Annotated in this window: 48 protein-coding genes (1 of these 48 cut by a window edge); 30 read left to right on the top strand and 18 right to left on the bottom strand. The window is 58.4% G+C overall.

Going from position 1 to position 53,428, the window contains the following annotated elements; translation table 11 throughout:
* Positions 1–161: 161 nt before the first annotated feature.
* The 4 genes from groL to IB250_RS22390 all read right to left on the bottom strand — a co-directional run bounded on the left by groL (position 162) and on the right by IB250_RS22390 (position 3,670).
* Complete coding sequence (gene groL / locus IB250_RS22405; RefSeq protein ID WP_074874047.1) at positions 162–1,805, bottom strand: chaperonin GroEL; 1,644 nt, start codon at positions 1,803–1,805, stop codon at positions 162–164.
* A gap of 49 nt (positions 1,806–1,854) precedes the next feature.
* The gene (locus tag IB250_RS22400; RefSeq protein ID WP_007898444.1) at positions 1,855–2,148 is read right to left on the bottom strand and encodes a co-chaperone GroES; all 294 of its coding nucleotides are present in this window, start codon (positions 2,146–2,148) and stop codon (positions 1,855–1,857) included.
* A gap of 247 nt (positions 2,149–2,395) precedes the next feature.
* Positions 2,396–2,872, bottom strand: a complete 477-nt coding sequence (locus IB250_RS22395; RefSeq protein ID WP_123500746.1) for an FxsA family protein — start codon at positions 2,870–2,872, stop codon at positions 2,396–2,398.
* Between the two features lie 66 nt (positions 2,873–2,938).
* A complete protein-coding gene (locus IB250_RS22390) occupies positions 2,939–3,670 on the bottom strand; it encodes a HugZ family protein (protein WP_123500748.1) in 732 nt (243 codons plus the stop codon).
* A gap of 169 nt (positions 3,671–3,839) precedes the next feature.
* Between IB250_RS22390 and IB250_RS22385 the strand changes: the two genes are divergently transcribed.
* On the top strand, positions 3,840–4,598 hold the full coding sequence (locus tag IB250_RS22385; protein ID WP_192345612.1) for an SDR family oxidoreductase: 759 nt from the start codon (positions 3,840–3,842) through the stop codon (positions 4,596–4,598).
* Between the two features lie 102 nt (positions 4,599–4,700).
* On the opposite strand, the gene apbC is transcribed toward IB250_RS22385, so the two are convergent.
* Positions 4,701–5,795, bottom strand: coding sequence for an iron-sulfur cluster carrier protein ApbC (apbC, locus tag IB250_RS22380; protein WP_192345611.1), 1,095 nt, complete (start codon positions 5,793–5,795; stop codon positions 4,701–4,703).
* A gap of 331 nt (positions 5,796–6,126) precedes the next feature.
* On the opposite strand from apbC, the gene metG reads away from it, so the two are divergent.
* From metG to IB250_RS22340, 8 genes are all read left to right on the top strand, one after another.
* A complete protein-coding gene (gene metG / locus IB250_RS22375; RefSeq protein ID WP_008069514.1) occupies positions 6,127–8,178 on the top strand; it encodes a methionine--tRNA ligase in 2,052 nt (683 codons plus the stop codon).
* A gap of 129 nt (positions 8,179–8,307) precedes the next feature.
* Positions 8,308–8,877 carry an Rnf-Nqr domain containing protein gene (locus tag IB250_RS22370; RefSeq protein WP_192345610.1) on the top strand — a complete coding sequence of 190 codons (570 nt, stop codon included), beginning with the start codon at positions 8,308–8,310 and terminating at the stop codon, positions 8,875–8,877.
* A complete protein-coding gene (gene rsxB / locus IB250_RS22365) occupies positions 8,874–9,881 on the top strand; it encodes an electron transport complex subunit RsxB (RefSeq protein WP_192345609.1) in 1,008 nt (335 codons plus the stop codon). Before IB250_RS22370 ends, rsxB begins: the two co-directional genes overlap by 4 nt.
* Positions 9,868–10,860: an RnfABCDGE type electron transport complex subunit D gene (locus tag IB250_RS22360; RefSeq protein ID WP_192345608.1), complete on the top strand. Its 993-nt coding sequence runs from the start codon at positions 9,868–9,870 to the stop codon at positions 10,858–10,860. The genes rsxB and IB250_RS22360 overlap by 14 nt, the downstream gene beginning before the upstream one ends.
* Complete coding sequence (locus IB250_RS22355; protein ID WP_192345607.1) at positions 10,857–11,468, top strand: RnfABCDGE type electron transport complex subunit G; 612 nt, start codon at positions 10,857–10,859, stop codon at positions 11,466–11,468. Before IB250_RS22360 ends, IB250_RS22355 begins: the two co-directional genes overlap by 4 nt.
* The gene (locus IB250_RS22350; RefSeq protein WP_192345606.1) at positions 11,461–12,051 is read left to right on the top strand and encodes an Rnf-Nqr domain containing protein; all 591 of its coding nucleotides are present in this window, start codon (positions 11,461–11,463) and stop codon (positions 12,049–12,051) included. The genes IB250_RS22355 and IB250_RS22350 overlap by 8 nt, the downstream gene beginning before the upstream one ends.
* Before the next feature lie 25 nt (positions 12,052–12,076).
* Positions 12,077–12,715, top strand: a complete 639-nt coding sequence (gene nth, locus IB250_RS22345; RefSeq protein ID WP_192345605.1) for an endonuclease III — start codon at positions 12,077–12,079, stop codon at positions 12,713–12,715.
* A 108-nt stretch (positions 12,716–12,823) separates the two neighbouring features.
* Complete coding sequence (locus IB250_RS22340) at positions 12,824–13,003, top strand: PA3496 family putative envelope integrity protein (RefSeq protein WP_007898493.1); 180 nt, start codon at positions 12,824–12,826, stop codon at positions 13,001–13,003.
* An 86-nt stretch (positions 13,004–13,089) separates the two neighbouring features.
* On the opposite strand, the gene IB250_RS22335 is transcribed toward IB250_RS22340, so the two are convergent.
* A complete protein-coding gene (locus tag IB250_RS22335; RefSeq protein ID WP_008069501.1) occupies positions 13,090–13,716 on the bottom strand; it encodes a response regulator transcription factor in 627 nt (208 codons plus the stop codon).
* Between the two features lie 548 nt (positions 13,717–14,264).
* Here IB250_RS22335 and IB250_RS22330 point away from each other — a divergent pair.
* Positions 14,265–14,846 carry a hypothetical protein gene (locus tag IB250_RS22330; RefSeq protein WP_192345604.1) on the top strand — a complete coding sequence of 194 codons (582 nt, stop codon included), beginning with the start codon at positions 14,265–14,267 and terminating at the stop codon, positions 14,844–14,846.
* Positions 14,847–15,020: 174 nt separating this feature from the next.
* Here IB250_RS22330 and IB250_RS22325 read toward each other — a convergent pair whose 3' ends face one another.
* Complete coding sequence (locus IB250_RS22325) at positions 15,021–16,238, bottom strand: argininosuccinate synthase (RefSeq protein WP_123358038.1); 1,218 nt, start codon at positions 16,236–16,238, stop codon at positions 15,021–15,023.
* A 129-nt stretch (positions 16,239–16,367) separates the two neighbouring features.
* Positions 16,368–17,276 carry a flagellar protein MotY gene (locus IB250_RS22320; RefSeq protein ID WP_192345603.1) on the bottom strand — a complete coding sequence of 303 codons (909 nt, stop codon included), beginning with the start codon at positions 17,274–17,276 and terminating at the stop codon, positions 16,368–16,370.
* A 157-nt stretch (positions 17,277–17,433) separates the two neighbouring features.
* Between IB250_RS22320 and pyrC the strand changes: the two genes are divergently transcribed.
* Positions 17,434–18,480, top strand: coding sequence for a dihydroorotase (gene pyrC, locus IB250_RS22315; protein WP_192345602.1), 1,047 nt, complete (start codon positions 17,434–17,436; stop codon positions 18,478–18,480).
* Complete coding sequence (gene rnt / locus IB250_RS22310; protein WP_008069497.1) at positions 18,477–19,154, top strand: ribonuclease T; 678 nt, start codon at positions 18,477–18,479, stop codon at positions 19,152–19,154. Before pyrC ends, rnt begins: the two co-directional genes overlap by 4 nt.
* A 118-nt stretch (positions 19,155–19,272) precedes the next feature.
* Here the strand turns inward: rnt and IB250_RS22305 are convergent, their stop codons facing one another.
* Positions 19,273–19,875 (bottom strand): peroxiredoxin, encoded by a 603-nt coding sequence (locus tag IB250_RS22305; protein WP_007898510.1) that lies wholly within the window; start codon positions 19,873–19,875, stop codon positions 19,273–19,275.
* Positions 19,876–20,200: 325 nt separating this feature from the next.
* Here IB250_RS22305 and IB250_RS22300 point away from each other — a divergent pair, with 325 nt between their 5' ends.
* On the top strand, positions 20,201–20,419 hold the full coding sequence (locus IB250_RS22300; protein WP_007898511.1) for a bacterioferritin-associated ferredoxin: 219 nt from the start codon (positions 20,201–20,203) through the stop codon (positions 20,417–20,419).
* Positions 20,420–20,617: 198 nt separating this feature from the next.
* Positions 20,618–21,091, top strand: coding sequence for a bacterioferritin (gene bfr, locus IB250_RS22295; protein WP_123500680.1), 474 nt, complete (start codon positions 20,618–20,620; stop codon positions 21,089–21,091).
* Between the two features lie 197 nt (positions 21,092–21,288).
* Here bfr and grxD read toward each other — a convergent pair whose 3' ends face one another.
* The 3 genes from grxD to IB250_RS22280 all read right to left on the bottom strand — a co-directional run bounded on the left by grxD (position 21,289) and on the right by IB250_RS22280 (position 24,261).
* Positions 21,289–21,630 carry a Grx4 family monothiol glutaredoxin gene (gene grxD, locus IB250_RS22290; protein ID WP_007898513.1) on the bottom strand — a complete coding sequence of 114 codons (342 nt, stop codon included), beginning with the start codon at positions 21,628–21,630 and terminating at the stop codon, positions 21,289–21,291.
* A 97-nt stretch (positions 21,631–21,727) separates the two neighbouring features.
* Positions 21,728–23,836, bottom strand: coding sequence for a molybdopterin oxidoreductase family protein (locus tag IB250_RS22285; RefSeq protein WP_192345601.1), 2,109 nt, complete (start codon positions 23,834–23,836; stop codon positions 21,728–21,730).
* A 134-nt stretch (positions 23,837–23,970) separates the two neighbouring features.
* On the bottom strand, positions 23,971–24,261 hold the full coding sequence (locus IB250_RS22280; RefSeq protein WP_192345600.1) for a hypothetical protein: 291 nt from the start codon (positions 24,259–24,261) through the stop codon (positions 23,971–23,973).
* A gap of 405 nt (positions 24,262–24,666) precedes the next feature.
* On the opposite strand from IB250_RS22280, the gene argF reads away from it, so the two are divergent.
* Complete coding sequence (gene argF / locus IB250_RS22275) at positions 24,667–25,587, top strand: ornithine carbamoyltransferase (protein WP_032830187.1); 921 nt, start codon at positions 24,667–24,669, stop codon at positions 25,585–25,587.
* The gene (locus tag IB250_RS22270; protein ID WP_123358044.1) at positions 25,584–26,693 is read left to right on the top strand and encodes an ABC transporter ATP-binding protein; all 1,110 of its coding nucleotides are present in this window, start codon (positions 25,584–25,586) and stop codon (positions 26,691–26,693) included. Before argF ends, IB250_RS22270 begins: the two co-directional genes overlap by 4 nt.
* 44 nt (positions 26,694–26,737) lie before the next feature.
* On the opposite strand, the gene IB250_RS22265 is transcribed toward IB250_RS22270, so the two are convergent.
* Positions 26,738–27,520 carry a PhzF family phenazine biosynthesis protein gene (locus tag IB250_RS22265; protein WP_192345599.1) on the bottom strand — a complete coding sequence of 261 codons (783 nt, stop codon included), beginning with the start codon at positions 27,518–27,520 and terminating at the stop codon, positions 26,738–26,740.
* 115 nt (positions 27,521–27,635) lie between these two features.
* Positions 27,636–28,106, bottom strand: coding sequence for a Cys-tRNA(Pro) deacylase (gene ybaK / locus IB250_RS22260; RefSeq protein WP_007898520.1), 471 nt, complete (start codon positions 28,104–28,106; stop codon positions 27,636–27,638).
* 370 nt (positions 28,107–28,476) lie between these two features.
* On the opposite strand from ybaK, the gene IB250_RS22255 reads away from it, so the two are divergent.
* From IB250_RS22255 to IB250_RS22205, 11 genes are all read left to right on the top strand, one after another.
* Entirely contained in the window at positions 28,477–29,328 is an 852-nt protein-coding gene (locus tag IB250_RS22255; RefSeq protein WP_123500668.1) for an MIP/aquaporin family protein, read from the top strand.
* 72 nt (positions 29,329–29,400) lie between these two features.
* Positions 29,401–30,906: a glycerol kinase GlpK gene (gene glpK / locus IB250_RS22250; protein WP_007898522.1), complete on the top strand. Its 1,506-nt coding sequence runs from the start codon at positions 29,401–29,403 to the stop codon at positions 30,904–30,906.
* Between the two features lie 83 nt (positions 30,907–30,989).
* Positions 30,990–31,745, top strand: a complete 756-nt coding sequence (locus IB250_RS22245) for a DeoR/GlpR family transcriptional regulator (protein ID WP_007898523.1) — start codon at positions 30,990–30,992, stop codon at positions 31,743–31,745.
* Positions 31,746–31,992: 247 nt separating this feature from the next.
* Positions 31,993–33,531 (top strand): glycerol-3-phosphate dehydrogenase, encoded by a 1,539-nt coding sequence (glpD, locus tag IB250_RS22240; protein ID WP_192345598.1) that lies wholly within the window; start codon positions 31,993–31,995, stop codon positions 33,529–33,531.
* Between the two features lie 450 nt (positions 33,532–33,981).
* Entirely contained in the window at positions 33,982–34,896 is a 915-nt protein-coding gene (locus IB250_RS22235; protein ID WP_192345597.1) for a glutamate/aspartate ABC transporter substrate-binding protein, read from the top strand.
* A gap of 190 nt (positions 34,897–35,086) precedes the next feature.
* The gene (locus tag IB250_RS22230) at positions 35,087–35,833 is read left to right on the top strand and encodes an amino acid ABC transporter permease (protein WP_008069477.1); all 747 of its coding nucleotides are present in this window, start codon (positions 35,087–35,089) and stop codon (positions 35,831–35,833) included.
* Positions 35,833–36,504 (top strand): amino acid ABC transporter permease, encoded by a 672-nt coding sequence (locus tag IB250_RS22225; protein ID WP_008069476.1) that lies wholly within the window; start codon positions 35,833–35,835, stop codon positions 36,502–36,504. The genes IB250_RS22230 and IB250_RS22225 overlap by 1 nt, the downstream gene beginning before the upstream one ends.
* Positions 36,501–37,235 (top strand): amino acid ABC transporter ATP-binding protein, encoded by a 735-nt coding sequence (locus IB250_RS22220; protein ID WP_008069475.1) that lies wholly within the window; start codon positions 36,501–36,503, stop codon positions 37,233–37,235. The genes IB250_RS22225 and IB250_RS22220 overlap by 4 nt, the downstream gene beginning before the upstream one ends.
* Before the next feature lie 224 nt (positions 37,236–37,459).
* Positions 37,460–39,361, top strand: coding sequence for a sensor histidine kinase (locus IB250_RS22215; protein WP_192345596.1), 1,902 nt, complete (start codon positions 37,460–37,462; stop codon positions 39,359–39,361).
* Positions 39,358–40,686 (top strand): sigma-54-dependent transcriptional regulator, encoded by a 1,329-nt coding sequence (locus tag IB250_RS22210; RefSeq protein WP_008072323.1) that lies wholly within the window; start codon positions 39,358–39,360, stop codon positions 40,684–40,686. The genes IB250_RS22215 and IB250_RS22210 overlap by 4 nt, the downstream gene beginning before the upstream one ends.
* 8 nt (positions 40,687–40,694) lie before the next feature.
* Positions 40,695–41,024: a GlpM family protein gene (locus IB250_RS22205; protein ID WP_177318853.1), complete on the top strand. Its 330-nt coding sequence runs from the start codon at positions 40,695–40,697 to the stop codon at positions 41,022–41,024.
* Between the two features lie 109 nt (positions 41,025–41,133).
* Here IB250_RS22205 and IB250_RS22200 read toward each other — a convergent pair whose 3' ends face one another.
* Positions 41,134–42,042 carry a hypothetical protein gene (locus tag IB250_RS22200; protein WP_192345595.1) on the bottom strand — a complete coding sequence of 303 codons (909 nt, stop codon included), beginning with the start codon at positions 42,040–42,042 and terminating at the stop codon, positions 41,134–41,136.
* On the bottom strand, positions 42,039–42,734 hold the full coding sequence (locus IB250_RS22195; protein ID WP_192345594.1) for a hypothetical protein: 696 nt from the start codon (positions 42,732–42,734) through the stop codon (positions 42,039–42,041). Before IB250_RS22195 ends, IB250_RS22200 begins: the two co-directional genes overlap by 4 nt.
* 618 nt (positions 42,735–43,352) lie before the next feature.
* Between IB250_RS22195 and IB250_RS22190 the strand changes: the two genes are divergently transcribed.
* The gene (locus IB250_RS22190; RefSeq protein WP_192345593.1) at positions 43,353–43,709 is read left to right on the top strand and encodes a DUF6124 family protein; all 357 of its coding nucleotides are present in this window, start codon (positions 43,353–43,355) and stop codon (positions 43,707–43,709) included.
* Between the two features lie 122 nt (positions 43,710–43,831).
* Here IB250_RS22190 and IB250_RS22185 read toward each other — a convergent pair whose 3' ends face one another.
* Positions 43,832–44,866, bottom strand: a complete 1,035-nt coding sequence (locus IB250_RS22185) for an alpha/beta fold hydrolase (protein ID WP_192345592.1) — start codon at positions 44,864–44,866, stop codon at positions 43,832–43,834.
* 252 nt (positions 44,867–45,118) lie between these two features.
* On the opposite strand from IB250_RS22185, the gene IB250_RS22180 reads away from it, so the two are divergent.
* Complete coding sequence (locus IB250_RS22180; RefSeq protein ID WP_192345591.1) at positions 45,119–50,692, top strand: dermonecrotic toxin domain-containing protein; 5,574 nt, start codon at positions 45,119–45,121, stop codon at positions 50,690–50,692.
* A 198-nt stretch (positions 50,693–50,890) separates the two neighbouring features.
* On the opposite strand, the gene metE is transcribed toward IB250_RS22180, so the two are convergent.
* Positions 50,891–53,203 carry a 5-methyltetrahydropteroyltriglutamate--homocysteine S-methyltransferase gene (gene metE, locus IB250_RS22175; RefSeq protein ID WP_192345590.1) on the bottom strand — a complete coding sequence of 771 codons (2,313 nt, stop codon included), beginning with the start codon at positions 53,201–53,203 and terminating at the stop codon, positions 50,891–50,893.
* Between the two features lie 120 nt (positions 53,204–53,323).
* Between metE and metR the strand changes: the two genes are divergently transcribed.
* Positions 53,324–53,428, top strand: partial view of a transcriptional regulator MetR gene (gene metR / locus IB250_RS22170; RefSeq protein ID WP_192345589.1) — the start only. It continues 813 nt past the right edge of the window; 105 of the gene's 918 nt are visible here — the first part of the coding sequence; its start codon is at positions 53,324–53,326; its stop codon lies beyond the right edge, outside the window.

Raw genomic sequence — 53,428 nt, 5'->3', positions numbered from 1 at the left:
CGCGAAGGCGGTGTGTCAGTCAGTATTGATGGTGACTGACACACCGCCTTCGCGAGCAAGCCCGCTCCCACAATGGACCGAGGTGACCCTCGAAATCAGGGCAATAAAAAACCCCGCCGGCTTAACGCAGGCGGGGTTTTCATGTACGGGGTAAGGCTGGCTTACATCATGCCGCCCATGCCGCCCATACCGCCCATGTCTGGCATGCCGCCGCCAGCTGGTGCGTCGTCCTTGATCTCAGCGATCATGGCTTCGGTGGTGATCATCAGGCTGGCAATCGACGAAGCCGCTTGCAGAGCCGAACGAGTCACTTTCGCCGGGTCCAGGATACCCATTTCGATCATGTCGCCGTATTCGCCGGTAGCAGCGTTGTAACCGTAGTTACCCGAACCCTGCTTGACCTTGTCGACTACTACGCTTGGCTCGTCGCCGGAGTTGGCAACGATCTGACGCAGTGGCGCTTCAACAGCGCGACGCAGCAACTGGATGCCAACGTTCTGGTCATCGTTGTCGCCTTTGAGCTCGGAGATAGCCTGCAGAGCGCGAACCAGTGCCACGCCGCCGCCAGGTACCACGCCTTCTTCAACGGCTGCACGGGTAGCGTGCAGGGCGTCTTCAACGCGGGCTTTCTTCTCTTTCATTTCAACTTCGGAACCAGCGCCAACCTTGATCACTGCAACGCCGCCGGACAGTTTGGCCAGACGCTCTTGCAGTTTTTCACGGTCGTAGTCGGACGAAGTATCAGCCACTTGCTGACGGATCTGCAGAACGCGGGCCTGGATGTCAGCCTCAACGCCGGCACCATCGATCACGGTGGTGTTTTCTTTGGACAGGATCACGCGCTTGGCATTACCCAGGTGTTCCAGGGTAGTGCTTTCCAGGCTCAGGCCGATCTCTTCGGAGATAACGGTACCGCCAGTCAGAACAGCGATGTCCTGCAGCATGGCCTTGCGACGGTCGCCGAAGCCTGGAGCCTTGACGGCTGCGACTTTAACGATGCCACGCATGTTGTTCACAACCAGAGTCGCCAGGGCTTCGCCTTCAACGTCTTCGGCAACGATCAGCAGTGGACGGCCGGCTTTGGCAACGGCTTCCAGTACTGGCAGCATTTCGCGGATGTTCGAGATCTTTTTGTCGACCAGCAGGATCAGCGGACCGTCCAGCTCGGCAGTCATGGTCTCTGGCTTGTTGACGAAGTACGGGGACAGGTAGCCACGGTCGAACTGCATGCCTTCAACAACCGACAGTTCGTTTTCCAGGCCCGAGCCTTCTTCAACGGTGATCACGCCTTCTTTACCGACTTTTTCCATGGCTTCGGCAATGATGTCGCCGATGGAGCTGTCAGAGTTGGCCGAGATGGTGCCGACCTGAGCGATGGCCTTGGTGTCAGCGCAAGGCTTGGACAGGGCTTTGAGCTCTTTGACGATGGCGATGGTGGCTTTGTCGATACCGCGCTTCAGGTCCATCGGGTTCATGCCGGCAGCGACGGCTTTCAGGCCTTCGTTGACGATCGATTGAGCCAGAACGGTAGCGGTGGTGGTGCCGTCGCCTGCGTCATCGTTGGCACGGGAGGCAACGTCTTTGACCAGCTGCGCACCCATGTTTTCGAAGCGATCTTTCAGCTCGATTTCTTTGGCAACGGAAACGCCGTCCTTGGTGATGGTCGGAGCGCCGAAGCTCTTCTCGATGATCACGTTACGGCCTTTAGGGCCCAGGGTCGCTTTTACTGCGTCAGCCAGGACGTTGACACCGGCGAGCATTTTCTTGCGGGCGGAATCGCCGAATTTAACTTCTTTAGCAGCCATGATCGATATTCCTTAAATACTTTGTAGTAGCGGGAAAATGAGCGGGGAATCAGCCTTCGATTACTGCGAGGATTTCGCTCTCGCCAATAACCAGCAGGTCTTCGCCGTCAACTTTCACAGTGTTGCTGCCGGAGTAAGGGCCGAACACAACCTTGTCACCCACTTTCACGGCCAGCGCACGCACTTCACCGTTGTCCAGTGCTTTGCCTGGGCCTACGGCGAGGACTTCACCCTGGTTTGGCTTTTCAGCAGCCGAACCTGGCAGGACGATACCGCCAGCGGTTTTCTTTTCTTCTTCGCTGCGACGGACGACGACGCGGTCATGCAGAGGACGAAGCTTCATTGTCGATCTCTCCTAATTGTGGTTTTCATCGGCCGGTGTAGTCCCGGCGGGTTTAACAAATCCGGCGGCGCCGGGTGCGGTTCGTCAAGCGAACCGCGGAAGTCTGTCTGGCGCAATTGCCAGAAACCTTGCGGTGACCGTTACATAAGGGCGTACAAGCTTATTTCAAGGGCGGGGAGCGAAAAATTTTTATCTCAATGCCCTGAAAATGAACACGGCACCCGAAGGTGCCGTGTCGATGGAAGTCTTACTTGGAATCGCGGTGTTCGAACTCGCCTTCGATCACATTGGGCTCACGGCCCAGTGGCTGCTGCGGAGCAGGACCGCCCCGTGGCTGAAGGTCATCGGCGAACGCACGCTGACGCATCGCTTGTTCCTCGGCGCGCAGACGCATTTTGTTGGCCAGCAGTCGACGAGAGATCGGCAGCAACATGATCAGGCCCAGCACATCGGTGACGAAGCCCGGCAGGATCAAGAGACCGCCCGCCAGGGCCAGCATCAGGCCTTCGAGCATGGTCTGGGCCGGCAGCTCACCGCGGTTCAGGCTTTCACGGGCGCGCAGCGCAGTAGCCAGACCGGCGATGCGCAGCACGAACACGCCGAGCATCGAGCCGAGAATGACCAGCAGCAGGGCTGGGAAAAACCCGATCGCCCCGCTGACCTTGACGAATACGAACAGCTCCAACACCGGGAACAGTACAAAGAGCAACAAAAAAGGGCGCATCAAATGGTTCCTCAACGCAAGAATGCCTTGCCAGTTTTCCTTAGATGACGTCGCCGTTTCGTGAATTCAAGCGTCGGCCACTTCATTTTTCGGCCAATGCTCGGCGTGAGCCAGGAAAACCAAGGCTTCCCGGACTTGTGTCGGCGTATTACAAGGCGTTTGAAACGGCAGCCAGTAGAGCCCCTGACCGATGCGCAAGTGCATGCCTTCGGTGTCGATGCCGGCCAATTGCGCCGGTGCAGTTTTCGGTAGCCCCGCCAGCTCGACGTAGTGGGCGATGGCTTTGGCGTGATCGGCATTCATGTGCTCGACCATGCTCACTTCGGCCTTGCCGGCGAACGGGTTGGCCAGGGTCAACTGATCGATCCAGTGGATCGCGCCGAAGCCACCGATGTAGCGGTGACGTACCTCGTTGAGCACCCAGAAATCGAAATCATGGGCCTTGTGATAGTTCTGCGAATCGGGGAAATAGCGGTAGTAACGCTCGGCGGCCGCCTCGATGGCAGCGGGGTCTTGCAGCTTTTCTGCCTCGGCGAGGTAAGTCAGGCGACCAACGGCTTGTACGTCTTCGGCTTCACGCTCACCCACCAGCAGCGAGCATTTCGGATCTTTCTGCAGGTTGTGAGTGTGCTGAGCGATGCGGCTGATAAGGATCAGCGGCCGGCCCTGCTCGTCCAGACAGTAAGGAACCACGGAGCCAAACGGAAAACCGGGCATCGCTTTGGAGTGCGTCGAGAGCACTCCACGGTATTCCTTGAGAAGCAATTCTCGGGCATGCTTAGCCACTACAACGCTCAATTTATGACTCCTTATATAGAATCCGTCAAAAAAACGGACAGGCGCCTGGGTAAAGTTCCAGCACGCCATAGGGGCAGTTCTCATGTGCAGCCAGGCCATATCAGGCTCAGATCGAGAGGCTCTCTAGAATAGAAGGAAAACCACTCCGAACTGCTATGGGGCTATGCGAATGCAACTCACTGACAAAGTAATCATTATCACCGGCGGTTGCCAGGGTTTAGGCCGCTCCATGGCCGAGTATCTCGCAGGCAAAGGCGCGAAGCTGGCGCTGGTGGACTTGAATCAGGAAAAACTCGACGCTGCCGTCGCGGCTTGCAAAGCCAAGGGTGTCGAGGCTCGTGCCTACCTGTGCAACGTCGCCGATGAAGAGCAAGTGACCCATATGGTCGCCCAGGTGGCAGACGATTTCGGCGCGATCCATGGCCTGATCAACAATGCCGGCATTCTGCGCGATGGCCTGCTGCTGAAGGTCAAGGACGGCGAAATGACCAAGATGAGCCTGGCCCAATGGCAGGCAGTCATCGACGTCAATCTGACCGGTGTGTTCCTGTGCACCCGTGAAGTCGCGGCAAAAATGATCGAGCTGCAAAACAGCGGCGCGATCATCAATATCTCGTCGATTTCGCGCGCCGGCAACGTCGGCCAGACCAACTACTCCGCGGCCAAGGCCGGTGTCGCTGCGGCGACCGTGACCTGGGCCAAGGAACTGGCACGCTACGGCATTCGCGTGGCGGGCATTGCCCCGGGTTTCATCGAAACCGAGATGACCCTGAGCATGAAACCGGAAGCGCTGGAGAAAATGACGTCCGGGATTCCGCTCAAGCGCATGGGCAAACCCGAAGAGATTGCCCAGTCGGCCGCCTACATTTTCGAGAACGACTACTACACCGGTCGGATTCTGGAATTGGATGGCGGGTTGCGGATTTAAAGCAAGATCAAAAGATCGCAGCCTCGCTTCGCTCGACAGCTCCTACAGGTGTATCCATGTAGGAGCTGTCGAGCGAAGCGAGGCTGCGATCTTTTCAGCGAATCAATCGTCGCTGATGGTGATGTTCGGCATCGCCGGCGTCGCCGCTTCCTGCAACACAATCCGCGCGCCGACATGGCGGGCCAGTTCCTGGTAAACCATCGCAATCTGACTGTCCGGCTCGGCGATCACCGTTGGCTTGCCGCCATCGGCCTGTTCGCGGATCAGCATCGACAGTGGCAACGAAGCCAACAGTTCGACACCGTACTGGTTGGCCAGCTTCACACCGCCCCCCTCACCGAACAGATGCTCGGCATGTCCGCAGTTGGAGCAGATGTGCACGGCCATGTTTTCCACCACGCCCAGCACCGGGATGTTGACCTTGCGGAACATCTCCACGCCTTTGCGCGCGTCCAGCAATGCCAGATCCTGCGGGGTGGTCACGATCACCGCGCCGGCCACCGGGACTTTCTGCGCCAGGGTCAACTGGATATCGCCGGTGCCTGGCGGCATGTCGATGACCAGGTAATCCAGATCACCCCATGCCGTTTGCGTGACCAGTTGCAACAAGGCGCCGGACACCATCGGCCCGCGCCAGACCATCGGCGTGTTGTCGTCGGTCAGGAACGCCATGGACATCACTTCGACGCCATGGGATTCAATCGGAATGAACCACTTCTGATCCTTGACCTTTGGTCGGGTGCCTTCAGGGATGCCGAACATGATGCCTTGGCTCGGACCGTAGATATCCGCGTCGAGAATCCCGACTTTGGCGCCTTCGCGAGCCAGCGCGAGGGCCAGGTTGGCAGCCGTGGTGGACTTGCCCACGCCACCCTTGCCGGACGCCACAGCCACGACGTTCTTGACGTTGGCCAACCCCGGAATCTGCGCCTGAGCCTTGTGCGCGGCGATCACACTGGTGATCTCGACGCGCGCGGTGACGACGCCGTCCAGGCCTTCGATGGCCAGTTGCAGCAACTGCGCCCAGCCGCTTTTGAACAAACCGGCGGCATAGCCCAGCTCCAGCTGGACGCTGACGCGATCACCCTGGATGTCGATGCTGCGCACGCACCCGGCGCTGACCGGGTCCTGGTTCAGGTAAGGGTCGGTGTATTGGCGAAGGACGGCTTCCACCGCTGCGCGATTGACGGCGCTCATGGGCAACTCCGATAGCAAGACTGGAAAATCAGACGGGTATCCTAACCGTTCTGTCGCCCGGACGGCATGCTTTCAGGATGTGACAAATAACCGATGGTTGAATGCGACCTGTAGCAGCTGGCGAAGCCTGCGTTCGGCTGCGCAGCAGTCGTGAATCCGGGAAACCCGGACTACCTGAAACACCGAGGTGCCTGGTTTTACGACTGCTGCGCAGCCGAACGCAGGCTACGCCAGCTGCTACAAAGGTCCGTGGAGGCTGGCCTTGGGGGTGAAAAATATGCGCCAGCGCTTTATAGTGGCCGACCTCCGTTTCATCAAGTAGCCGAGCCCCATGTCCGAGCCACGCAAGATCCTCGTCACCAGCGCCCTGCCCTATGCCAATGGTTCGATCCACCTCGGCCATATGCTGGAATACATCCAGACCGATATGTGGGTGCGCTTCCAGAAGCATCGTGGTAATCAATGCATTTATGTCTGCGCCGACGACGCCCACGGTTCGGCCATCATGCTGCGCGCGGAAAAGGAAGGCATCACCCCGGAACAACTGATCGCCAACGTCCAGGCTGAACACAGCGCCGACTTTGCCGAGTTCCTGGTGGACTTCGACAACTTCCACTCCACTCACGCCGAAGAAAACCGTGAGCTGTCGAGCCAGATCTACCTGAAGCTGCGCGACGCCGGGCACATCGCCACGCGCTCGATCACTCAGTACTTCGACCCGGAAAAGAAAATGTTCCTGGCCGACCGCTTCATCAAGGGCACCTGCCCGAAATGCGGCACCGAAGACCAGTACGGCGACAACTGCGAAAAATGCGGTGCGACCTACGCGCCGACCGATCTGAAGGATCCGAAATCGGCCATCTCCGGCGCCACGCCGGTGCTCAAGGATTCCCAGCACTTCTTCTTCAAGCTGCCGGACTTCCAGGAAATGCTGCAAGCCTGGACCCGCAGCGGCACGTTGCAAGAAGCCGTGGCCAACAAGATCGCCGAGTGGCTGGATGCCGGCCTGCAACAGTGGGACATCTCCCGCGACGCGCCGTACTTTGGCTTCGAAATCCCCGACGAGCCGGGCAAATATTTCTACGTGTGGCTGGATGCGCCAATCGGCTACATGGCCAGCTTCAAGAACTTATGCGCCCGCCGTCCGGACCTGGACTTCGACGCGTTCTGGGGCAAGGATTCCACCGCCGAGCTGTACCATTTCATCGGCAAGGACATCGTCAACTTCCACGCCCTGTTCTGGCCAGCCATGCTTGAAGGCGCCGGGTTCCGCAAACCGACCGGCATCAACGTACACGGCTACCTGACCGTCAACGGCCAGAAGATGTCCAAGTCCCGCGGCACGTTCGTCAAGGCGCGGACTTACCTGGATCACCTGTCGCCGGAATACCTGCGCTACTACTACGCCGCCAAGCTGGGCCGTGGCGTCGACGACCTGGACCTGAACCTCGAAGACTTCGTGCAGAAGGTCAACTCCGACCTGGTCGGCAAAGTCGTCAACATCGCCAGCCGTTGCGCCGGTTTCATCCATAAAGGCAACGCCGGTGTACTGGTAGCCGGCAACGCCGCGCCGGAACTGACCGACGCCTTTTTGGCCGCAGCGCCAAGCATTGCCGATGCCTATGAGGCTCGCGACTTTGCCCGTGCCATGCGCGAGATCATGGGCCTGGCCGACCGCGCCAACGCCTGGATCGCCGACAAGGCGCCGTGGTCGCTGAACAAACAGGAAGGCAAGCAGGATGAAGTCCAGGCTATTTGCGCCTTGGGCATCAACCTGTTCCGCCAACTGGTGATTTTCCTCAAACCAGTACTGCCGCTGCTGGCCGCCGATGCCGAGGCGTTCCTGAACGTCGCCCCGCTGACCTGGAACGATCACGCCACCTTGCTCAGCAACCATCAGCTGAACGAGTTCAAACCGTTGATGACCCGCATCGACCCGGTAAAAGTACAAGCCATGACCGACGCCTCGAAAGAAGACCTGACCGCCAGCGCAACCGACACCGGCGAAGCTGCGCCCGCCGGCAACGGTGAATTGGCCAAGGATCCGCTGTCGCCAGAGATCGAGTTCGACACCTTTGCCGCTGTAGACCTGCGCGTTGCGCTGATCGTCAAAGCCGAAGCCGTGGAAGGTGCCGATAAGCTGCTGCGCCTGACCCTGGACATCGGTGACGAACAACGCAACGTGTTCTCCGGGATCAAGAGCGCTTACCCGGACCCGTCCAAGCTCAATGGTCGCCTGACCATGATGATCGCCAACCTCAAGCCCCGCAAAATGAAATTCGGGATCTCCGAAGGCATGGTGATGGCGGCAGGCCCTGGCGGTGAAGAAATCTACCTGCTGAGCCCCGACAGCGGCGCCAAGCCGGGTCAGCGCATCAAGTAAAGTTCTGCGGTAAACCGATCCCACAGTCGTGCCCGGCGCGACTGTGGGATTTTCATGTCTGGCCCACCCTCCTTCCTTGCCGGATAATGCCTAACCTTGTTAGACAGGCCTTCTTTTGCCGGCACGATCATGACCGAACTGCTTTTAACGCTTATCAGCGCTGCCCTGATCAACAACCTTGTGTTGCACTGGCCGCTGGGCGTCGATCCGGTGCTGGGCAGCGAGCGGCCACAGGTCCACGCGCTGGGCATCGCGACAACGTGCCTGATGCTGATCGTCGGCATACTCGGCTATGCGCTCTACCACTGGCTACTGGTGCCGCTGGAACTGACGTCCCTGCGTCTGTTCGTGTTCCTGCCACTGAGCGTGCTGCTGATCGCCCCTCTGCTGAAACTGCTTTCCCGGTTACTGGCGAAGCTTTCATTCGATGGTCTCTGGCCCCTGCTGCTGGGGAATGCCGGGGTGCTTGGGCTGACGTTGCTCAACGCTCAAGACGACAAGGGAATTTTCCACGCCATAGCCCTGAGTCTTGGCGCAGGACTGGGTTTCTGGCTGGTGCTGAGTCTGTTCAGCGACTTGCGCCAGCGCATACTCGACAACGATATCCCCCTGCCCTTTCGCGGCCTGCCGATCGAATTGATCGGCGCCGGATTGATCGCGGTGATTTTTCTCGGATTCAGCGGGCTGATCAAAACATGAGTCTGATTCAACGCATCGACGCCCTCTTGCCGCAGACCCAGTGCGGCAAATGTGGTCACCCCGGCTGTAAACCCTACGCCGAAGGCATCGCCAGCGGCGAGCCGATCAACAAGTGCCCACCGGGTGGCAGTGAAACCATCGCGGCCCTGGCCGACCTGCTGAAAGTGCCGGTGCTGGAACTGGACGTCAGTCGCGGTTCGGCACCCGCGCAGATCGCTTACATCCGTGAAGCCGAATGCATCGGCTGCACCAAGTGCATCCAGGCCTGCCCGGTCGACGCCATTGTCGGCGCGGCGAAATTCATGCACACGGTCATCGTCGACGAATGCACCGGTTGCGACCTCTGCGTGGCGCCCTGCCCGGTGGATTGCATCGAGATGCATCCGTTACCGTTGGCCACGGTGCTGCCGATTGTCGGCGGGCTGGCGTTCAGCCTGGAGGAACAACAGGCTCGGGCCGCCAAGCGCAATCACGCGCGACGCCGTTTCGAACAGCGCAATGCCCGTTTGCATCGCGAAGAGGAACAGAAGCTCGCCGAACGCCAGGCCCGCGCCCAACGCGCCGTGCAGCACAGCGAAGTGACGCTCGACCCGGTTCAGGCCGCACTCGAGCGCGTTCGCGCACAGAAAGCCGACAATGCCGATGCGGCACTGAAAAAAGCCAAGGTCGATCTGGCGATGAGTCGGGCGCAACTGAACAAATCGCTCAAGGCCTTTGGGCATCCACCCACCTTCGAACAGCAATCGCAACTGATCGTGCTGCAACAGCAGTTCGAAGCCGCCGAACAGGCGCTGGTGCAACTGGAGAGCAGCGCACCGCCGGTCTCTGCGCCATCTGCCCCGGTAAAAGATGCCGAGCTGAAACGGGCGAAGATCCAGTTGGCCATGCGCCGCGCCGAACTCAAGAAAGCTCAAACAAGCGAGGCGCCGGCCGAACAGATTGAAGCGTTGCAACATGCGCTCAGCGAAGCCGAGCGTCAGGTGGATGCCTATGCCGCCCCTTGAATCGGTGGACGAACGCCTTCAGCAAGCCATGAAGCTGGTATTGCTGGCCACTGTGCCGGGGATGCTGATGTTGTTCTGGTTGTATGGCTGGGGCGTATTGATCAACCTGATTCTGACGGCGGCAACCGCGTTGGCCGTTGAAGCGGCGGTGTTACAACTGCGCAAACAACCTGTAAAGCCAACATTGAGCGACGGCAGTGCGTTGGTCAGCGCGACGCTGTTGGCGCTGGCCTTGCCGCCTTATTGCCCGTGGTGGCTGACGGTCAGTGCTGCGGCGTTCGGACTGTTTTTCGGCAAGCACTTGTATGGCGGCGTCGGCAAGAATCCGTTCAATCCGGCGATGCTCGGTTTCGCGCTGGTCCTGGTGATGTTTCCCCAGCCAATGACCCATTGGCCGGCGTCCCATGGCATGGATTTGTTCGGTGGGCTGCAACAGGTGTTCGGTTTCAGCTTCGGCCAGGCACCCGATGCGTGGGCTCAGGCCACGGCGCTGGACAGTCTGCGAATCAACAAAAGCCTGACCATGGACGAACTGTTCACCGGCAATCCGGCATTCGGCCGTTTTGGTGGCCGAGGCGTGGAATGGGTCAACCTGGCGTTTCTGGCGGGCGGTGCGTTTCTGCTGCAGCGGCGGGTGTTCAGCTGGCATGCCCCGGTCGGCATGCTCGCCAGCCTGTTCGTCATCAGCCTGTTGTGTTGGAACGGTACGGGCTCCGACTCTCATGGCTCGCCACTGTTTCATCTGCTCACCGGCGCGAGCATGCTCGGTGCCTTCTTCATCGTGACGGAACCGATATCCGGTGCAAAAAGCCCCATGGCCCGATTACTGTTCGGCGTAGGCGTGGGATTGCTGACTTATCTGATTCGGACGTGGGGCGGGTATCCAGATGGTGTGGCCTTTGCGGTTTTGCTGATGAACCTCTGTGTACCGGCGCTGGAGCGGTTTACCGCGTCCAGACAGGAGCAGGTTGCCCCATGAACCGAGCGACGAGCGTTGTGATTCTGGTAGTGCTGGCAGGCCTGGGGATGGGCGCGACTTACCTCGTGCAGCATACCAGTGCCGCGCGCATTGCCGCCGAACAACGCCTGATCGACAGCCGCCAGTTACTGGATCTGCTACCGCCCGACAGCTACGACAATCAGCCACTGGAACACCCCCTCGGTCTCGAAAACACTCGCCTGGCCAACAGCACACTGCTGGGTGGCTATCTGGCCTCCAAGGCCGGCCAACCGAGCGCCGTGTTGCTGCGCAGCCAGACTCTGGGCTACGCCGGCTCCATCGAATTGCTGATCGCCATCGACCGCCAAGGCAAGTTAGTGGGGGTTAAAACCTTCAAGCAATCGGAAACCCCGGGGCTGGGCGGCAAGCTCGCCGACTGGCCCAATGCCTGGCTTGAGGTGTTTACCGGCAAGTCTCTAACCGACCCCGATGACAATGGCTGGGCCTTGAAAAAGGACCAAGGGCAATTCGATCAGATTGCGGGCGCGACCATCACCTCAAGAGCGGTGATCAATGCTACCCATGACGCGTTACGCTACTTCGACGAACACCGGCAACCGCTGATCGGGAGCAGCGCCCATGAATAAGTCATCGACCCTGCAGAACTCGCTGATGCTTACGCCGTTGATCGGCGTTACGGATTCATTGGTAACGGCCCTGGGCCTGTGGCTGATGTTTGCTCTGGTATTCAGTGCTTATGGTTTAAGCATGGGCGTTTTGCGCTCGCGACTGATGCCGGCCACACATTTGCTTGCCTGCCTCCTGCTGGCCGCCACGCTGACCAGTTGCGCGGAACTCGCCATGCAAGCCTGGTCGCTCCAATGGCACCAGCAGCTGGGTTTCTACGCAGGATTGATCGCCCTGCAATGCGTTGTGCTGGAACACAACGGTTTTTTCCAGAGCCCACTGCGTGATCGACTGCGTCTGTGTGGCTTGTTCGGCGCCTTGATGGTGGGCTTGGGTCTGCTGCGCGAGCTTATCGGCAACGGAACACTCGGTAGCCATCTTTCCTGGATGGCCGGTGCCACGCAACCGGACTGGCAAGGCTGGACGCTGATCGTCGACGGTGGCCTGCATCTGGCCACGCTGGCCCCTGGCGGGTTTATTCTGCTGGGACTATTGATCGCCGCACATCAAGCCTGGACCCGCCGCCCGGCGGCATCACATTGACCGCCTTCGAGGAAACGCATCGCCCATGAATGCAGCAAAACGTCTTGAAATTTTCCGCAGGTTTCACGAAGACAACCCTGAACCAAAGACCGAACTGGCCTACTCCTCACCGTTCGAATTGTTGATCGCCGTGATTCTCTCGGCGCAATCGACCGATATCGGCGTGAACAAGGCCACCGCCAAACTGTTCCCGGTGGCCAATACGCCAGCGGCGATCCATGCCTTGGGCGTCGAAGGGCTGTCGGAGTACATCAAGACCATCGGCCTGTTCAACAGCAAAGCGAAAAATGTGATCGAAACCTGTCGCTTACTGGTGGAGCGCCATGGAGGCGAAGTACCGCAGACCCGCGAGGCACTGGAAGCTTTGCCCGGCGTCGGTCGCAAGACCGCCAACGTGGTGCTCAATACCGCCTTTCGTCAGCTGACCATGGCCGTGGACACTCACATTTTCCGGGTCAGTAACCGTACCGGTATTGCTCCGGGCAAGAACGTGGTCGAGGTGGAGCAAAAACTGATGAAGTTCGTGCCGAAGGAATATCTGCTCGACGCCCATCACTGGCTGATTCTCCATGGGCGCTACGTTTGCCTGGCCCGCAAGCCGCGTTGTGGCAGTTGCCGGATCGAGGATTTGTGCGAATACAAGCAAAAGACCTCGGACGATTGAGGCTCTATTAGTTTTTTTGATTGATCGATTGAAAAAATCTTTTTTACCCGCCGGGAAATTGTCGATATAAGGAGCGCCAAAGGGCAGCCTTAGCCTGGAGTTAACCTTATGAGCACTGGCAAAGAGCAATTGGACGTAGAAGACGACTTCACCCCCGTTGAGGCCGATGACGCAGAGCCGGTAGTGGAAGTGGCAAAGACCAACCTGAGCAAACGCCGCACCATCGACAACCTGCTGGAGGAGCGCCGACTGCAGAAGCAATTGGCCGATTACGATTTTGACTTATGACACTTAAAAGCCTCCCGAAACGGAGGCTTTTTACTAAGTGCCGCCCCCTGACAAACACCTGTTCATCGCGCCAAATGCTGGCAGCTTCATACCAGGCCGTTGCGCTGGGCCAATTCAATCAGGTCGACCAGTGAGCGAGCATTGAGCTTTAACAGAAGACGAGTCTTATAAGTACTAACGGTTTTATTGCTGAGGAACATTCCGTCGGCGATCTCCTTGTTTGTCTTTCCTCGGGCCAATTGTTGCAGGACCATCATCTCTCGCCCGGACAAACGATCCACCATATCAGCTTCACTGGCGTTCCCAAGACTGGAACGCACGGTATGCAGAGCCTGATTAGGAAAGTAGCTGTAGCCTGACAGCACGGCTTTTATTGCACTGAGCAACTCAGTGAGATCCTGCTGTTTGCAAACATACCCGGCGGCACCCGATTGCATGCAACGCATGGAAAAATGCCCTGGCGCCTGGGATGTCAATATCAGTACTTTAAGAGGCATCGCCGTTGATGTCAGGCGCGCGATAACTTCCAACCCATCCAGTTTCGGTATTCCAATATCCAGTATGACAATATCCGGCATAAGATCACGGGCAAGTTGTAATGCGTCCACACCATTATCTGTTTCTGCAATGACTTCGTAGCCATGACGTTCCATTAGCATACGTACCGCAAGACGAATGACGGGGTGATCATCCACGATCAGCACTTTATTCATGGGCAAGTCCAATTTTCGCTGTTCGAATTTTTAGAGCCCGCACCATAGCCTAGTCGTTTCACCCATGGCACGCCGTCACCCTCGGCCACTCGCAGCGAGAGACATAGCCTACAAACAACACGGATTATTCCTACAAAAAATCATTGCCATACGAAGAAACAGAGATTTTACTGACCGACTATTGCTCAGTACTTCAGCAGTTTTTTTGTATCGACTTACAACCAAAAAACGACAAAAAAACAGTATCGACGCATTAATCTACGATGCGCCGACTATTGAGCTACCCTTAAAAGTAACGGGTATTTTCCAGTACCTTCCTGCGCAATCTGGCTCAACAATCGAAAAAGCTCACACACCGTAACACTTGACCAACAACATAGTGCTATCAAAACAACTAAACAGCCATACCCGAACCTGCAACAATACAGCTACTATAACAACCTCACCACCCCAATAAAAACAGTTCAATACAATAGCAGAACAACCTGATATGAGTTATTACAACCATAAACCAATCGAGAAAAGACAATACTTAATGAGCATACAATATGATAAAACTCAAAAAAAGAATCACCAACCCCATGACAATTATTGCCATATTTGCAGCACTGTCTGAAACATCGGCCGCCGTATCGCTACCTTTTCTCGACAATGAGGAGAGGGAACTCTATGTGTGGTTCCTGATCAGTTTTCCCTTTTACTTGCTTTTTCTTTTCTTCGTTACTCTCAACTTCAACTATCGATCGCTTTACGCGCCCTCCGATTTTGTGAAGGGAAAGCATTTCATAAAAGCCATGGAGAACGTTCATCATCCGAGTAACAGTCCATCCAGCGTAGCGCCCGAAAGCTGGACCCGGCACCATGTAAACCTGCCTGCCCCCCTAAAGGATCTGCACATCGTTGATGCACGGTGGATACACAAAAAAATGGCGTTCAGCGCCCTGATGGAGAGCATTCAGTACCCTGCGGACAATCCCGCACAAGTGATCGTATTTCTCACGTGTACCGATTCGGATAAATTGCTGAAGGCAAACACGCTCAAACATTGGAAACACATAAAGAAACGCAACAGCGTAACGTTCTGTATTTCTTACAATTTGAGCTCACAGGGCGTTACGATTATGGGCTAGGTATTGAACTGTCGCACATCAGAAAGGCAGCCCTTGAAGCAGATCAAGGACAGGAAGCAGAAGGAACGATCAGCGGAACAAGAAGAAAGCGAAACGCTATATGCAGCAGCCCCTCTTTCAAATTTGTGGCCTTGTCACCAACAAGGCCACAAATTGATCACCGACTCAAAGGTCTCAGAAAAGCTTGCGGCCCTTGTTCGCCGCGATACGCATACGCAGGGCGTTGAGCTTGATGAAGCCCGCCGCATCCGCCTGGTTGTAGGCGCCGCCATCTTCCTCGAAGGTCGCGATGTTGGCGTCGAACAACGACTCGTCGGACTTGCGGCCGGTGACGATCACATTGCCCTTGTACAGTTTCAGGCGCACTACGCCGTTCACGTGGGCCTGGGAAGCATCGATCATCTGTTGCAGCATCAGACGCTCAGGGCTCCACCAGTAACCGGTGTAGATCAGGCTGGCGTATTTAGGCATCAGCTCGTCTTTGAGGTGAGCCACTTCGCGGTCCAGGGTGATCGATTCGATCGCGCGGTGAGCGCGCAGCATGATGGTGCCGCCCGGGGTCTCGTAGCAGCCGCGGGACTTCATGCCGACGTAGCGGTTTTCGACGATGTCCAGACGGCCGATACCATGTTCGCCACCGATACGGTTCAAGGTCGCTAGCACGGTGGCCGGGGTCATTTCGACGCCGTCCAGTGCGACGATGTCGCCGTTACGGTAGGTCAGTTCCAGGTACTGCGGTTTGTCAGGAGCGTTCTCCGGGGAGACGGTCCAGCGCCACATGTCTTCTTCGTGCTCGGTCCAGGTGTCTTCCAGCACGCCGCCTTCATAGGAGATGTGCAGCAGGTTGGCATCCATCGAGTACGGGGATTTCTTCTTGCCGTGGCGCTCGATCGGGATGTTGTGCTTTTCAGCATAATCCATCAGCTTTTCACGGGAGAGCAGGTCCCATTCGCGCCACGGAGCGATCACTTTCACACCTGGCTTCAAAGCGTAGGCGCCCAGTTCGAAACGAACCTGGTCGTTGCCCTTGCCGGTCGCGCCGTGGGAAATGGCGTCAGCGCCGGTTTCGTTGGCGATTTCGATCAAGCGCTTGGCGATCAACGGACGAGCGATGGAAGTACCCAGCAGGTACTCGCCTTCATAAACGGTGTTGGCGCGGAACATCGGGAACACGAAATCGCGCACGAATTCTTCACGCAAATCGTCGATGTAGATTTCTTTTACGCCCATGGCCTGTGCCTTGGCGCGGGCCGGTTCGACCTCTTCGCCCTGACCCAGGTCAGCGGTGAAGGTCACTACTTCACAGTTATAAGTATCCTGCAGCCACTTGAGGATCACCGAAGTGTCCAGGCCGCCGGAATACGCCAGAACGACCTTGTTTACGTCCGCCATGCCATCACTCCACGGGGTTCTACGGAAAGCCGTCAAGTCTACCGCTCATGCAGAATAATTTACAGAGGCGCGACAGCTTATGACGACGAAGCGACAGATTATGTCGAGCGAGCGACGATTTCAGCGGGTTCAGGAGGTCTTCGCGCTGCCCGCGGAAGCAGTGGCTGGAGGCGCCGGTTGCTCGGTCGGCGCTACCCGTTCGAGGCGTACGGCAACCCGGCGGTTCTTCGCCCGATTGGCGGCGTTATTGTTCGGCGCCAGAGGATAGCGCTCACCGTGAAAACGCAGGGTGATCTGCGATTCCTGGATACCATTGGCCTTAAAGAAATCCATCACGGCCAGCGCCCTGCGTCGCGACAGTTCGCGGTTGGTCAGGCGATTGCCGCTGTTGTCGGAATGGCCGTCGAGTTCGATGTGGTTGACCGTCGGATCGGCTTTCATGAATTCCAGCATGACCTGCAAATGAGCCTTGGCTTGGGCGTCGAGATCGATACCCTCCCCCGGAAAGCCGATTTCGGATTGCTTCACCTGCTCGAAATTCTGCGGCAGCAACTTGGCCACGCACCCCTGATAGTCACTGTAGGCCTTGCTGAATTTGACCGGCAGCAGGCGGACTTCAGATACCCGCCCCTCGCCCGAGGAGTGTCGAACCACCGGGCTGCGACCGTCCAGCAACCCGCTGATCAGGCGCCCGGCCTGAACTTGCGAGCTGTTGAACAGCACGTTGCCACTGCCCATTCGCACCGACCCCAGGTTGATGTCACCGCGCCCCGGCTGCCATGGCGCAGCGGCCGCCAGCAAGGTTGCGGAACCGCCACCGATCATCGAGTTGTAGGCCTTCAAGCGAAATGTCGCCTGTTCGCCGGCACGACGCACGAACTCTCCCGAGCCGAAATCGGTGATGGGTTGAGTCAGACGGCATTCGAACTTGTCACCTTCGACCGTCCACTCGATGCTCTCCAGACGGGTCTGGAAAGTGAGCGCCATCGCGGGAAGGCTGGCAAACACACTGAGCAAGGCTAAATAACGCTGGCGCACGGGAGGCTCCACTGGCTTGTGCAACAAAAAGACCGACACACATGTTTACGGCATACCTGTTGGATATCGGAAGCTTGCCGCAAAACTTGATAGCGAGTGCCTGCAAGAGTCTTTTCCGGTAGCATTCCCCTGAGTTTGACCCGCCTGGAATCCCCTCATGTCCGACCGCCTGACCCTGCTGCGTCCCGACGACTGGCATATTCATCTTCGCGATGGTGCTGTGTTGCCCAATACCGTCGCGGATGTCGCGCGCACCTTTGGTCGCGCCATCATCATGCCCAACCTGGTACCGCCGGTGCGCAACGCGGCTGAAGCCAATGGCTATCGCCAGCGGATTCTCGCCGCGCGTCCGGCCGGCAGCCGTTTCGAACCGCTGATGGTTCTGTACCTGACCGACCGCACCCAGCCCGAAGAAATTCGTGAGGCCAAGGCTAGCGGTTTCGTTCACGCCGCCAAGTTGTACCCGGCCGGCGCGACCACCAACTCGGACTCTGGCGTCACCAGCATCGACAAGATTTTCCCTGCACTCGAGGCCATGGCCGACGTCGGGATGCCCTTGTTGGTTCACGGTGAAGTCACCCGTGGCGATGTCGACGTTTTCGATCGCGAAAAAATCTTCATCGACGAGCACATGCGTCGAGTGGTCGAGCGTTTCCCGACCCTCAAAGTGGTGTTCGAACACATCACCACCGCTGACGCCGTGCAGTTCGTCAACGAGGCTTCGGCCAACGTCGGCGCAACCATCACCGCGCATCACCTGCTGTACAACCGCAACCACATGCTGGTGGGCGGGATTCGGCCGCACTTCTATTGCCTGCCGATCCTCAAGCGCAATACTCACCAGGAAGCCCTGCTCGACGCCGCCACCAGTGGCAGCGACAAGTTCTTCCTCGGCACCGACTCGGCGCCCCATGCCCAGCACGCCAAAGAAGCGGCTTGCGGCTGTGCCGGTTGCTACACCGCTTATGCCGCGATCGAGATGTATGCCGAAGCCTTTGAACAGCGCAACGCGCTGGACAAGCTTGAAGCCTTCGCCAGCCTCAACGGCCCGCGTTTCTACGGCCTGCCGGCGAATACCGATCGCATCACCCTGGTCCGCGATGAGTGGACCGCCCCAACCAGCCTGCCGTTTGGCGAGCTGACTGTAATCCCGCTGCGCGCCGGTGAAAAACTGCGCTGGCGCCTGCTGGAGGAACACGCGTGAGTGAAGACCATTTCGACGACGAACAGGACGGTCAAGGCAACGGAGGTGGTCCTCGTCATCCAATGGCTGCCAGATTCCGTGGTTACCTGCCGGTTGTCGTCGACGTAGAAACCGGTGGCTTCAATTCGGCCACCGATGCCCTGCTGGAAATTGCGGCGACCACCATCGCCATGGACGAAAAAGGCTTTGTGTATCCCGATCACACCTACTTCTTCCGCGTCGAGCCATTTGAAGGCGCGAACATCGAAGCGGCCGCTCTGGAGTTCACCGGGATCAAGCTCGATCACCCGTTGCGCATGGCCGTGAGTGAAGAAGCAGCCCTGACTGACATTTTCCGCGGCATCCGCAAGGCCCTGAAAGCCAACGGCTGCAAACGGGCGATTCTGGTCGGGCACAACAGCAGCTTCGATCTGGGCTTCCTCAACGCCGCTGTCGCACGCCTGGACATGAAACGTAACCCGTTTCATCCATTTTCCAGCTTCGATACCGCGACCCTCGCAGGTCTGGCCTACGGTCAAACCGTATTGGCCAAGGCCTGTCAGGCCGCCGATATCGATTTCGACGGTCGCGAGGCTCATTCGGCTCGCTACGACACCGAGAAGACTGCCGAGCTGTTCTGCGGCATCGTCAATCGCTGGAAACAAATGGGCGGCTGGGAAGACTACAACGACTGATCTGTTACTAATCGATGGCGAGGGAGCTGCTCCCTCGCCATCGATGAACAGCATGGGTTTATCCCGCCCATAAAAAAACCGGCCTTATCAGCCGGTTTTTTTATGCCTCGAACGTGCCTTACAGCGCAGCAGCGTTCTCGGTCAGGTAAGCCGCAACACCTTCGGTGGAAGCGGTCATGCCTTTGTCGCCTTTTTTCCAGTTGGCAGGGCAAACTTCGCCGTGCTCTTCGTGGAATTGCAGAGCGTCGACCAGACGGATCAGCTCTTCGATGTTACGGCCCAGCGGCAGGTCGTTGATGATCTGCGAGCGGACAACGCCTTTGTCGTCGATCAGGAACGCGCCACGGAAAGCCACGCCGCCTTCGGACTCAACGTCGTAGGCCTTGGCGATTTCGTGCTTCAGGTCGGCCGCCATGGTGTAGCGAACTTCGCCGATGCCACCATTGTTGACCGGGGTGTTGCGCCAGGCGTTGTGGGTGAAGTGCGAGTCGATCGAAACGGCTACCACTTCCACGTTGCGCGCCTTGAAATCAGACATGCGGTTGTCCAGAGCGATCAGCTCGGACGGGCAAACGAAGGTGAAGTCCAGTGGGTAGAAGAACACCAGGCCGTATTTGCCTTTGATGGCCGAGGACAGGGTGAAACTGTCTACGATTTCGCCATTGCCGAGTACGGCCGGTACGGTGAAGTCAGGGGCTTGTTTGCCTACGAGTACGCTCATTGGATATCTCCTGGTGTAATAACGTTGAAGAACAGGGTCCATGTCAGCCTGCCACCCTCGGGCGACAGCCCTGTGACACAAACCTGCTTCGCAAAAGGCCGACCATCATACACCGCGTTTTTCACCTGTCCTTAGCGCCTTAATGGTTTTTTTCCTGGAAGGTAAAAAGACCGCTGCTATATTTTTCCCCTGACAACGTGAGAAGAAACCGTTCGTCAGTCACATGCCCTTATGACGAAAACCTTTCAGAAACCACTTTGACAATCATTCTCGTTAACATTAAGATCCATCGCAATTGAGTCACAACCAGCGACGGTTTTCACTTATGTATGTCTGCCTCTGCACTGGCGTCACCGACGGTCAAATCCGCGATGCAATCTATGAAGGTTGCTGCAGCTATCGGGAAGTACGTCAGGCCACCGGCGTTGCCAGCCAATGCGGTAAATGCGCCTGCCTTGCCAAGGAAGTGGTCCGTGAAACCTTGGGCAAACTGCAATCGGCCCAGGCGGCGATTCCCTACCCAGCAGAATTTACCGCCGCATAACTACCGTATTTCAAAGAACCGGACTTGATGTCCGGTTTTTTATGTCTGGAAATCAACCGCTTAGGCGCTAGACGCGGAACACAAACATTCTTATTCCGATTAATTTTCATTTAAGTTTCAATAACTTAGGTTTGACACTCTTAATTACGCGGCTCAAACTCTGCCTTATAGACAGCTAATACAGGGCAGGACCCCATCATGAAAGGCGACATTACAGTCATCCAGCATCTCAACAAGATCCTTGCCAATGAGCTGGTCGCGATCAATCAATACTTTTTGCATGCGCGCATGTATGAAGATTGGGGTCTGAATAAGCTCGGCAAGCACGAGTACCACGAATCCATCGACGAGATGAAGCACGCTGACAAGCTGATCAAGCGCATCCTGTTCCTTGAAGGCCTGCCGAACGTCCAGGACCTGGGCAAGCTGAACATCGGCGAACACACCAAGGAAATGCTTGAGTGTGACTTGAAGATCGAACGCGACGGCCATGCCGATCTGAAAGTCGCTATCGCTCACTGCGAAACTGTTGGCGACTTCGGTAGCCGTGAACTGCTCGAAGACATCCTTGAATCCGAAGAAGAACATATCGACTGGCTGGAAACCCAACTGGGCCTGATCGATAAAGTCGGTCTTGAGAACTATCTGCAGTCGCAGATGGGCGAAGAGTAAATGCTACGCCGCTAATCGCGACGCAATAAAAAGCCCCGCTCTCTTTTATAGAGGCGGGGCTTTTTTATGACCGAATTTCAGGTTCACCCTAGAACAAATGTGGGAGCGGGCTTGCTCGCGAAAACGGTATGTCAGTCAACTTATCTGTTGAATGTTATACCGCCTTCGCGAGCAAGCCCGCTCCCACACACAGCGTCTCAGGCGTCGGTCTTGTTGGCCGCAGCAGCTTCAACAGCGGCTTTGATCGTCGCTTGCAACGAACCGTCAGCAGCCATTTCAGTCATGATGTCACTACCGCCGACCAGCTCACCGCCGACCCACAGTTGCGGGAAGGTTGGCCAGTTGGCGTACTTTGGCAGGTTGGCGCGGATTTCCGGGTTCTGCAGGATGTCCACATAGGCAAACTTTTCGCCACAGGCCATTACAGCCTGAGCGGCTTTCGCGGAGAACCCACACTGTGGGGCATTCGGCGAGCCTTTCATGTAAAGCAGAATGGTGTTGTTGGCAATCTGCTCTTTAATCGTTTCGATGATATCCATGGAGCACCTCGGCTGAACTTTCCGACTCAGTGGTCGGCACGGTGGCGCATTGTAACGGAAACCCGAGCGCCATGCTCGGCCTCCCCGACAGTCATGTTCACGCCGCCGCCACGGTCACCGGCACGCCGTTCAACGCCGCATTGCCCGACAACTCATCGAGCTGACATTCGTCAGTCAGGTCATTGGCGCTGGAGCCGGGTTGACCGCTGGCAATCGTCATCTGCACACCCGGTCGCGCATGACCCCAACCGTGAGGAAGGCTGACCACACCTTTCATCATATCCAGGCTGGCGACCACTTCAACCTCAATCACCCCGACCCGCGAACTGACGCGCACTCGTTGCCCATCGTGGAGCCCGCGGCTGGCCAGGTCATCCGGGTTCATCAGCAGTTGATGGCGCGGTTTGCCCTTCACCAGACGGTGATAGTTGTGCATCCATGAGTTGTTGCTGCGCACATGGCGGCGGCCGATCATCAGCAGCTCATCGGCAGCCGGTGCTTGTAGCGCCGCGAAGCGCGCCAGGTCGGCGAGGATCTCGACGGGTGCTGCCTGGATTCGTTGATTGGCGGTCTTCAGGCGTGGCGCCAGGTTGGGTTTAAGCGCGCCCAGATCGATACCGTGAGGATGATCGAACAAAGTCGCCAGTGATAGCTTATGTTCCGAAGCGTCGCCATATCGTCCCATCCGCAGCCCTAGGTCGATCATCTGCGCGGGGGCGATGGTTGGCTTCAGCTCTTTGCCAGTCTTCGCTGCAAAAGCCTTGGCCAGCCCTACGAAGATTTCCCAGTCATGCAGCGCGCCTTCGGGCTTGGCGAGGATCGCCCGGTTGAAGCGGGTGACGTTGCGCACCGCGAACATGTTGAACGTGGTGTCGTAATGATCGTTTTCCAGCGCCGAAGTCGACGGCAGGATCAGGTCGGCATAACGCGTGGTTTCATTGATGTACAGGTCGACACTGACCATGAACTCCAATCCGTCCAACGCCTGCTCCAGTTGCCGGCCATTGGGCGTGGACAGCACCGGATTACCCGCCACGGTGATCAGCGCGCGGACCTGCCCTTCCCCTTCGGTAAGCATCTCTTCGGCCAGCGCCGATACCGGCAGCTCTCCCGCGTATTCCGGACGCCCGGACACGCGACTCTGCCACCGGTTGAAATGCCCCCCCGAGGTCGAGGCCACCAGATCCACCGCCGGCTCGGTGCACAACGCACCGCCCACCCGGTCGAGGTTGCCGGTGACCAGATTGATCAGTTGCACCAGCCAATGGCACAGGGTGCCGAAAGCCTGGGTCGAAACGCCCATGCGCCCGTAGCAGACCGCTGTCGGCGCTGCCGCGAAGTCCCGCGCCAGTTGGCGGATCTGCTCGGCGGGCACCGCGCACAGCGGGCTCATGGCCTCGGCGGTGAACCCTGCGATCGCTTCACGCACCTCATCCAGGCCATCGACCGGTAAATGACTGTCGCGGGTCAGACTTTCAGCGAACAAGGTATTGAGCAGCGCGAACAACAGCGCCGCATCACCACCGGGGCGTACGAACAGATGCTGATCAGCCATCGCAGCCGTTTCGCTGCGACGCGGATCGACCACCACCACTTTGCCGCCCCGGGCCTGAATCGCCTTGAGGCGCTTCTCCACATCCGGCACGGTCATGATGCTGCCGTTGGAGGCCAGTGGATTGCCGCCCAGGATCAGCATGAAATCGGTGTGATCGATGTCCGGGATCGGCAGCAGCAAGCCGTGGCCGTACATCAAATGACTGGTCAGGTGATGGGGCAACTGATCGACCGATGTCGCGGAGAACCGGTTGCGGGTTTTCAGCAGGCCGAGGAAATAATTGCTGTGGGTCATCAACCCGTAGTTGTGCACGCTGGGGTTGCCCTGATAGACCGCCACCGCGCTCTGCCCGTGACGCTCCTGAATCGCCGCCAGGCGTTCGGCTACAAGACTGAAAGCGTCCTCCCACTCGATAGGCTGCCATTCGCTGCCTGTTCGCAGCATCGGCTGACGCAGGCGATCCGGATCATTTTGAATGTCTTGCAGGGCAACCGCTTTGGGGCAGATGTGCCCACGGCTGAAGGTGTCCTGCGGATCACCCTTGATCGAGGTGATCTGTACACCGCTGCCTTCGACCTCAGAGGTTTCGATGGTCAGGCCGCAGATGGCTTCACACAGGTGGCACGCACGGTGATGGAGAGTCTTGGTCATGGCCAGTCTCTGTTTTGTTCTGGGCGGGCAATAGCGGCCGCGGGAACAAAACTATGGCGCGCGATCCGCCCCTTTGCCAGCGACGTTCGTCTTGTGAATCGGCGACCATCAGGCCAGCCAATGGCAGCAAGGGATCAGTTCGACGGCAGACTCGGCGGCGCCTGCAACTGGATCTCCTCGATGGTTTCGATCTGCTCATGGGCAACATGCACGCCGGTGAGCTCGCCGATCAGTCGCCAGTGCTCGTCGAGCCCGGCGCTGATGGTGGCCATGCGGTCGATCATGCGCCGACCGGCCGTCTTCGTGACTTCGTCTTCACTGCGCAACAACTCGAAAGACATCGAGGTCATGGAAGCAGTGAGGTGGGTCAAGGAGCGTGCCGTAAGGCCGAGTAGCTCCATCAACAGCTGTTCTTTCGATTCCATTCCAAAGGCTTCCTGCGTCGCTCGTGCACTAGTTATAACCCAGCACTTTGCTTTAGCAAATGTTTCGGACAAGACACATTGCCCACCAAAGGCCCGAATGACAGGTCAAAAACCGACCGCCAGCGTGTCGCCCGCGCCCTGTTTGATTGCCAAGCCCGGCGAGCCCGGTGTACAAATGGTTAGCTGCTGTCAGGAAACAGGCTTCAAAAGCGCTACTGCGGTCACCCGTAGCCCCTCTGAAATCCCCTAAACACCGTAGCCCATTGGAAAAACGCGACATTTAATGTCAATATCGCGCCTTCCCCTATTTCGTCGCCCCGTGCGGCTTACGCCGCAGGTCTCGCCCGTTTTTCAGTTAAACAAGGCTTTGAGTATCTGCGGTCTGTTGCAAAAAGGTAGTCAATGATGAGCGCAAGGCACTTTCTCTCCCTGATGGATTGCACGCCCGAAGAGCTGGTCAGCGTGATCCGTCGAGGCGTTGAGCTCAAGGACCTGCGTAACCGCGGCGTACTGTTCGAGCCTTTGAAAAACCGCGTCCTGGGGATGATTTTCGAGAAGTCCTCGACCCGCACACGCATCTCGTTCGAAGCCGGCATGATCCAGCTCGGCGGCCAGGCGATATTCCTGTCGCCACGCGACACCCAATTGGGTCGCGGCGAGCCGATCGGCGACTGCGCCATCGTCATGTCGAGCATGCTCGATGCAGTGATGATCCGTACCTTTGCCCACAGCACCCTGACCGAATTCGCCGCCAATTCCCGCGTGCCGGTGATCAATGGCCTGTCCGATGACCTGCACCCCTGCCAGTTGCTGGCCGACATGCAAACCTTCCTCGAACACCGTGGTTCGATTCAAGGCAAGACCGTGGCCTGGATCGGCGATGGCAACAACATGTGCAACAGCTATATAGAAGCGGCGATCCAGTTCGACTTCCAGTTGCGCATCGCCTGCCCGGAAGGTTACGAACCCAACCCTGAGTTCGTGGCTAAAGCCGGCGATCGGGTGACCATCGTCCGCGATCCGCAGGAAGCCGTACGCGGCGCGCATCTGGTGAGCACCGACGTCTGGACCTCCATGGGCCAGGAAGAGGAAACCGCCAAGCGCCTGAAGTTGTTCGCACCGTTCCAGGTCAACCGTGCCCTGCTCGACCTGGCCGCGCCGGACGTGCTGTTCATGCATTGCCTGCCGGCCCACCGTGGTGAGGAAATCAGCCTCGACCTGCTCGACGACTCGCGTTCGGTGGCCTGGGATCAAGCCGAAAACCGTCTTCATGCTCAAAAGGCCTTGCTCGAATTCCTCGTCCCGCCTTCGTACCACCACGCATGAGCCAGCCATTACTGCTGAACCTGCGCAACCTGGCCTGCGGTTATCAAAACCAGCGGGTTGTGCAGAACCTCAACCTGCATTTGAATGCTGGGGATATCGGTTGCCTGCTGGGGTCTTCGGGCTGCGGCAAAACCACCACCCTGCGGGCGATTGCCGGTTTTGAACCGGTGCACGAAGGTGAAATCCAGTTGGCGGGCGAGACCATCTCCAGCGCCGGCTTCACCCTTGCCCCGGAGAAGCGCCGGATCGGCATGGTGTTTCAGGATTACGCACTGTTTCCGCATTTGAGCGTGGCCGAGAACATCGCTTTCGGGATCCGCAAGCACCCGCAAAAGGATCGCATCACCGAAGAGCTGCTTGAACTGGTCAATCTGAAAAACCTCGGCAAGCGCTTCCCCCATGAGTTGTCCGGTGGCCAGCAGCAACGTGTGGCGTTGGCCCGCGCCCTGGCGCCGGAACCGCAACTGCTGTTGCTCGACGAACCGTTCTCTAACCTCGACGGCGAATTGCGACGCAAGCTCAGTCATGAAGTACGCGCCATTCTCAAGGCTCGCGGCACCAGTGCAATCCTGGTGACCCACGATCAGGAAGAAGCCTTCGCGGTCAGTGACCACGTGGGCGTTTTCAAGGAAGGTCGCCTGGAGCAGTGGGACACGCCCTACAACCTCTATCACGAACCCCTGACACCATTCGTGGCCAGTTTCATTGGCCAGGGTTACTTCATTCGCGGTCAGTTGAGCAGCCCGGAGTCGGTGCAGACCGAGTTGGGTGAATTGCGCGGCAACCGTGCCTACACCTGGCCAACGGGTTGTGCCGTGGATGTGCTGTTGCGTCCGGACGATATCGTCTATGCGCCGGACAGCCCACTGAGGGCGCAGATTGTTGGCAAGAGCTTCCAGGGGGCATCAACCCTGTACCGCTTGCAGTTGCCTACGGGCGCACAGCTGGAGTCGATTTTCCCGAGCCATGCCGATCATCTGGTCGGTGCTGAAGTAGGTATTCGGGTGGCGGCTGAACACCTGGTGCTGTTCCAGGCGAACGGCAGCACGGCGGCGCAGATTCCGGTGATCGAATCCGGTGTTCGGCGGTACAGCACCGCCAGCTGACACCAGAATCTGTAGGAGCGAGGCTTGCCCGCTCCTACAAAAAATCATCCGAGCATTAATTTGCCGCTTGCAACCAGCGTTGCATTACCGCCAATGCTCACTCGATCCCCTTCCATCTGGCAGAACAACTCCCCGCCCCGTGCCGAACACTGATAAGCCGTCAGACTCGACTTGCTCAAGCGTTCCGCCCAATACGGAATCAGGCTGCAATGGGTCGACCCGGTCACTGGGTCTTCGTTGATGCCGATTGCCGGGGCAAAGTATCGCGACACAAAATCATGCTTGTTGCCCTTGGCCGTCACAATGGCGCCCAGCCACGGCAGTTTTGCCAGCGCAACCATGTCCGGCTGACAATCGAGCACGGCTTGCTCGGACTCCAGCACCACGAACAATTCTTTCGAACCCAGCACTTCGACTGTTTTCACACCCAAGGCGCGCTCGACATCCAGGGTCACGCCCACTTCCGTCGGCACGATGACCGGGAAATCCAGCCACAAGCGCTTGCCCTCACGACTGACACTCAGCGGGCCGGACTTGCAGATAAAGTCCAACCGTTCGACCGGTTCCTTATAGATTTCAAACAGAACATAGGCGCTGGCCAGGGTCGCATGGCCGCATAACGGAACTTCGGTGGTCGGGGTAAACCAGCGGATATGCCAGACGGCACCCTCACGTACCAGAAATGCGGTTTCGGCGAGGTTGTGTTCGGCGGCGATTTTTTGCATCAACTCATCGTCGAGCCAGGTATCGAGCCGGTACACCATCGCCGGGTTGCCACTGAACGGCCGATCACTGAACGCGTCGACCTGATGAAACTCTAGCTGCATGCCACTTCTCCCTTTTTAGGTCGACGAGCATGAAGCCACAAAGAGCCCTTCACCAGTGACAGAACCAATCAATTTCCACCATACAGCGCCGGGCTGAACGCCCGAGGCCCTCTGCTCAGGCGCGACCGATATCGGCGAACTTCGCCTGGGTGTGTTCAGCCAACACGGCGGGCGCCAGTTCAACTTCCAGACCGCGCCGTCCGGCGCTGACGAAGATGCTGGAAAAAGGCTGAGCTGAACTGTCAATAAAGGTACGCAGGCGCTTCTTCTGCCCGAGCGGGCTGATGCCGCCCAACAGATACCCCGTCGAACGTTGTGCAGCCGCGGGGTCGGCCATTTCGACTTTTTTTACGCCAGCGGCATGCGCCAGCGCCTTCAAATCCAGACTTCCGACGACCGGTACCACCGCCACCAACAATTCTCCCTTCTCGCTGGCCGCCAACAATGTCTTGAACACCTGCGCCGGGTCCAACCCCAGTTTTTCCGCAGCCTCCAGACCATAGGACGCTGCCTTCGGATCATGTTCGTAACTGTGCACGCGATGTTCGGCACGAACTTTTTTCAACAAATCCAATGCGGGGGTCATGGCAGCTCCAGGCTTGGCGGCAGAAGAAAAATACTGCGCAGGATTCTAGGTCATTGATCGATAAAAGGCTCTATTACAACGCTATTTCAATAGCTTGGCCGGGCTTCGGTGCCGTTCGTCTACGGTCGACCTGCCTGATGAACGATGCGGTCATTCACGTGACTAATAGTTGAAATGTGACCGACAGTTCACTTTCGACCTTTGACAGCAGCGTTTCTTGTCTATATTTTTTCGAATCTGAATACTGTACGAATGTCTCACCGCAGCTCCCAGCAGTAAGCCGAGTACAGGATGGGGATCCTGACTTGGTGAAAATCGCGCTTTGACTTTGATCAAAAAGCGCCAGACAACAACAAAAACGAGGTTTTCAATGACAACTGCTTTACAACAACCATCGCTCTCGAGCCAATGCATGGCCGAGTTTCTGGGTACTGCACTGCTCATCTTTTTCGGTACCGGCTGCGTTGCCGCGCTCAAGGTGGCGGGTGCCAGCTTCGGACTGTGGGAAATCAGCATCATCTGGGGGGTGGGCGTCAGCATGGCGATCTACCTCACCGCCGGCGTTTCCGGTGCGCACCTCAATCCTGCCGTGAGTATCGCGCTGAGCATTTTCGCTGACTTCGAAAAGCGCAAACTGCCTTTCTATATCTTCTCCCAGGTGGCCGGCGCCTTTTGCGGGGCCTTGTTGGTTTACACGCTGTACAGCAACCTTTTCTTCGATTTCGAACAAACCCACCAAATGGTTCGTGGCACCCAGGCCAGCCTTGAATTGGCGTCGGTGTTCTCCACTTTCCCGAACCCTGCCCTGACCACTGCCCAGGCCTTTTTGGTTGAAGTGATCATCACCGCCATATTGATGGGCGTGATCATGTCGTTGACCGATGACAACAACGGTCTGCCCAAAGGGCCACTGGCGCCGTTGCTGATCGGCCTGCTGATTGCCGTGATTGGTAGCTCGATGGGCCCGTTGACCGGTTTCGCGATGAACCCGGCTCGCGACTTCGGTCCTAAACTGATGACTTTCTTCGCCGGCTGGGGTGAAATTTCCTTCACTGGCGGGCGCGATATCCCGTACTTCCTGATCCCGATTTTTGCACCGATTGTCGGTGCCTGCCTCGGTGCTGCAGCTTATCGCGGGCTGATTGCCCGTCATCTGCCCAGCGCCATACCTGCTACAAAGGATGCAGTACCGGCCATTGACGGCAAACCAAGAACGTCTTGAAACCGTTGGCGCGTGCCCCTGCCATTTGGTCCCGCGCCTGACCTCACCTAATTTTCGTCCAAGGCAATCGACATGACCGACATACAGAATAAGAACTACATCATTGCCCTCGATCAGGGTACGACCAGCTCCCGCGCGATCATTTTCGACCGTGACGCGAACGTGGTCTGCACCGCCCAGCGCGAATTCGCGCAGCATTACCCGCAAGCCGGTTGGGTCGAACATGACCCGATGGAAATCTTCGCCACCCAAAGCGCCGTGATGGTCGAGGCCCTGGCTCAAGCCGGCCTGCATCACGATCAGGTCGCAGCCATCGGCATCACCAACCAGCGCGAAACCACCGTGGTCTGGGACAAGACCACCGGCCGCCCGATCTACAACGCGATCGTCTGGCAGTGCCGGCGCAGCACCGAAATCTGCCAACAGCTCAAGCGCGATGGTCACGAGCAATACATCAGCGACACCACTGGCCTGGTCACCGATCCATACTTCTCCGGCACCAAGCTCAAGTGGATCCTCGACAACGTCGAAGGCAGCCGTGAACGTGCGCGTAAGGGTGAACTGCTGTTCGGCACCATCGACAGCTGGCTGATCTGGAAATTTACCGGCGGTAAAGTACACGTCACCGACTACACCAACGCCTCGCGCACCATGCTCTTCAACATCCACACGCTGGAGTGGGACGCGAAGATGCTGGAAGTCCTCGACATCCCGCGCGAGATGCTGCCGGAAGTTAAGTCCTCGTCCGAGATCTACGGCCACACCAAAAGTGGCATCGCCATTGGCGGTATCGCCGGCGACCAGCAGGCGGCCCTCTTCGGCCAAATGTGCGTCGAGCCAGGCCAGGCGAAAAATACCTATGGCACCGGTTGCTTCCTGCTGATGAACACCGGCGACAAAGCCGTGAAATCCAAACACGGCATGCTCACCACCATCGCTTGCGGCCCGCGTGGCGAAGTGGCCTACGCCCTGGAAGGCGCGGTATTCAACGGTGGCTCCACCGTGCAGTGGCTGCGTGACGAGTTGAAAATCATCAACGACGCCCACGACACCGAATACTTCGCCAACAAGGTCAAGGACAGCAACGGTGTGTATCTGGTGCCGGCCTTCACTGGTCTGGGCGCTCCCTACTGGGACCCGTATGCCCGTGGCGCATTGTTCGGCCTGACGCGCGGCGTACGCGTGGATCACATTATTCGTGCCGCGCTGGAGTCGATTGCCTACCAGACCCGCGACGTCCTGGACGCCATGCAGCAGGATTCCGGCGAACGCCTCAAGTCCCTGCGCGTGGACGGCGGCGCAGTCGCGAACAACTTCCTGATGCAATTCCAGGCCGACATCCTCGGCACTCAGGTCGAGCGTCCGCAAATGCGCGAAACCACCGCATTGGGCGCGGCTTACCTGGCGGGCCTGGCGTGTGGCTTCTGGGGCAGCCTGGACGAGTTGCGCGGCAAGGCAGTGATCGAGCGCGAGTTCGAACCGACACTGGACGAAACCGCGAAGGAAAAACTCTACGCCGGCTGGAAAAAAGCGGTCAGCCGCACTCGTGATTGGGAACCGCATGAGGGTGCTGAATAAGCCAAGGTCGGGTTCTAACTGGTAGGGAGCAGATTCCTGCGGCATCATGGGCAAATTTTGCACGGCAGCCCAAAGGAAGCCCCATGAATCTGCCTCCCCGTCAGCAGCAAATCCTCGAACTGGTCCGCGAGCGCGGCTATGTCAGCATTGAGGAAATGGCCCAGCTGTTCGTCGTTACACCGCAAACCATCCGCCGCGATATCAATCAACTGGCGGAAGTCAATCTGTTGCGTCGCTACCACGGCGGCGCAGCCTACGACTCCAGCGTTGAAAACACTGCCTACGCCATGCGCGCCGATCAGATGCGCGATGAAAAACAGCGTATCGGCGAAGCCATTGCCGCTCAGATTCCCGATCACGCCTCGCTGTTCATCAATATCGGCACCACCACCGAGTCCATCGCTCGGGCACTGCTCAACCACAACCACCTGAAGATCATCACCAACAACCTGCATGTGGCCTCGATGCTCAGCGCCAAGGACGATTTCGACGTGCTGCTGACCGGTGGCAACGTGCGGCGTGACGGTGGCGTGGTCGGTCAGGCGAGTGTCGACTTCATTAACCAGTTCAAGGTCGACTTCGCCCTGGTCGGCATCAGCGGCATTGATGAAGATGGCAGTTTGCTGGACTTCGATTATCAGGAAGTGCGGGTATCCCAGGCGATCATCGCCAATGCCCGGCAGGTGATTCTGGCCGCCGACTCCAGTAAATTCGGGCGCAATGCCATGATTCGCCTGGGGCCGATCAGCCTGATCGATTGCCTGGTCACTGATCAGCAGCCTTCGCCAGCCTTGGCGCAGCTGTTGAGCCAGCACAAGATTCGATTGGAAGTGGTTTAACCCCCCACATTTTCGTCGTCTGTACCGACGCCATCGCGGGCAAGCCCGCGATGGCGACAGGCCACACAAAATACCTCTTGCGCCCAATCGCGCGTTTAAATGTTCGTAAATTTTCCTTTAACCGCCCTTCGATCAGTATTTTCAATCGAAGTTGACTGGCTGTGCGCGTCTTTATGGGCTAGTATTTTCGTTAATGAACATTAATGTTCGAATTCAAATATAGAAAATCAAAGCCCGAGGCCAGCCGATGCCCACTTCTACCTTGCCTACGCCCCCTCTCGCCGAGGTTTACGATATCGCCGTCATCGGTGGTGGGATCAATGGCGTGGGGATCGCAGCGGATGCCGCCGGTCGCGGTCTTTCGGTATTCCTTTGCGAAAAGGATGACCTGGCCAGCCACACTTCGTCCGCCAGCAGCAAGCTGATCCACGGCGGCCTGCGCTACCTCGAACATTACGAATTCCGCCTGGTGCGCGAAGCCCTCGCCGAGCGCGAAGTGCTGCTGGCCAAGGCGCCGCACATCGTCAAGCAGATGCGTTTCGTGCTGCCGCACCGCCCGCACCTGCGTCCGGCCTGGATGATCCGCGCCGGCCTGTTCCTTTATGATCACCTGGGCAAGCGAGAAAAACTCGACGGCTCGAAAAGCCTGAAGTTCGGCCCGGACAGTGCACTGAAAAGCGAAATCACCAAAGGCTTCGAATATTCCGATTGCTGGGTCGATGACGCACGCCTGGTCGTACTGAACGCCATGGCCGCCCGCGAGAAAGGCGCCCATGTTCACACCCAGACCCGCTGCGTCAGTGCCCGTCGCACCAAGGGCCTGTGGCATCTGAACCTGGAGCGTGCCGATGGCAGCCTGTTTTCGATCCGCGCCAAAGCGCTGGTCAATGCAGCCGGCCCGTGGGTCGCCAAGTTCATCCGTGATGACCTGAAGATGGAATCCCCGTATGGCATCCGTCTGATCCAGGGCAGCCACCTGATCGTGCCGAAGCTATATGAAGGCGAACACGCGCACATTCTGCAAAACGAAGATCAGCGCATCGTCTTCACCATTCCGTACCTGAATCACTTCACCCTGATCGGCACCACCGACCGTGAGTACACCGGCGACCCGGCGAAAGTTGCGATAACTGAAGGCGAAACCGATTACCTGCTCAAAGTGGTGAACGCCCACTTCAAGAAGCAAGTCAGTCGCGGCGACATCCTGCACAGCTATTCCGGTGTTCGTCCGCTGTGCAACGACGAATCCGATAACCCGTCTGCCGTCACCCGCGACTACACCCTGGCATTGTCGGGCAGTGGCGAAGAAGCGCCGCTGCTGTCGGTGTTCGGCGGCAAACTGACGACTTACCGCAAACTGGCCGAATCGGCGCTGGCGCAACTGGCCCCTTACTTCGCGCACATCAAGCCGAGCTGGACGGCCAGCGCCACCCTGCCCGGCGGCGAAGACATGACCACCCCGCAGGCCTTGAGCTCGCGGATCCGCGACAAATTCGACTGGGTGCCCACCGAAATCGCCCGACGCTGGGCCACCACTTACGGCAGCCGCACCTGGCGCATGCTCGAAGGTGTGGAAAGCCTCAGTGATCTAGGCGAACACATCGGCGGCGGTCTCTACACTCGCGAAGTTGATTACCTGTGCAGCGAAGAATGGGCGACCACCGCCCACGACATTCTGTGGCGTCGCACGAAGCTTGGGCTGTTCACTACCCCGGCGGAACAGCAGAAGCTCGAAGATTACCTGACCAAGGTCGAACAGAACCGCAGCAAGATCGAAGCGGCCTGATCGGGAATCCGGTTAAAACGAAGCCCCTGAATCGAAAGGTTGAGGGGCTTTTTGCATTCTGCCAAACACGGCATATCCCCTGTGGGAGCGAGCCTGCTCGCGATAGCGGAGTGTCAGGCAACATCAATGTTGAATGTGCCGACCTCATCGCGAGCAGGCTCGCTCCCACAGGGATCGGGGCAAGACGAGAGATTGCATTCGGTTTTCCGAACGCGACTTGCCAGTCGATTCGGTAAACCGGATCGCCCAATAGAAAATTCAGCGCCATAAATATTTAATAGCCTTATAAATCAATAGCTTGATCTATATCGCCTGGCCTGGCACGAGTCATGCTCTACACTCTTGAACGAATGTTCGTTGCGCCACCCCTTCAGGAGCCGGCAAGCATTCGAAGCACCAAAAAGGGCCGATGAACTGGCTCCATATAAAAACAATGTCGAGGAAAATTTGATGCGCATCGTTCCCCATCTCCTGGGCGCAGCCATTGCTGCCGCTCTGATCAGCACTCCAGTTTTCGCCGCCGAACTCACCGGCACCCTGAAGAAGATCAAAGAGTCCGGCGTTATCACCCTCGGGCATCGTGACGCTTCCATTCCGTTTTCCTACATCGCGGACGCTTCCGGCAAACCGGTTGGCTACTCCCACGATATCCAGCTGAAAATCGTCGAAGCGATCAAGAAAGACCTGGACATGCCCAACCTCCAGGTCAAATACAACCTGGTGACCTCGCAAACCCGTATCCCGCTGGTGCAGAACGGCACCGTGGACGTCGAGTGCGGTTCCACCACCAACAACGTCGAACGTCAGCAGCAAGTTGACTTCTCCGTTGGCATCTTCGAAATCGGCACCAAGCTGCTGGCCAAGAAAGATTCCCCATACAAAGACTTCGCCGACCTCAAAGGCAAGAACGTCGTGACCACCGCCGGCACCACGTCCGAGCGCATCCTCAAGTCGATGAACGCCGACAAGCAGATGGGCATGAACGTGATCTCCGCCAAAGACCATGGCGAGTCCTTCCAGATGCTGGAAACCGGTCGTGCCGTGGCTTTCATGATGGACGACGCCTTGCTGGCCGGTGAAATGGCCAAGGCCAAGAAGCCGACCGACTGGGCCGTGACCGGGACTGCGCAGTCCAATGAGATTTACGGTTGCATGGTTCGCAAAGGCGACGCGCCGTTCAAGAAAGCTGTCGACGACGCCATCATCGCGACCTACAAGTCCGGCGAGATCAACAAGATCTACGAAAAATGGTTCATGCAGCCAATTCCGCCAAAAGGCCTGAACCTGATGTTCCCGATGAGCGAAGAGCTCAAGGCCCTGATCGCCAATCCGACCGACAAAGCGGCTGACGAAAAGAAATCCTGATTTCTGACTAACCTTATCCCCTGAGAGAGCCTTTGCCCTTTCAGGGGTTGTCACTCCCTGCTGGCATTTCTGGAAACACTCGAACCGGTGGCTGTCGAGCCGCTCGTGTGTGCCTGACCGTCACGGTTGGGCGGGAACGGAGTCCCCAGGCGGGCATTTGTACATCGAACGAATCCGAGGGGAGACCCTAATGAATTACAACTGGGACTGGGGCGTGTTCTTCAAGTCCACCGGCGTGGGTAGCGAGATTTATTTCGACTGGTACCTCTCCGGTTTGGGCTGGACCATCGCCATTGCCGTCGCAGCCTGGATCATCGCGCTGCTGCTGGGCTCGATTCTGGGCGTCATGCGCACGGTACCGAATCGCATCGTATCGGGCATCGCGACCTGCTACGTCGAACTCTTCCGTAACGTGCCGCTGCTGGTTCAGCTGTTCATCTGGTACTTCCTGGTGCCCGACCTGCTGCCTGCAGATATCCAGGAGTGGTACAAGCAGGATCTCAACCCCACCACTTCGGCGTTCCTCAGCGTCGTCGTGTGCCTGGGCCTGTTCACCACCGCTCGCGTTTGCGAACAAGTGCGCACCGGTATCCAGGCGCTGCCCCGCGGCCAGGAAGCCGCCGCTCGCGCCATGGGTTTCAAGCTGCCGCAGATCTACTGGAACGTGCTGCTGCCCCAGGCTTACCGCATCATCATTCCGCCGCTTACCTCGGAATTTTTGAACGTATTCAAGAACTCCTCCGTCGCGTCGCTGATTGGCCTGATGGAGCTGCTCGCGCAGACCAAACAGACCGCCGAGTTCTCCGCCAACCTGTTCGAAGCCTTCACCCTGGCAACGCTGATCTACTTCACGCTGAACATGAGCCTGATGCTGCTGATGCGTTCGGTCGAGAAGAAAGTCGCCGTACCGGGCCTGATTTCCGTAGGGGGTAAATGATGGAATTCGACTTCTCGGGCATCATTCCGTCCCTGCCGGGTTTGTGGAACGGCATGATCATGACCCTCAAGCTGATGGCTCTGGGCGTGATCGGCGGGATCATCCTCGGCACGCTCCTGGCGCTGATGCGCCTGTCCCACAACAAACTGCTGTCGAACATCGCCGGCGCCTACGTTAACTACTTCCGCTCGATCCCGTTGCTGCTGGTCATCACCTGGTTCTACCTGGCGGTGCCGTTTGTATTACGCTGGATTACCGGCGAAGACACCCCGATCGGCGCGTTCGCCTCGTGCATCGTGGCCTTCATGATGTTCGAAGCCGCGTATTTCTGCGAAATCGTCCGGGCTGGCGTGCAGTCGATCCCCAAGGGCCAGATGGGCGCTGCCCAGGCGTTGGGCATGGAATACGGCCAGATGATGCGACTGATCATCCTGCCGCAAGCGTTTCGCAAGATGACCCCGTTGTTGCTGCAACAGAGCATCATCCTGTTCCAGGACACCTCGCTGGTGTATGCGGTGGGCCTGGTGGATTTCCTCAATGCCTCCCGTGCCAGTGGCGACATCATCGGTCGCTCCAATGAGTTCCTGATCTTCGCAGGTCTCACGTACTTCACAATCAGCTTTGCCGCCTCGCTGCTGGTCAAGCGTCTGCAAAAAAGGTTTGCCGTATGATCTCTATCAAGAATGTCAACAAGTGGTATGGCGACTTCCAGGTACTGACTGACTGCAGCACCGAGGTCAAAAAAGGCGAAGTGATTGTGGTGTGCGGGCCATCCGGTTCCGGCAAATCCACCCTGATCAAATGCGTCAACGCCCTGGAACCGTTCCAGAAAGGTGACGTTATCGTCGATGGCACATCCATCGCCGACCCGAAGACCAACCTGCCGAAACTGCGTTCGCGCGTGGGCATGGTGTTCCAGCATTTCGAACTGTTCCCGCACCTGAGCATCATGGACAACCTGACCATCGCACAGGTCAAGGTGTTGGGTCGCAGCAAGGAAGAGGCTTCCAAGAAAGCCCTGCAACTGCTCGAACGCGTAGGCCTCTCCGCCCACGCCAAAAAGCACCCGGGCCAACTCTCCGGTGGTCAGCAACAGCGTGTGGCGATTGCCCGTGCGCTGGCGATGGACCCGATCGTCATGCTGTTCGACGAACCGACCTCGGCGCTGGACCCGGAAATGGTCAACGAAGTACTCGACGTGATGGTGCAACTGGCCCACGAAGGCATGACCATGATGTGCGTGACCCATGAAATGGGCTTTGCGCGCAAAGTGGCCGACCGGGTGATCTTCATGGACCAGGGCAAGATCATCGAAGACTGCAAGAAAGAAGAGTTCTTCGGCGACATCACCGCCCGCTCCGACCGCGCGCAGCATTTCCTCGAGAAGATTCTGCAGCACTAAACATCGGACGCTGCTCCCCAACCAATGTGGGGGCGGACTTGTGTGGGAGTGAACCGCTTTTCGTAGGAGCCAGGCTTGCCGGCGAAAGCGCACTTAAGAACGCCTTCGCCGGCAAGCCTGGCTCCTACGGGATCCGATCGGGTTTGCCCCCACCACACACCGCTCCCACAGGGGGCCTGTGGGTATATGGATATTTGTGTTGTGGTTGACCCAAGGCATCTGTGATGAAATGCGACTCCACTCTCTATCGCGCCGCGCCGCCATCACTCGCCGTGAAACCCCGTTTGATTCGCCACCTGTTCCTGCCGCCGCTGGTCATCGCCCTGATGATCGGATTGGGTTACATCGGCTTCTGGGTCAGTGAACACTACGGAATTCGCAGCCTTAGCGAGAATGGCCAGCGTCAGTTGGAACTGCACGCCCGCGCCGTCGAGAGCGAAATCAGCAAGTACACCTACCTGCCCAGCCTGCTGGAACTCGAATCCAGTGTTTCAAAGCTGTTGGCCGACCCGTCTCCGGAACTCCGGCAGACGGTCAACGAATACCTTGAAGGCCTGAACCGGCGCAGCCGCAGTCGGGCCATTTATGTGATGGACACCACCGGTCGCGTACTGGCCACCAGCAACTGGCGCGATGTCGACAGTTATCTGGGTGAAGACCTGTCCTTCCGCGCCTATTTCCAGAATGCCGTGCGCGGTCAGCCGGGGCGTTTCTACGGCATCGGCAGCACCAGCGGCGAACCCGGCTATTACCTGGCGCATGGTCTGGAAGAGCACGGCAAGATCATCGGCGTCGCCGTGGTCAAGGTCCGCCTCGAAGCCATGGAAGAACGCTGGCAGCGTGCGCGCCTGGAAGCCTTCGTCAGCGACGAGAACGGCATCATCATTCTCTCCAGCGATCCGGCGCGGCGTCTTAAGTCGGTTGTGCCATTGAGCGAGGAAACCAAGGAAAAACTGGCCCGTAGCCTGCAGTACTACTGGTTTCCGCTGAACGAGCTGCAACCGCTGGCGCGGGAGAAACTGGCCGAAGGCGAGGAAAAACTGACCTTCCCCGCCAACAGCGAATTGATGTCCGATGAAGAGAACATCAGCTACCTCTCGCAAACCCGGCCGCTGAGCGACACCCCATGGAATTTCACCCTGCTCACCCCCCTGCAGGATTTGCGGCGTGAAGCGATCAATCAGGGGATTCTGGTGGCGGTGGCGTTTGCCCTGGTAGCGTTTCTGCTGATCGCCTGGAACGAGCGGCGCAAGGTGATCGCCACCCGCCTCGCGGCGCGGGAAGCCTTGCAGGAAGCCAACAATCAACTGGAGCGTCGGATTACCGAACGCACCACCGACCTGCGCGCCAGCAACGAACGACTCAAGGGTCAGATCCGTGAACGCCGGCAGGCGGAAGAGACGTTGCGCCGCGCTCAGGATGAACTGGTCCAGGCCGGCAAACTGGCGGCCATCGGCCAGATGTCCACCAGCATCGCCCACGAATTGAACCAGCCGCTGGCCGCCTTGCGGACCTTGTCCGGCAATACCGTGCGCTTTCTGGAACGCGGTCAGCTGGATGTGGCCAGCACCAACCTCAAGACCATCAATGAACTGATCGACCGCATGGGCCGGATCACCGCCAGCCTGCGTTCCTTCGCCCGGCGCGGTGATGACAAGGGCCAGGCCAGTTTTGGCAAAGCTGTAGACGCCGCCCTGCAATTGCTGGGCGGCCGGATGGAAAGCGCGCACCTGCAATTGCACCGCGACCTCGAAGACGTGCAGGTGCAAATCGACCAGACCCGTCTGGAGCAGATCCTGGTCAACCTGATCGGCAACGCGCTCGACGCCATGCAGTCGCAGCCCCTGCCGGCGTTGTGGCTCGAAGGCGAGGAGTTCGATGGCAAGTATCGTCTGCGAGTACGCGACAACGGCCACGGCATCGATGCCGAAGCGCGCAAGCATCTGTTCGAACCGTTCTTCACCACCAAACCGGGCGAACAAGGCCTGGGCCTCGGCCTGACGCTGTCGGCAAGCCTGGCCGCCGCCACTGGCGGGCATCTGGGTGTCGAACACCCGGCCAGTGGTGGTACCACTTTCGTTCTCAGTTTACCGTTGGTAAGCCCCACTCCCGCCGAGCCAATATGAACAACGACCTTAGTGTGCTGATCGTCGAAGACGACCCCCATGTCCTGCTCGGCTGCCAACAGGCGCTGACCCTGGAAGACATTCCCTGCGTGGGCGTCGGCAGCGCCGAAGAAGCGCTGGAACGAGTCGGCGATAACTTCGCAGGCATCGTCATCAGCGACATCCGCCTGCCGGGCATCGACGGCTTGGAACTGCTGACCCGGCTCAAGGCCCGCGATCGCAGCCTGCCGGTGGTGCTGATTACCGGCCATGGCGACATCTCCATGGCCGTCGGCGCGATGCAGAAAGGCGCCTACGACTTCATGGAGAAACCCTTCTCCCCGGAACGTCTGGTGGACGTCGCCCGCCGTGCGCTGGAGCAACGCAGTCTGGCGCGAGAAGTGTCGTCGTTACGTCGACAGCTGTTCGAGCGCGACTCCCTCGAAGGCCGGATCATCGGGCGCTCGCCGGCCATGCAGAACCTGCGTGAACTGATCGCCAACGTCGCCGATACCTCGGCCAACGTGCTGATCGAAGGCGAGACCGGTACCGGTAAAGAATTGGTTGCGCGCTGCCTGCACGACTTCAGCCGTCGACACACCAAACAGTTCGTCGCGCTGAACTGCGGTGGCCTGCCGGAGAACCTGTTCGAAAGTGAAATATTCGGCCATGAGGCCAATGCCTTCACCGGTGCCGGCAAGCGACGGATCGGCAAGATCGAACATGCCCACGGCGGCACGCTGTTCCTCGATGAAGTGGAAAGCATGCCGCTGCCGTTGCAGATCAAACTGCTGCGGGTGTTGCAGGAGCGCACCCTCGAACGCCTCGGTTCGAACCAGAGCGTCGAGGTGGATTGCCGGGTGATCGCCGCGACCAAGTCCGATCTGGATCAATCGAGCAAGGCCGGCGAGTTTCGCAGCGACCTGTATTACCGCCTGAACGTGGTAACCCTGGAACTGCCGCCGCTGCGTGAACGCCGCGAAGACATCCTGCAATTGTTCGAACACTTTTTGCAGCAGTCATCCTTACGCTTCGACCGCGCGGTGCCGGAACTGGACAACCAGACCCTGTCGAACCTGATGAGCCACGACTGGCCAGGCAACGTGCGCGAATTGCGCAACGTTGCCGAACGCTTCGCCCTCGGCCTGCCGGCCTTCAAAAAAACCGGCGCCAGCGGCAGCAACCAGGGCCTGGCCTTCGCCGAAGCGGTGGAAGCCTTCGAACGCAACCTGCTCAGCGACGCCTTGCAGCGCAGCGGCGGCAACCTGACCCAGGCCAGCCAGGAACTGGGGATGGCCAAGACCACGCTGTTCGACAAAGTGAAGAAATACGGGTTGAGCCACTGATGGACCTGATGTTCAAAGCAACCCTGGGCGCGGCGGTGGTAGTGATCCTCGCCATGCTGGCCAAGACCAAAAACTATTACATCGCAGGCCTGGTGCCGCTGTTTCCGACCTTTGCGCTGATCGCTCATTACATCGTCGGCAAGGGGCGTTCGCTGGATGATCTGAAAACCACCATCGTGTTTGGTATGTGGTCGATCATTCCGTACTTCGTCTACCTGGCGACCTTGTATGTGATGGTCGACCGGATGCGGCTGGAGGCTTCATTGGCGGTGGCGGCGGTGGCGTGGTTGATGGCTGCGACGGTGTTGGTGACGGTGTGGGTGCGCTTTCAATCCTGACCACAATTCCCTGTGGGAGCGAGCCTGCTCGCGATGACGGTGTGTCACGTCACATCAATACTGACTGTGCCGCCATCATCGCGAGCAGGCTCGCTCCCACAGGGTCGCATTACTGTCCGTAAACCTTCTGCAACTGCGCTTGTGTCAACGCATCTTCAAACGGCACCGGCACTGATTTCACCGCCCCATAGAGGTTGCGATAACGCCAATAGTTACCGTTGTTGGCCAGTTGATAACCACGCTCGACCACTCGCTGGCCATCAAGCACATATCGCAAGGTTTCCTGGGCTGCCGCTGGCGGTGCCGGCTGCATCAGGTCGGTGGACAAAACGCGCATCGATTCGTCGATACACTCGTCGAGCACGGCCGTGACCTTTGCCAAATCGAGGCCGCCGTCATCGATGCATTGCTTGCCGCAACGCCGAATCGGCTGGCTGACCACTTCGATTCGCATGCGATACAGCGCCGAACCGGCAATGTCCTGGACTTGCACCTGGTTGACCAGCACGAAACTGCCGCGATCGGGGGTAAGCATCAGTTTGGGCTCTATCACCAAGCGCGCGGTGACCTGCCCTTCTCCCTGTTTGAACCCGGCCACTTGCGAAGCCTGTTGATAGCGCTTTTGCAGACGCTCCTGCAACGGAACGCCTGCAAGCAAGTCGGTCATCGGTCGCGCTTCCTTGAGCGCGGTTTTTTCCGCATCCCGCTGCAAGCTGCCGCTGCCCATTTGGGTGTTGATCAGGCTGGCGACCAACAGGCCGGCAAGCCCGGCAGTGTTGCCCGAGCTCGCCACCAGATTATGACTCGACGACGCAGCCTTCAAAGCCGCCTGGGAGTCGATCACGGTGCTGGCCCCGACAAAGGATGGCGGCAACTGCACATCAACCTTAAGCCCGTGGGCCTGGACGTAAGGCAAGGCACTCTGGTCCTTGAAACCGGCCTCGGGAGCCGGTTTTTGCGCACACCCCGTCAGCACCAGCAGGGCTAGCGCACCGGCCACGATGGGCAGACGCTTCATTGCGCGAACGGGGTAATCATTTGCTGACGGCTATTGTCCACAGCCTGATAGAACGCGTTGGACAGGTTGGTGTAGGTCGGCTCGTCCCACTCGCCCTGGGCGGCTTGCGTAGCGACAAAGGGCTTGAACCACAGCAATTTGTTGTCTGCCAGATCGATCACCATGCCCTGTCCACCCACCTGCGCCATCGGCACGCTGGTCGGCACGATGCTGTAGTAGCTGCGGGTAGCGCCGGTGGCGTAAACATTCACCAGCAGCAGACGATCGACGCCGTAGGCGGCCTTGACCGGGGTCATGTCCCGCGTCATGTAGCCTTCGCGGAAACTGGTTTCCTTATACATCTTCAGGTCGAACGGCTCATTGATCCGCTTGGCTTTGTAACCCTTGGCCTGCAGCTTGGCGACAAGGACATCGGGCAAGGTATTGAGGTCGCCCACTTGCCATTTTTCGACGTTGTCACTGAGCTTGTTGTTAACGCCCTTGTTGATGGCGTAATCGAGAATCCCCTGATTGCCGGTCAACGCCAGCACCGGTTCCGGCACCACGGTGATCGCCACGCCGATAGTCGGCTCCTTGGCATCCCAGAATTGGTGGTCCAGCGGTACGGGAGGTTGCACGTGAGCACAGCCAGTGAGGGCTAGGCAGGCGAGCAATGTCAGTGCCGCCCAAGTGCGTAGAGCGTGAAGAGTCATGGATCAAGTCCCTATGATTATTAACGATGTTGCCTATGTCGGCAGCGTCGGCAAAAACCGTAGTGGCACATTGATATATTTTTCGATTCGGCGGTTCTCAGTGGATTTCGAACGATACACTTGCAGACACCGGGGTAGCAGCTATTGCAGTGTTCCCCCTGTGGGAGCGGGCTTGCTCGCGAAGGCGTCGTGTCAGTCGATATCTGCATTGACTGAAGCACCGCATTCGCGAGCAAGCCCGCTCCCACAGGGGATTTCGGGTGTTTGGGAGGGCGTGTTTAGTTTTGTTTAGTGTTACTTCCTGAAAGCTACAGCGTCTTGCGCCGTCGCCTACAACCACGTCAGAATCCGCCGGCTTGTGCGCCTGGAGGCCCGTCGGTAACTTGGTTCGTGTCACTGATTCCCAGTGATCGGGTTTAGTAGCCCGGCATTTCTTTCCGGTCGCATAAGTGTCATCCAGTCAGGCATTCGCCTGCACTTGATGGTGGCTGTGCGCATGGTGCCCTCGGGCGCGCCGGTTTTGACTGGTGGCCGGTCTACTAACTTGCGCACAGCTGCCTCCCCATTCCGTTTAGTAGCGAGATGAGTTGCAGCTCTACTAACAGGAGTACCAGTTCAATGTTCAAAATCACTCCAAATCCACCGGAAACCGACGACGTTTCCCCATACGAAACCCCAGGCTCCAAAAAGCTCAACGAAGCCGCCGACCGCGCCCTCGATTACTACCTCAAACCGGTCATTCCCAAAGACACCCCACGCAAACCCAGCACCCTTTATTTGGTCGCCCCCGACGCCAATGACGAAACCCTGCTGGTCAACGCCTGCGAATCGCTGGCGGCGGCGAGCGTGATGTTGAGTGATTTCGCGGGGCAGCTGAACGGCCCGCAACGCAACACCGTGCTCGGCATCCAGAACTCGGTCATGCTGGGTGAACTGGCGGTGAACCGGATGCTGGATAACTTCGTTCCAACGTAAAACCTGAACCTGTACCTAAAACCTGTGGGAGCGAGCCTGCTCGCGATAGCGGTCTGTCTGCTACATCAATACTGGCTGGTCCGCCATCGCGAGCAGGCTCGCTCCCACATTGGATTGGGGTGTTACAGAAGATTGTGTTCGGCCACTGGATCGATTTGTGCCCAATGCGAAGTATCCTCGCGATGGGCCTGCAAATACGGCAACACCGCCGCCAGCAACGGCGCCTTGAACGCCTCCTGAAAACGATGGGCCAGCCCCGGGATCAGCTTCAACTGACTGCCGCGAATGTGCGCCGCCAGGTGTACGCCGTGCATCACTGGCAACAAAGGATCGGCGGTGCCGTGAACCACCAGCGTCGGCACTCGCAATTGATTGAGCAGCGCCACACGGCTACGTTCAGCGAGGATCGCCATGATCTGGCGCTTCACGCCCTCCGGGTTGAACGCCCGGTCATAAGACTGCGCCGCCTGCTGCAACAACGCCTGCCGGTCATCGCTCACCGCCGGGCTGCCCAGTGCCGCCAGCAAGTCGGCCTGTTGCTCCAGCGCCACCTCCCGATTCGGTGCGCCGCGTCGCGCGAGTAACTGCACCAGCGCCGCACTCGGTGTCGGCAAACCTTCGGCACCCGAGCTGGTCATCAGCAAGGTCAGGCTCTCGACACGCTGCGGTGCCATGGCCGCCATATGCTGAGCGATCATCCCGCCCATGCTGGCGCCCAGTACGTGGAATTGCTCGACGTGCAAGGCATCCATCAACCCAAACGCATCGTCTGCCATGTCGGTCAGGGTATACGGCGCCGATACCGGCAAGCCGAGTTTGTAGCGCAGCACTTCGAAGGTCAGGTTGGCGTCGACAGGCGTCTGCCGCCAGGTCGAGAGGCCGACATCGCGATTGTCATAGCGGATGACCCGAAACCCCTGCTGACACAGCGCAACCACCACTTCGTCCGGCCAGTGAATCAACTGCCCGCCCAGGCCCATCACCAGCAACAACGCAGGGTCCGAGGCACGGCCAATGCTCTGGTAAGCCAGGCTCACCTGCTCCAGATCGACCAGCTCGGTCGGAACATTGACATCGCACCGCGAAGCCGCCAGGGACGACATGCTGAACAATAAAGCGGCCAGAAAAGTGGCCGCCGATAACAATAAAGCACGCATGAAAAACACCGAAACGCAGAACTCCAGTAGAGCGCGAGTCTGATGAAGTTTGTTCAAGCGCGCTGCCACAGTTACGTGACAGTTTGATGAAGATTGCCGAGCGGTCATCGCGACAGCCCGATTGCACGAGGTGCGTTCGATCACATCCGCCTCTGATGCGATAACTATTTACCGCCACCGTCCCCGAGAACTTTCCTTAAATGGCTCGCAAATGGAGTGGAACCGCCGCTCCTCGCACCGAGCCCTGTTGATATGACCGATAGACTTCTTTTCGACCTCCCCAACCCGGCGCCGATCCTCATCCCTACCCCATCCGCGCTGCCGCCTCTCTACGACGAAAGCCTGTTTCTGCATGCTTCGGCCCGCTGGCGCGAAAGCAGCGAGGGCTTGCGCGAGCTTCTTGCCGCCAGTCCGGGAATGCGTGACACGCTCACTCAACTGTTGAAACAGAAACTCGATCTGGCCGGGCAACAAGCTGGCTTGCTCTTCGTCGCCACACAGGAGCATCCGCAACGGTTTGTCAGCTTCACCGATGCCTGCGCCTTCATCCTGCAACACCCGACACTGGAGACGACGCTCGATGAGCGCTGCCAAGTGACCGGTCTGAGTCAGACTCATCCCCTGTCGAACCTGACGCCACTGCAAATGCTCGAACGACTCAAGACACTCAACCCCGAACAGTCGCACCGCGAGCGCTGGGCAACCTACTGGGACACGCGCGCCCCCGGCACTGCGGTATCGCGCAAACAACGGGCAATACAACTTTACCGTCAGCATTTCGAAGCGAGCCTTCAACTGGCATTCGCCCGGAGAACCCTGACGGCGGAACAGCTCAAACCCCTGTTGTTGATCATTGATCCGCCCCTCGGTGCTCTGACGCTGGACGGCCAGCCTGTCCATACCGAGCAATTGGTCCTGGTATTGAGCAACCTCAGCAGAGTCGAACTCCCAGGCGCATGGGTCATCACCACAGGCGAGGCGGCCAGCGGCAGTCAATGGCTGTATCTGCCTTGCCGGCCCGTCGCAATTCAACTTTTCAGTCAACGCAGAGACATGGAGGCCTGGCTTCTCCAACAGGCACTCGTCCCGCCCGGCTTGCCCACCGATAACGTTCGCTTTGAATACACCGCCAAAACCGACCCCATGGGCGTGGGCGCAAGCGACCTGTTTGCGGCGTGCCAGCCGGCTCAGGTCAGCGCGTTGCGCCACGGAACCCGCGACAAGCCCGGGTTGGCCGAGCACGGTGCGCAATCCCTCGTCCTGGCTGACCAGGTTGACCAAGAGCGCGGCAAAACTGCCATTCTCGCCTCCCACCCCAAGCTGGAAACCGCCGATGGCGACACGGTGGCCGGTGAACAACCACTGTTTGGCAGCCTACATGCGGACATCCCCTTGTCACTGCGCAGGGCCGCGCTGAACAAGCAGCGCGATGCGCTCGAAACATTGGTGGCAGAGGTAGGAGATGGCCAGGGCCTGCAACCGTTCAAGGACTCGCTCAGAGCGTTGGAAACCGCCGAAGAAGCCGCAGACAAGGCCGCCTCTGCATTGCTTTATCGATCGCGCCCATTAGATGTGGTCACGTTCCAGCAGGCGTTCACCGACCTGCACAGCGCCCATAAGGCCGGTCTGCACGCAGAAGCCAGGCTCCAACTGGCGCTTAAACAACTCAGTGACGAGGAGTGCAGCCTGCTCAAAGCCTTGCTGGACACTCCCGACAATCCAGGTCCGGACCCGGTCGCGGCCAGCCTGACCTTATCGATGACCGAACAGAGCGGTGACAAAACCACGGTCACCGCCCAGGAACTCAACGGCGCATTTATCGTCACCCGAGCGGATGCGCTGACCGATGCCAATTCGCCGCACAGCGTGCTGCTCTACTGGTCTGGCACCGGCGGTGGTCTGCAACGATTTGCCAACCGTCGTGAGCTTGAACGCCAGGTATTGCAGATTCATCAACAGGACAATGCACTGACATTGCAGCTGAATAAAATTCCTGGCGACGCGCTGACGTACGGGCTGAACCAACTGACCAGCGACTTCGAAGAACAGGCCGGCGCACTACGCCAGGGTCACGCCGAGCCGGCCAAGGCCGCGCAGCGTGCCGAACAACTGGAAATCTTGCGCAAACACGCCCGTGCCACGTTGCAGGTTCCGGTGCATGCCGCCAGGAACCTTGCTTTCGCCCACCTGCAGGAGCAAGACCGCAGCAATATCCTCGCCTCCAACCTGCCGAATTGGCTCAGTGCACTGATCGAGGCTGACCGTACCAGGCTCAAGCGACTGATCGAGGCATACATCACGGCGATGCAACGCAGCCACGAACTGATAACAGTCGCCCTGGAACCCCGTGACGACTTCACCCGCAAACACTTGCACGCCCGTCTGCGCAAGGATTTCTCGATCAAGGGCCGTTTCGAGGTGAAGCTCGACTTGCCCGATTCGGTGAAATGGACAAAGCATCTCGATGCCGCTCCCGGAGCGCCAGGAACCCCGCAAAAACTCGTACTCAGTCCAAGTGTGACGCGTAGCAGGATGCCCCTCGAGGACCTGGCCCAACACAATATAGACAACACACCATCGATGAACCTGGAACCCCTTTCCCTGCGATTGAGCTTCATGCAGGTGGAGGTTACTGCGGCGAACACGTCAGAAGCCCAGGCCCTGAAAAGCGGCATCACCCGTGATTATCTGATGAGGGTCCTGCCGGAGCTCGACTTGCCCAAGGCATACGAAACGCTGATCCGCGACGCGTTCACAGGGGCGGCCACCGAGTCCGTCTTCAGCAAAGAGCATCGCCGCGAGAGCCTGATCGAGCCCTGGGCTCTGATGCTCAAATTGCAGGGTGAGACCGCCCTCTTGCAAAAGCAGATCGACCAAAACGACCTGCAAGTCCTGAACATCGCCATCGACGCCGACACCCCCCAAGCCTGGCGCACCGATGGCAAGCGCATCGTATTGCTGCCGGCCCACTTGAGCGTGGGTGGCAAGGACACACCCAATGAAGGCCCCGTGACTCTGTCTGGCGTGAACTTCATCGAGGAACAGGTCAGCGGGGTCACCCTGCTATACCTGCCCGACAGCCCCGATGGCCAATTCCTGCGCCGTTACGACAACCTGGAAGCCGCTCGCAAGGCCCTGTTCAACCTGTGTCTGCATGACAAATGGGTCGGCTACCTGGCTGGCCGGGCCTTACAGGGTGACGTACGAGCCCACGAAATCCGCATCAAGCAGAGCATGCTTAAACACTTCGACGCCTTGATCGGAGTCGGCTTGCGTTGGCCCGCAACCACCTCGTTGGCGGCCCACCTGGTCAATGCTCAGATGGGTCGCCTGATCGAAACTCATCGCGGCACCTCCCGCGCCAACGACGCGCTGTACATGGAGCGTTACGCACTGAAAGGCCCGCGCGCCTTCAACTACATAAAAATGGCTTTTGGACTGGTGCCTTTCGTCGGGACCGCTATCTCACTCTACGATGTCTGGATCGCCGCGAACCAGGCGGTGTCGGCCTTTTTACGCGCAGACGTGGGTGACGGCCTGGCGGAGGTCGAATCGGTGCTGTTGTCGCTGATCGACGCGGCCATGGATCTGCTCCCCGGTGAAGTTGCAGCCTCGGCGCTTTCCCGGACAGCCCGCTCCGTCACGCGCGCGCGCCAGCTGCATAAGTTGGGCACAACGGCGGCCGCGATACAGGTGCCCTCGATGCGTCAGGCCCGGCATGTGGCCGAACGCTTCGCCGGTTACGAGTATGAGCAGCCAGTCTCCCTGTCGGGACTGCAGCCGGCAATCCAGGGGACCTATCGCAATATCTACCGCCATGCCGAGGGTGATTTTATCGTGCGCCAGGGACGGATTTTCCAGGTCGAGCGCAGCAAGGACTCACGCAACTGGCGCTTGAGCGGCAATAGTCAAAAAACCTACAAACAGCCCATCGCGCTCGATGAAGCAGGCCACTGGGATACTTATTTCGGCGTTTATGGCGTTACGTTCGAAGGCGGGGGGCTCGGTGGCGGCAACATGCTCGGGCATCTGGCAGATACGCTTGATCCGGTATGGCCTCAGGCTGTGCGCGAACGGTTGCCTCGCTGGTGGAGCGACCACGCTTATCGTCGCCATCATGCACTGACCGTAGAGGCCGATAGACTCGCGCTGCAATTCGATACCCAGGTAAAGCGCACCAAAGCCGCCCTGCAAGCCTACAACGCCAATCCAGAGCGCCCCAAGGCGCTGATGCGCGAAGCTGAGACAGCCTGCATCGCCGATATCGAGTTAGCCAAACAGCACTACCAGACGTTGGCAGATCTGCTTCCACTCAGCCACGGCAACAAAAAGCGCGCGCTTGTGCAAATGCAAAGCGATGACGCGGCGTTACTGACCGACAGGTACAAGCAACAATTGTTCTTTGCCAATCATCGAACCGATCCCCTGCTGAACAGTATCGATGCGCTGATAGAGAGTCTGGACACATTGCCCGCTACAGCGCTCTCCGACCGGCTGCGGGTGCTGGGGAATATCCGGAAGCTGCGGCTGGAAACGATTAAACAACTCGACACCATCAAGGCCCAAATGCGGGACCTTAACTATTGGTACGAGAAAATTACCGTCAAGGCACACAAAGCCCAACTGACCCAGGAAGTCACAATGCTGAACGGGCGTCTCAGCGAGGCAAATCTCCTTTACTTGAGAACCGGTAACTTGCTGGAAATGGTGACACGCTATGACACCGCCAACGATGTGTCCTGGTTCTGGCTCCAAAGCCAGGCGCAAGTGAAAAGAGCCCAAGTCGACCGCGCCCTGTTCACCCAATTCAGTCTGCCGGAAGTCAATGTTACCAAGGCTCAGCGTAACCAGATCCTTCAAGAGTGCATCGAGTACTACAGTCAATTTCGTCGGGATATGAATGCCTGGACTGCCAGCTATCCTCAGCATTTTCATCTGAATGACGTGCCGTCATTGATGGACGGCATCGCGAAAATGGCCGAGAAAGCGCGCAAGGCGCTTGATTTGCCTGCACCGACTATTCCAGGGCGCAGCAACAAAAAGGTGTTCACCACTGAAGGCGACCAATTGTTGATCGGGGTGGAGCGCTGGGAAACGACTACACAAAAGCGGCAATACATCCTGACGGGACGAAGTGGGTACATGGAAATCTGGGAACAAGGGAGCAACGGCAAATTCCGCCTCTTGAACCCACAGCCACAGCCATCCCACTCCATTCGCAGAGAACTTGAACCGTTAGTGGCTGATGCCCGCCACCGATTGCAATCACAAGAAACCTACCAGGCCAGGGTTCAAGCCTACGCGGATCAAGACATGCTCCCGGTGGACCTCGAGCACATGATGGTCAGTGAGGCGAATGAACTCACACGCCGCGCTCTTGGTATCGAGGACATTGCCCCAGGCAATGCCCTTGTCCAGCAGCTACGCGACAAGGCCACCGAATTGATTGCCACCGGTCGCGCACTGCGAACCCGTCAGTCGCTGCTGATCAAAAAACCCACCGATGGCATGCTCGACGACCTCGTCACGCACCACGTGGTAGATATCCGTAAAACCAGCCCGATCAAAAACCTGGGCAAACGCTCGAATGGTCGAATTGACTATATGCAGGAATACGAAGTCTGGGATTTGACGCAAACACCAGCGAAAGTGCTGTGGTACGCCCACTTCCATTACAACAAGGCCGCACCTGTATTCGGCGCATTCGAGAAAGCCCACTTGAAATTACCGGAACATCGGTTTCTCACCCACGCGGACAACGCCGACCTGCCTTACGCCGATATCGGCAAACAATCTGCCGCGCTGCCACACTTCGAAAACCTCTGATGAAAAAAAGGAGCGGGATTACCCCCAATGCCAGTCAGTTAAGGCGCAATCCATGTGGGAGCGGGCTTGCTCGCGAAGACGGCGGCACAGTCAACATTGATGTTGCCTGATGCACCGCTTTCGCGAGCAAGCCCGCTCCCACATGGATTGCGCATTAACTGACTGGCATTGGGGATTACCCCGCTCCTTCCTGACGCTTCACGCCAGCTGGCTACGCAACTGCCGTGCTGCCGCAACCATGTTTACCAGCGCTGCTTCGGTTTCCGGCCAGGCGCGGGTTTTCAAACCGCAATCGGGGTTGACCCACAACCGCTCGGCCGGAATCCGCTTCACCGCTTTGCTCATCAACTTGACCATCTCGGTCGTGTCCGGCACCCGTGGCGAGTGGATGTCATAGACGCCCGGGCCGATGTCGTTCGGGTAGTCGAACGCTTCGAAGGCTGCCAGCAATTCCATGTCCGAGCGCGAGGTTTCGATGGTGATCACGTCGGCGTCCATGGCGGCGATGGACTCGATCACGTCGTTGAATTCGCTGTAGCACATGTGGGTGTGAATCTGGGTTTCGTCACGCACGCCCGATGCACTCAAGCGGAAGGCTTCCACCGCCCAGTCCAGGTATTCCTGCCATTGCGCCCGGCGCAGTGGCAGCCCTTCACGGAACGCGGCTTCGTCGATCTGCACGATCTTGATGCCGGCGTTTTCCAGGTCCACCACTTCATCGCGCAAGGCCAGCGCCAGTTGCTGCGCCTGAATTTTGCGCGAGACATCTTCGCGCGGGAACGACCACATCAGCATGGTCACGGGACCGGTGAGCATGCCTTTCATGACCTTGTCGGTGAGGCTCTGGGCATAGGTGATCCAGTCGACCGTCATCGGTTTCGGACGGCTTAGATCGCCGTAGATGATCGCCGGTTTGACGCAGCGCGAGCCGTAGCTCTGGACCCAGCCGAACCGAGTGAACAAGTAGCCGTCCAGTTGTTCGGCAAAGTACTCGACCATGTCGTTGCGCTCGGCTTCACCATGCACCAGCACGTCCAGGCCGAGGCGTTCCTGGATTTGCACGGCGTGGCGGATTTCGCTGTGCATGGCATCGGTGTAATCGTTGGCCGACAGCTTGCCTTGCTTGAAGGCCTGGCGCGCCAAACGGATCGATGCGGTCTGTGGGAACGAGCCGATGGTGGTGGTCGGGAACGCCGGCAGTTTCAGCCGTGCCTGTTGTTGTGCGATGCGTTTGGTAAATGGTGAGTGACGCTGGCTGTCCGCTGCACCGATGGCGTTGATTCGGGCCTGAACATCCGTTTTGTGGATACGCGGAGATTGAGCGCGACTGGCCGCAATGGCGCGGCTTTCAGCCAGGGCGGTTTGCACTTTGGGCGATTGCGGATCGTTGAGCGCATCGCGCAACACGGCGATTTCACCGCACTTCTGCACGGCAAATGCCAGCCAGCTTTTCAGTTCCGGATCGAGTTTGTCTTCACGGTCCAGGTCCACCGGGCTGTGCAGCAGCGAGCAGGAACTGCTGACCCACAAGTTATCGCCAAAACGCTCCTGGGCCGGCTGCAGTTGCGCGAGGACTTGCTCCAGCTCGCAGCGCCAGACGTTGCGGCCGTTAACCAGACCCACCGAGAGAATTTTGTAAGTCGGCAGACGATCCAGCACCTGACCGAGTTGATCCGGCGCGCGCACCGCGTCGATGTGCAAGCCTTGCACTGGCAGGCTGACAGCCAGGCCGAGGTTGTCTTCCAGGCCACTGAAGTAAGTCGCCACGAGTTTTTTCAGCGGCGAGTATTGGAGGATGTGATAGGCGCGTTCGAAGGCGTTTTTCCAGGCCTGTGGCAGGTCGAGGGTGAGGATCGGTTCATCGATCTGCACCCACTCCACGCCTTGGGCAGCGAGGCGACCGAGAATTTCGCCGTAGATTGGCAGCAGGCGCTCCAGTAGATCGAGCTTGTCGAAGTCATCACCCTTCGCCTTGCCCAGCCACAGGTAAGTCAACGGGCCGATGATCACCGGTTTGACGTTGTGGCCCAGGGCTTTGGCTTCGTCGACTTCGTCGAACAGCTGTTCCCAGCTCAGTTTGAACTGTTGATCAGCGGTGAATTCCGGGACCAGATAATGGTAGTTGGTGTCGAACCATTTGGTCAGTTCTTGGGCGTATTGCGCCTGGGTATGTTCACCGCCGCAGCAGGCTGCGGTAGCGCCACGGGCCATGGCGAACAGGGTGTCGAGGGTCGGCAGGCCACGTTTATCTTTGGCACTGTCAAAACGCTCCGGGATCACGCCGAAGGTCAGTGAGTGAGTCAGCACCTGGTCGTACCAGGCGAAGTCGCCCACGGGCAGCAGGTCGATGCCAGCGTCTTTCTGCAATTGCCAGTGGGTGGCGCGCAATTGGCGGCCGACGCTTTTCAATGCGTCCTGGTCAAGATCGCCCTTCCAGTAGGCTTCAAGGGCTTTTTTCAGTTCGCGGTCTGCGCCGATGCGCGGGAAACCAAGTGTGTGGGCCAAGGCCATGGTAAGAGTTCTCTCTATAAAGGACGCTATAAAACATGGTGCTATTGTCGACAGCTCACCCAACATGAGACAAACTCAACCTTTTCGTGTTGATCACAAGTTTTCCTCATGGAGCCCCCGGTGCTTGAAATCCGTCACCTGAAAACCCTGCACGCCTTGCGCGAAGCCGACAGCCTGGTGGATGCGGCCGACCGCCTGCACCTGACCCAGTCGGCGTTGTCTCAT

The organism is Pseudomonas sp. PDM09 (assembly GCF_014852305.1).
Taxonomy (GTDB): domain Bacteria; phylum Pseudomonadota; class Gammaproteobacteria; order Pseudomonadales; family Pseudomonadaceae; genus Aquipseudomonas.
This window is presented reverse-complemented; position numbering and strand designations above follow the sequence as displayed.

What these genes read in the sequence shown, in the direction of transcription:
- glpD (WP_192345598.1), top strand. Translation starts at nt 31,993, where the DNA reads ATGCCCACTTCTACCTTGCCTACGCCCCCTCTCGCCGAGGTTTACGAT.
- IB250_RS22335 (WP_008069501.1), bottom strand. Translation starts at nt 13,716, where the DNA reads ATGAATAAAGTGCTGATCGTGGATGATCACCCCGTCATTCGTCTTGCG.
- IB250_RS22235 (WP_192345597.1), top strand. Translation starts at nt 33,982, where the DNA reads ATGCGCATCGTTCCCCATCTCCTGGGCGCAGCCATTGCTGCCGCTCTG.
- IB250_RS22245 (WP_007898523.1), top strand. Translation starts at nt 30,990, where the DNA reads ATGAATCTGCCTCCCCGTCAGCAGCAAATCCTCGAACTGGTCCGCGAG.
- IB250_RS22200 (WP_192345595.1), bottom strand. Translation starts at nt 42,042, where the DNA reads ATGAAGCGTCTGCCCATCGTGGCCGGTGCGCTAGCCCTGCTGGTGCTG.
- IB250_RS22360 (WP_192345608.1), top strand. Translation starts at nt 9,868, where the DNA reads ATGCCGCCCCTTGAATCGGTGGACGAACGCCTTCAGCAAGCCATGAAG.
- IB250_RS22325 (WP_123358038.1), bottom strand. Translation starts at nt 16,238, where the DNA reads ATGGCGGACGTAAACAAGGTCGTTCTGGCGTATTCCGGCGGCCTGGAC.
- IB250_RS22225 (WP_008069476.1), top strand. Translation starts at nt 35,833, where the DNA reads ATGGAATTCGACTTCTCGGGCATCATTCCGTCCCTGCCGGGTTTGTGG.
- pyrC (WP_192345602.1), top strand. Translation starts at nt 17,434, where the DNA reads ATGTCCGACCGCCTGACCCTGCTGCGTCCCGACGACTGGCATATTCAT.
- IB250_RS22395 (WP_123500746.1), bottom strand. Translation starts at nt 2,872, where the DNA reads ATGCGCCCTTTTTTGTTGCTCTTTGTACTGTTCCCGGTGTTGGAGCTG.
- IB250_RS22280 (WP_192345600.1), bottom strand. Translation starts at nt 24,261, where the DNA reads ATGGAATCGAAAGAACAGCTGTTGATGGAGCTACTCGGCCTTACGGCA.
- IB250_RS22300 (WP_007898511.1), top strand. Translation starts at nt 20,201, where the DNA reads ATGTATGTCTGCCTCTGCACTGGCGTCACCGACGGTCAAATCCGCGAT.
- metG (WP_008069514.1), top strand. Translation starts at nt 6,127, where the DNA reads ATGTCCGAGCCACGCAAGATCCTCGTCACCAGCGCCCTGCCCTATGCC.
- IB250_RS22265 (WP_192345599.1), bottom strand. Translation starts at nt 27,520, where the DNA reads ATGCAGCTAGAGTTTCATCAGGTCGACGCGTTCAGTGATCGGCCGTTC.
- IB250_RS22255 (WP_123500668.1), top strand. Translation starts at nt 28,477, where the DNA reads ATGACAACTGCTTTACAACAACCATCGCTCTCGAGCCAATGCATGGCC.
- IB250_RS22205 (WP_177318853.1), top strand. Translation starts at nt 40,695, where the DNA reads ATGTTCAAAGCAACCCTGGGCGCGGCGGTGGTAGTGATCCTCGCCATG.
- argF (WP_032830187.1), top strand. Translation starts at nt 24,667, where the DNA reads ATGAGCGCAAGGCACTTTCTCTCCCTGATGGATTGCACGCCCGAAGAG.
- ybaK (WP_007898520.1), bottom strand. Translation starts at nt 28,106, where the DNA reads ATGACCCCCGCATTGGATTTGTTGAAAAAAGTTCGTGCCGAACATCGC.
- IB250_RS22330 (WP_192345604.1), top strand. Translation starts at nt 14,265, where the DNA reads ATGATAAAACTCAAAAAAAGAATCACCAACCCCATGACAATTATTGCC.
- IB250_RS22230 (WP_008069477.1), top strand. Translation starts at nt 35,087, where the DNA reads ATGAATTACAACTGGGACTGGGGCGTGTTCTTCAAGTCCACCGGCGTG.
- IB250_RS22185 (WP_192345592.1), bottom strand. Translation starts at nt 44,866, where the DNA reads ATGCGTGCTTTATTGTTATCGGCGGCCACTTTTCTGGCCGCTTTATTG.
- IB250_RS22190 (WP_192345593.1), top strand. Translation starts at nt 43,353, where the DNA reads ATGTTCAAAATCACTCCAAATCCACCGGAAACCGACGACGTTTCCCCA.
- metE (WP_192345590.1), bottom strand. Translation starts at nt 53,203, where the DNA reads ATGGCCTTGGCCCACACACTTGGTTTCCCGCGCATCGGCGCAGACCGC.
- IB250_RS22400 (WP_007898444.1), bottom strand. Translation starts at nt 2,148, where the DNA reads ATGAAGCTTCGTCCTCTGCATGACCGCGTCGTCGTCCGTCGCAGCGAA.
- IB250_RS22355 (WP_192345607.1), top strand. Translation starts at nt 10,857, where the DNA reads ATGAACCGAGCGACGAGCGTTGTGATTCTGGTAGTGCTGGCAGGCCTG.
- IB250_RS22285 (WP_192345601.1), bottom strand. Translation starts at nt 23,836, where the DNA reads ATGACCAAGACTCTCCATCACCGTGCGTGCCACCTGTGTGAAGCCATC.
- groL (WP_074874047.1), bottom strand. Translation starts at nt 1,805, where the DNA reads ATGGCTGCTAAAGAAGTTAAATTCGGCGATTCCGCCCGCAAGAAAATG.
- bfr (WP_123500680.1), top strand. Translation starts at nt 20,618, where the DNA reads ATGAAAGGCGACATTACAGTCATCCAGCATCTCAACAAGATCCTTGCC.
- IB250_RS22340 (WP_007898493.1), top strand. Translation starts at nt 12,824, where the DNA reads ATGAGCACTGGCAAAGAGCAATTGGACGTAGAAGACGACTTCACCCCC.
- IB250_RS22385 (WP_192345612.1), top strand. Translation starts at nt 3,840, where the DNA reads ATGCAACTCACTGACAAAGTAATCATTATCACCGGCGGTTGCCAGGGT.
- glpK (WP_007898522.1), top strand. Translation starts at nt 29,401, where the DNA reads ATGACCGACATACAGAATAAGAACTACATCATTGCCCTCGATCAGGGT.
- IB250_RS22350 (WP_192345606.1), top strand. Translation starts at nt 11,461, where the DNA reads ATGAATAAGTCATCGACCCTGCAGAACTCGCTGATGCTTACGCCGTTG.
- IB250_RS22180 (WP_192345591.1), top strand. Translation starts at nt 45,119, where the DNA reads ATGACCGATAGACTTCTTTTCGACCTCCCCAACCCGGCGCCGATCCTC.
- apbC (WP_192345611.1), bottom strand. Translation starts at nt 5,795, where the DNA reads ATGAGCGCCGTCAATCGCGCAGCGGTGGAAGCCGTCCTTCGCCAATAC.
- rsxB (WP_192345609.1), top strand. Translation starts at nt 8,874, where the DNA reads ATGAGTCTGATTCAACGCATCGACGCCCTCTTGCCGCAGACCCAGTGC.
- nth (WP_192345605.1), top strand. Translation starts at nt 12,077, where the DNA reads ATGAATGCAGCAAAACGTCTTGAAATTTTCCGCAGGTTTCACGAAGAC.
- IB250_RS22195 (WP_192345594.1), bottom strand. Translation starts at nt 42,734, where the DNA reads ATGACTCTTCACGCTCTACGCACTTGGGCGGCACTGACATTGCTCGCC.
- IB250_RS22305 (WP_007898510.1), bottom strand. Translation starts at nt 19,875, where the DNA reads ATGAGCGTACTCGTAGGCAAACAAGCCCCTGACTTCACCGTACCGGCC.
- grxD (WP_007898513.1), bottom strand. Translation starts at nt 21,630, where the DNA reads ATGGATATCATCGAAACGATTAAAGAGCAGATTGCCAACAACACCATT.
- IB250_RS22220 (WP_008069475.1), top strand. Translation starts at nt 36,501, where the DNA reads ATGATCTCTATCAAGAATGTCAACAAGTGGTATGGCGACTTCCAGGTA.
- IB250_RS22370 (WP_192345610.1), top strand. Translation starts at nt 8,308, where the DNA reads ATGACCGAACTGCTTTTAACGCTTATCAGCGCTGCCCTGATCAACAAC.
- IB250_RS22270 (WP_123358044.1), top strand. Translation starts at nt 25,584, where the DNA reads ATGAGCCAGCCATTACTGCTGAACCTGCGCAACCTGGCCTGCGGTTAT.
- IB250_RS22215 (WP_192345596.1), top strand. Translation starts at nt 37,460, where the DNA reads ATGAAATGCGACTCCACTCTCTATCGCGCCGCGCCGCCATCACTCGCC.
- IB250_RS22210 (WP_008072323.1), top strand. Translation starts at nt 39,358, where the DNA reads ATGAACAACGACCTTAGTGTGCTGATCGTCGAAGACGACCCCCATGTC.